General features: G+C 73.2%; 51 protein-coding genes and 1 pseudogene (1 of these 52 only partly in view). 28 read left to right on the forward strand and 24 right to left on the reverse strand.

Going from position 1 to position 55,852, the window contains the following annotated elements:
• Positions 1–148: 148 nt before the first annotated feature.
• Both ACFVGY_RS17470 and ACFVGY_RS17475 read right to left on the reverse strand, forming a co-directional pair.
• Positions 149–427, reverse strand: coding sequence for a hypothetical protein (locus ACFVGY_RS17470; protein WP_385677661.1), 279 nt, complete (start codon positions 425–427; stop codon positions 149–151).
• 13 nt (positions 428–440) lie between these two features.
• Positions 441–1,235 carry a PspA/IM30 family protein gene (locus ACFVGY_RS17475; protein WP_385677664.1) on the reverse strand — a complete coding sequence of 265 codons (795 nt, stop codon included), beginning with the start codon at positions 1,233–1,235 and terminating at the stop codon, positions 441–443.
• 288 nt (positions 1,236–1,523) lie between these two features.
• Here ACFVGY_RS17475 and ACFVGY_RS17480 point away from each other — a divergent pair, with 288 nt between their 5' ends.
• Both ACFVGY_RS17480 and ACFVGY_RS17485 read left to right on the forward strand, forming a co-directional pair.
• Positions 1,524–2,132 carry a DUF3043 domain-containing protein gene (locus tag ACFVGY_RS17480; protein WP_385677667.1) on the forward strand — a complete coding sequence of 203 codons (609 nt, stop codon included), beginning with the start codon at positions 1,524–1,526 and terminating at the stop codon, positions 2,130–2,132.
• A gap of 101 nt (positions 2,133–2,233) precedes the next feature.
• The gene (locus ACFVGY_RS17485; RefSeq protein WP_385677670.1) at positions 2,234–2,941 is read left to right on the forward strand and encodes a class I SAM-dependent methyltransferase; all 708 of its coding nucleotides are present in this window, start codon (positions 2,234–2,236) and stop codon (positions 2,939–2,941) included.
• Between the two features lie 144 nt (positions 2,942–3,085).
• Here the strand turns inward: ACFVGY_RS17485 and ACFVGY_RS17490 are convergent, their stop codons facing one another.
• Complete coding sequence (locus ACFVGY_RS17490) at positions 3,086–3,298, reverse strand: hypothetical protein (RefSeq protein WP_179172899.1); 213 nt, start codon at positions 3,296–3,298, stop codon at positions 3,086–3,088.
• A 93-nt stretch (positions 3,299–3,391) separates the two neighbouring features.
• Here ACFVGY_RS17490 and ACFVGY_RS17495 point away from each other — a divergent pair, with 93 nt between their 5' ends.
• The 5 genes from ACFVGY_RS17495 to ACFVGY_RS17515 all read left to right on the forward strand — a co-directional run bounded on the left by ACFVGY_RS17495 (position 3,392) and on the right by ACFVGY_RS17515 (position 9,880).
• Entirely contained in the window at positions 3,392–4,606 is a 1,215-nt protein-coding gene (locus ACFVGY_RS17495; protein WP_385677673.1) for a bifunctional adenosylcobinamide kinase/adenosylcobinamide-phosphate guanylyltransferase, read from the forward strand.
• A gap of 216 nt (positions 4,607–4,822) precedes the next feature.
• Positions 4,823–5,878 (forward strand): nicotinate-nucleotide--dimethylbenzimidazole phosphoribosyltransferase, encoded by a 1,056-nt coding sequence (gene cobT, locus ACFVGY_RS17500; RefSeq protein WP_385677858.1) that lies wholly within the window; start codon positions 4,823–4,825, stop codon positions 5,876–5,878.
• A gap of 84 nt (positions 5,879–5,962) precedes the next feature.
• Complete coding sequence (locus ACFVGY_RS17505; protein ID WP_385677676.1) at positions 5,963–7,909, forward strand: phosphatidylglycerol lysyltransferase domain-containing protein; 1,947 nt, start codon at positions 5,963–5,965, stop codon at positions 7,907–7,909.
• On the forward strand, positions 7,906–8,598 hold the full coding sequence (locus tag ACFVGY_RS17510; RefSeq protein WP_385677679.1) for a hypothetical protein: 693 nt from the start codon (positions 7,906–7,908) through the stop codon (positions 8,596–8,598). Before ACFVGY_RS17505 ends, ACFVGY_RS17510 begins: the two co-directional genes overlap by 4 nt.
• A gap of 55 nt (positions 8,599–8,653) precedes the next feature.
• Positions 8,654–9,880, forward strand: a complete 1,227-nt coding sequence (locus tag ACFVGY_RS17515) for a sensor histidine kinase (protein WP_385677682.1) — start codon at positions 8,654–8,656, stop codon at positions 9,878–9,880.
• A gap of 67 nt (positions 9,881–9,947) precedes the next feature.
• Here the strand turns inward: ACFVGY_RS17515 and ACFVGY_RS17520 are convergent, their stop codons facing one another.
• The 5 genes from ACFVGY_RS17520 to ACFVGY_RS17540 form a co-directional block, all read right to left on the reverse strand.
• The gene (locus ACFVGY_RS17520) at positions 9,948–10,757 is read right to left on the reverse strand and encodes an endo alpha-1,4 polygalactosaminidase (RefSeq protein ID WP_385677861.1); all 810 of its coding nucleotides are present in this window, start codon (positions 10,755–10,757) and stop codon (positions 9,948–9,950) included.
• Between the two features lie 47 nt (positions 10,758–10,804).
• Positions 10,805–11,452 (reverse strand): spherulation-specific family 4 protein, encoded by a 648-nt coding sequence (locus ACFVGY_RS17525; RefSeq protein ID WP_385677685.1) that lies wholly within the window; start codon positions 11,450–11,452, stop codon positions 10,805–10,807.
• Between the two features lie 67 nt (positions 11,453–11,519).
• Positions 11,520–13,088: a hypothetical protein gene (locus tag ACFVGY_RS17530; RefSeq protein WP_385677688.1), complete on the reverse strand. Its 1,569-nt coding sequence runs from the start codon at positions 13,086–13,088 to the stop codon at positions 11,520–11,522.
• Positions 13,085–14,644, reverse strand: coding sequence for a GT4 family glycosyltransferase PelF (gene pelF, locus ACFVGY_RS17535; protein WP_385677691.1), 1,560 nt, complete (start codon positions 14,642–14,644; stop codon positions 13,085–13,087). The genes ACFVGY_RS17530 and pelF overlap by 4 nt, the downstream gene beginning before the upstream one ends.
• A gap of 145 nt (positions 14,645–14,789) precedes the next feature.
• On the reverse strand, positions 14,790–16,781 hold the full coding sequence (locus ACFVGY_RS17540) for a hypothetical protein (protein WP_385677694.1): 1,992 nt from the start codon (positions 16,779–16,781) through the stop codon (positions 14,790–14,792).
• Positions 16,782–17,166: 385 nt separating this feature from the next.
• On the opposite strand from ACFVGY_RS17540, the gene ACFVGY_RS17545 reads away from it, so the two are divergent.
• The 6 genes from ACFVGY_RS17545 (at position 17,167) to ACFVGY_RS17570 (ending at position 26,888) form a co-directional block, all read left to right on the forward strand.
• On the forward strand, positions 17,167–18,696 hold the full coding sequence (locus tag ACFVGY_RS17545) for a leucyl aminopeptidase (protein WP_385677697.1): 1,530 nt from the start codon (positions 17,167–17,169) through the stop codon (positions 18,694–18,696).
• A 319-nt stretch (positions 18,697–19,015) separates the two neighbouring features.
• Positions 19,016–20,404 (forward strand): dihydrolipoyl dehydrogenase, encoded by a 1,389-nt coding sequence (gene lpdA, locus ACFVGY_RS17550; RefSeq protein WP_385677700.1) that lies wholly within the window; start codon positions 19,016–19,018, stop codon positions 20,402–20,404.
• A 55-nt stretch (positions 20,405–20,459) separates the two neighbouring features.
• Positions 20,460–22,256: a 2-oxoglutarate dehydrogenase, E2 component, dihydrolipoamide succinyltransferase gene (gene sucB, locus ACFVGY_RS17555; RefSeq protein ID WP_385677703.1), complete on the forward strand. Its 1,797-nt coding sequence runs from the start codon at positions 20,460–20,462 to the stop codon at positions 22,254–22,256.
• Positions 22,257–22,555: 299 nt separating this feature from the next.
• On the forward strand, positions 22,556–23,179 hold the full coding sequence (locus tag ACFVGY_RS17560; protein ID WP_385677864.1) for a GntR family transcriptional regulator: 624 nt from the start codon (positions 22,556–22,558) through the stop codon (positions 23,177–23,179).
• Positions 23,180–23,412: 233 nt separating this feature from the next.
• A complete protein-coding gene (aceE, locus tag ACFVGY_RS17565; protein WP_385677705.1) occupies positions 23,413–26,097 on the forward strand; it encodes a pyruvate dehydrogenase (acetyl-transferring), homodimeric type in 2,685 nt (894 codons plus the stop codon).
• Positions 26,098–26,369: 272 nt separating this feature from the next.
• The gene (locus tag ACFVGY_RS17570; protein WP_385677708.1) at positions 26,370–26,888 is read left to right on the forward strand and encodes a DUF4240 domain-containing protein; all 519 of its coding nucleotides are present in this window, start codon (positions 26,370–26,372) and stop codon (positions 26,886–26,888) included.
• 18 nt (positions 26,889–26,906) lie between these two features.
• On the opposite strand, the gene ACFVGY_RS17575 is transcribed toward ACFVGY_RS17570, so the two are convergent.
• On the reverse strand, positions 26,907–27,677 hold the full coding sequence (locus ACFVGY_RS17575) for an SDR family NAD(P)-dependent oxidoreductase (protein ID WP_385677711.1): 771 nt from the start codon (positions 27,675–27,677) through the stop codon (positions 26,907–26,909).
• A gap of 85 nt (positions 27,678–27,762) precedes the next feature.
• Between ACFVGY_RS17575 and ACFVGY_RS17580 the strand changes: the two genes are divergently transcribed.
• A complete protein-coding gene (locus ACFVGY_RS17580; RefSeq protein ID WP_385677714.1) occupies positions 27,763–28,455 on the forward strand; it encodes a TetR/AcrR family transcriptional regulator in 693 nt (230 codons plus the stop codon).
• Here ACFVGY_RS17580 and ACFVGY_RS17585 read toward each other — a convergent pair.
• Together ACFVGY_RS17585 and glnA are read right to left on the reverse strand one after the other, a co-directional pair.
• Positions 28,427–28,744 (reverse strand): MazG-like family protein, encoded by a 318-nt coding sequence (locus tag ACFVGY_RS17585; protein WP_385677717.1) that lies wholly within the window; start codon positions 28,742–28,744, stop codon positions 28,427–28,429. The genes ACFVGY_RS17580 and ACFVGY_RS17585 overlap by 29 nt on opposite strands.
• Positions 28,745–28,849: 105 nt before the next feature.
• Positions 28,850–30,259, reverse strand: coding sequence for a type I glutamate--ammonia ligase (gene glnA / locus ACFVGY_RS17590; protein WP_385677721.1), 1,410 nt, complete (start codon positions 30,257–30,259; stop codon positions 28,850–28,852).
• Between the two features lie 184 nt (positions 30,260–30,443).
• Here glnA and ACFVGY_RS17595 point away from each other — a divergent pair, with 184 nt between their 5' ends.
• On the forward strand, positions 30,444–30,911 hold the full coding sequence (locus tag ACFVGY_RS17595; protein WP_385677724.1) for an RDD family protein: 468 nt from the start codon (positions 30,444–30,446) through the stop codon (positions 30,909–30,911).
• A gap of 147 nt (positions 30,912–31,058) precedes the next feature.
• Here the strand turns inward: ACFVGY_RS17595 and ACFVGY_RS17600 are convergent, their stop codons facing one another.
• The 5 genes from ACFVGY_RS17600 to ACFVGY_RS17620 all read right to left on the reverse strand — a co-directional run bounded on the left by ACFVGY_RS17600 (position 31,059) and on the right by ACFVGY_RS17620 (position 34,481).
• On the reverse strand, positions 31,059–31,757 hold the full coding sequence (locus ACFVGY_RS17600; protein ID WP_385677727.1) for a DUF4191 domain-containing protein: 699 nt from the start codon (positions 31,755–31,757) through the stop codon (positions 31,059–31,061).
• Between the two features lie 10 nt (positions 31,758–31,767).
• On the reverse strand, positions 31,768–31,965 hold the full coding sequence (locus tag ACFVGY_RS17605; protein WP_385677867.1) for a hypothetical protein: 198 nt from the start codon (positions 31,963–31,965) through the stop codon (positions 31,768–31,770).
• 248 nt (positions 31,966–32,213) lie between these two features.
• Positions 32,214–33,167: a lipoyl synthase gene (lipA, locus tag ACFVGY_RS17610; RefSeq protein WP_385677730.1), complete on the reverse strand. Its 954-nt coding sequence runs from the start codon at positions 33,165–33,167 to the stop codon at positions 32,214–32,216.
• Positions 33,168–33,276: 109 nt separating this feature from the next.
• Positions 33,277–34,080, reverse strand: a complete 804-nt coding sequence (gene lipB / locus ACFVGY_RS17615; protein WP_385677733.1) for a lipoyl(octanoyl) transferase LipB — start codon at positions 34,078–34,080, stop codon at positions 33,277–33,279.
• Between the two features lie 86 nt (positions 34,081–34,166).
• A complete protein-coding gene (locus ACFVGY_RS17620) occupies positions 34,167–34,481 on the reverse strand; it encodes a hypothetical protein (RefSeq protein WP_385677735.1) in 315 nt (104 codons plus the stop codon).
• Between the two features lie 173 nt (positions 34,482–34,654).
• Between ACFVGY_RS17620 and ACFVGY_RS17625 the strand changes: the two genes are divergently transcribed.
• Positions 34,655–36,100, forward strand: a complete 1,446-nt coding sequence (locus ACFVGY_RS17625; protein WP_385677738.1) for a regulator — start codon at positions 34,655–34,657, stop codon at positions 36,098–36,100.
• A 108-nt stretch (positions 36,101–36,208) separates the two neighbouring features.
• On the opposite strand, the gene ACFVGY_RS17630 is transcribed toward ACFVGY_RS17625, so the two are convergent.
• From ACFVGY_RS17630 to ACFVGY_RS17640, 3 genes are all read right to left on the reverse strand, one after another.
• Positions 36,209–37,465: an NAD(P)/FAD-dependent oxidoreductase gene (locus ACFVGY_RS17630; RefSeq protein WP_385677741.1), complete on the reverse strand. Its 1,257-nt coding sequence runs from the start codon at positions 37,463–37,465 to the stop codon at positions 36,209–36,211.
• 260 nt (positions 37,466–37,725) lie between these two features.
• Positions 37,726–38,628, reverse strand: a complete 903-nt coding sequence (locus ACFVGY_RS17635) for a TIGR01777 family oxidoreductase (protein WP_385677744.1) — start codon at positions 38,626–38,628, stop codon at positions 37,726–37,728.
• 194 nt (positions 38,629–38,822) lie between these two features.
• Positions 38,823–39,488, reverse strand: a complete 666-nt coding sequence (locus tag ACFVGY_RS17640; RefSeq protein WP_385677870.1) for a VIT family protein — start codon at positions 39,486–39,488, stop codon at positions 38,823–38,825.
• 154 nt (positions 39,489–39,642) lie between these two features.
• Here ACFVGY_RS17640 and ACFVGY_RS17645 point away from each other — a divergent pair, with 154 nt between their 5' ends.
• Both ACFVGY_RS17645 and ACFVGY_RS17650 read left to right on the forward strand, forming a co-directional pair.
• Entirely contained in the window at positions 39,643–40,893 is a 1,251-nt protein-coding gene (locus ACFVGY_RS17645; protein WP_385677747.1) for a PP2C family protein-serine/threonine phosphatase, read from the forward strand.
• A gap of 97 nt (positions 40,894–40,990) precedes the next feature.
• Positions 40,991–41,737: a nuclease gene (locus tag ACFVGY_RS17650; RefSeq protein WP_385677750.1), complete on the forward strand. Its 747-nt coding sequence runs from the start codon at positions 40,991–40,993 to the stop codon at positions 41,735–41,737.
• A 230-nt stretch (positions 41,738–41,967) separates the two neighbouring features.
• Here ACFVGY_RS17650 and ACFVGY_RS17655 read toward each other — a convergent pair whose 3' ends face one another.
• Positions 41,968–42,225 (reverse strand): hypothetical protein, encoded by a 258-nt coding sequence (locus ACFVGY_RS17655; protein WP_360639249.1) that lies wholly within the window; start codon positions 42,223–42,225, stop codon positions 41,968–41,970.
• A gap of 107 nt (positions 42,226–42,332) precedes the next feature.
• Between ACFVGY_RS17655 and ACFVGY_RS17660 the strand changes: the two genes are divergently transcribed.
• Both ACFVGY_RS17660 and ACFVGY_RS17665 read left to right on the forward strand, forming a co-directional pair.
• Complete coding sequence (locus ACFVGY_RS17660) at positions 42,333–42,704, forward strand: ArsC/Spx/MgsR family protein (RefSeq protein ID WP_385677753.1); 372 nt, start codon at positions 42,333–42,335, stop codon at positions 42,702–42,704.
• A 129-nt stretch (positions 42,705–42,833) separates the two neighbouring features.
• Complete coding sequence (locus ACFVGY_RS17665) at positions 42,834–44,273, forward strand: PLP-dependent aminotransferase family protein (RefSeq protein WP_385677756.1); 1,440 nt, start codon at positions 42,834–42,836, stop codon at positions 44,271–44,273.
• A gap of 285 nt (positions 44,274–44,558) precedes the next feature.
• Here ACFVGY_RS17665 and ACFVGY_RS17670 read toward each other — a convergent pair.
• A pseudogene (locus tag ACFVGY_RS17670) lies at positions 44,559–45,092 on the reverse strand (transposase domain-containing protein); the annotation flags it as partial.
• Between the two features lie 262 nt (positions 45,093–45,354).
• On the opposite strand from ACFVGY_RS17670, the gene ACFVGY_RS17675 reads away from it, so the two are divergent.
• Together ACFVGY_RS17675 and ACFVGY_RS17680 are read left to right on the forward strand one after the other, a co-directional pair.
• A complete protein-coding gene (locus ACFVGY_RS17675) occupies positions 45,355–45,939 on the forward strand; it encodes a hypothetical protein (RefSeq protein WP_385677758.1) in 585 nt (194 codons plus the stop codon).
• A 114-nt stretch (positions 45,940–46,053) separates the two neighbouring features.
• Complete coding sequence (locus ACFVGY_RS17680) at positions 46,054–46,989, forward strand: hypothetical protein (protein ID WP_385677761.1); 936 nt, start codon at positions 46,054–46,056, stop codon at positions 46,987–46,989.
• A 9-nt stretch (positions 46,990–46,998) separates the two neighbouring features.
• Here ACFVGY_RS17680 and ACFVGY_RS17685 read toward each other — a convergent pair whose 3' ends face one another.
• The gene (locus ACFVGY_RS17685) at positions 46,999–47,934 is read right to left on the reverse strand and encodes a Gfo/Idh/MocA family protein (protein ID WP_385677873.1); all 936 of its coding nucleotides are present in this window, start codon (positions 47,932–47,934) and stop codon (positions 46,999–47,001) included.
• A 247-nt stretch (positions 47,935–48,181) separates the two neighbouring features.
• On the opposite strand from ACFVGY_RS17685, the gene glnII reads away from it, so the two are divergent.
• The 3 genes from glnII (at position 48,182) to ACFVGY_RS17700 (ending at position 50,368) form a co-directional block, all read left to right on the forward strand.
• Positions 48,182–49,201, forward strand: a complete 1,020-nt coding sequence (gene glnII / locus ACFVGY_RS17690) for a glutamine synthetase (RefSeq protein ID WP_385677764.1) — start codon at positions 48,182–48,184, stop codon at positions 49,199–49,201.
• A 176-nt stretch (positions 49,202–49,377) separates the two neighbouring features.
• A complete protein-coding gene (locus ACFVGY_RS17695) occupies positions 49,378–49,620 on the forward strand; it encodes a hypothetical protein (protein WP_385677767.1) in 243 nt (80 codons plus the stop codon).
• Between the two features lie 124 nt (positions 49,621–49,744).
• Complete coding sequence (locus ACFVGY_RS17700) at positions 49,745–50,368, forward strand: winged helix-turn-helix domain-containing protein (protein WP_385677770.1); 624 nt, start codon at positions 49,745–49,747, stop codon at positions 50,366–50,368.
• 130 nt (positions 50,369–50,498) lie between these two features.
• Here the strand turns inward: ACFVGY_RS17700 and ACFVGY_RS17705 are convergent, their stop codons facing one another.
• Complete coding sequence (locus tag ACFVGY_RS17705) at positions 50,499–52,052, reverse strand: PepSY-associated TM helix domain-containing protein (protein ID WP_385677772.1); 1,554 nt, start codon at positions 52,050–52,052, stop codon at positions 50,499–50,501.
• A 91-nt stretch (positions 52,053–52,143) separates the two neighbouring features.
• The gene (locus ACFVGY_RS17710) at positions 52,144–52,974 is read right to left on the reverse strand and encodes a hypothetical protein (RefSeq protein WP_385677774.1); all 831 of its coding nucleotides are present in this window, start codon (positions 52,972–52,974) and stop codon (positions 52,144–52,146) included.
• Between the two features lie 74 nt (positions 52,975–53,048).
• Between ACFVGY_RS17710 and ACFVGY_RS17715 the strand changes: the two genes are divergently transcribed.
• The 3 genes from ACFVGY_RS17715 to ACFVGY_RS17725 all read left to right on the forward strand — a co-directional run.
• On the forward strand, positions 53,049–53,639 hold the full coding sequence (locus ACFVGY_RS17715; RefSeq protein ID WP_385677776.1) for a rhomboid-like protein: 591 nt from the start codon (positions 53,049–53,051) through the stop codon (positions 53,637–53,639).
• A gap of 62 nt (positions 53,640–53,701) precedes the next feature.
• Positions 53,702–54,502 (forward strand): tyrosine-protein phosphatase, encoded by an 801-nt coding sequence (locus tag ACFVGY_RS17720; RefSeq protein WP_385677778.1) that lies wholly within the window; start codon positions 53,702–53,704, stop codon positions 54,500–54,502.
• Between the two features lie 86 nt (positions 54,503–54,588).
• Positions 54,589–55,852: the 5' portion of a hypothetical protein gene (locus ACFVGY_RS17725; RefSeq protein WP_385677781.1), read on the forward strand. The gene runs 719 nt beyond the window's last position; the window shows 1,264 of its 1,983 coding nt (coding positions 1–1,264); its start codon is at positions 54,589–54,591; the stop codon falls past the right edge of the window.

Consider the following 55,852-nt stretch of genomic DNA (forward strand, 5'->3'; position numbering starts at 1 on the left):
GCGGGGCGGCCCCCCACCCCCCCCCGCGCGGCGTGGCGCCCCGCCCCCCCCCCCACCCCCCCGCGCCCCGGGCCCCCCCCCCCCCCCCCCGCGCCGCCCGCCCCCCCCCCCCCCCCCGCCGCACTGACCTCGTGCCGCCGGGCCGGTGTCAGCCCGGGATGAGCCCGTCGTCGCTGAGCATCTCCCGGACCTCGGCGAGCGAGGCGTCGGGCGCGGGCAGGATCAGCTCGGACGGCTCCAGCGCATCGTCGGGCAGCGGCACCCCGAGCCGGCGCACGGCGTCGAGCAGCGCGTGCAGCGTGCGCCGGAAGCCCGCCTCGTCGCCGCCCTCCATCTCCTGCAGCAGCTCTTCGTCCAGCGCGTTGAGCTCCGCGAAGTGGCCGTCGGCCACCGTCACCTGGCCTTCCCCCATGATGCGGACAATCATGACGGGCCCCGTCCTACTGCTTGTCGAACCGGTGCTGGTTCTGCGACTGCTGGGCGTTGCCGGGGGTGCCGCCCTCGATGGCCTGCTGCTGCGCGGACGGACCGCCGGCCAGCTCCGCCTTCATCCGCTGGAGCTCCAGCTCCACGTCCGTACCGCCCGAGAGCCGGTCCAGCTCGGCCTGGATGTCGTCCTTGGCACCGAGACCGCTCTGGTCGTCGAGGGCGCCGGAGGCCAGCAGCTCGTCGATCGCGCCCGCACGGGCCTGCAGCTGGGCGGTCTTGTCCTCGGCCCGCTGGATGGCCACGCCGACGTCGCTCATCTCCTCGGAGATGCCGGAGAAGGACTCGGCGATCCGGGTCTGCGCCTGGGCGGCGGTGTAGGTGGCCTTGATGGTCTCCTTCTTCGTACGGAAGGCGTCCACCTTGGCCTGGAGGCGCTGCGCGGCCAGGGTCAGCTTCTCCTCCTCGCCCTGCAGCGTCTCGTGCTGCACTTGCAGGTCGCTGACCTGCTGCTGGAGCGAGGCACGGCGGGACAGCGCCTCGCGGGCCAGGTCCTCGCGGCCGAGCGCCAGCGCCTTGCGGCCCTGGTCCTCCAGCTTGGTGGACTGGGTCTGCAGCTGGTTGAGCTGCAACTCCAGGCGCTTGCGGGAGGTGGCGACGTCCGCGACGCCGCGCCGCACCTTCTGCAGCAGCTCCAGCTGCTTCTGGTACGAGTAGTCGAGGGTCTCGCGCGGGTCCTCGGCCCGGTCAAGGGCCTTGTTCGCCTTCGCGCGGAAGATCATCCCCATACGCTTCATGACACCGCTCATGGGCTTCGCGCGCCCCCTTCTGACGGACTTCGCTCCAGGTCACCAACAGAACCCACAGTACGGGCCCTGTCTCCATTACCGCACTGTTCGTGAACGGATGCGCTCCTCCTCGAGGACGACTGTGTACCCGCCCCTGTCAGGCGGAAGGAGGAGACGGTTCCCCGACGCACCCCTACGCACCCCCGACGTCCTCCGACGCCTCCGCACGAACCCTGCACAGGTCCAGACGCCCGCCGTTGCCGGATCGTTCCCCGCCGGGGTGGGGTACCGGAGCGCAACCACGTAGGCTTGGGTTTTGTGTTTGGTAGCCGCTCCTCCAAGGAAGAGAAGGCCGCCGCCACCGACAAGGTGAGCGCCGACCTCTCAAAGCCCCGTGACCCGCAGGCCCCCAAGGGCCGCCCGACGCCGAAGCGCGCCGTGGCCCAGTCGCAGCGCAAGGCTGTGGTGGTCTCCACCGGCAACCGCAAGGAGGATGCCCGGCGCGCCCGTGAGCGGCGCCGCGTGGAACTGGCCAAGCAGCGCGAGGCACTGGCCAGCGGCGACGAGCGCTACCTGCCCGCCCGTGACAAGGGCCCGGTGCGCCGCTTCGTCCGCGACTTCGTCGACTCCCGCTTCTCCGTCGCCGAGATGTTCCTCCCGCTGGCCGTGGTCATCCTGGTGCTGAGCATGATCCGGCAGCCGCAGATCCAGAACGCGGCCCTGCTGCTGTGGCTCGCCGTGATCGCCCTGATCATCCTCGACTCGGTCGCTCTGGGCTTCCGCCTGCGCAAGGCCCTGAACGAGCGCTTCGCCGACCAGCCGCGCCGCGGCGCCGTCGCGTACGGCCTGATGCGAACCCTCCAGATGCGCCGCCTGCGCCTGCCGAAGCCGCAGGTCAAGCGCGGGGAACGGCCCTGAGCGGAGACAGGCCCGGGGGGACGGGGGACGGATTCGCACAGGGCGCCAGGCTGTGGCTCGAAGGCCTGGGCGGCCTGCGCAACGCCGTCCGACAGGAACTCGTGGGCCGGCAGGTCGATGAGCAGATCGCGCAGCGCTTCCCGGTCGGGCAGCGGCTGCGCGTCCTGGACGTGGGCATGGGCCAGGGCACCCAGGCGCTGCGGCTCGCCCGCGCCGGGCACCGGGTGACCGGGCTGGAGCAGGACCCCGGGATGCTGGCCGTGGCCCGCGGGGCGCTGGAGGCAGAGCCCCCCGGCATCCAGGACCGGGTCGAGCTGCTGGAGGGGGACGGGCGCGAGACCGGCGCCCACTTCACCCCGGGCAGCTTCGACATCGTGCTGTGCCACGGCGTACTGATGTACGTGCCCGAGCCGGACGGGATGCTGGCCGGGCTGGCCCGGATGCTCGCCCCCGGCGGGCTGCTGTCCCTGCTGGTGCGCAACGGCGACGCGCTCGCGATGCGGCCCGGGCTGGACGGCGACTGGCCGGGCGCGCTGGCCGCCTTCGACTCCGTCGACTACACCAACCGACTGGGCGTGGAGGTACGGGCCGACCGGCTCTGCGACCTCACGTCCACGCTGTCCGGGATCGGCGCACCGCTGCACGCCTGGTACGGCGTACGCGTCTTCACCGACGGCACCGAGGCCAGCGGGACCCTGCCCCGGGACGAGGACCTGGAGCGGCTCCTGGCCGCCGAGGACCGCGCCGGGCGGACCGACCCCTACCGCGGTGTGGCGGCCCTGCTGCACCTGTGCGGCGTCCGCGGCTGACCCCCGCGCACCGCGCCCCGCACCGCGCCCCCTGCACCACCCCCGTACGGCCCCCGGCACGAGGAGGCCCCGGGCCCCTGCCGGGACCCGGGGCGCACCCGCCGCTCGCGCAGAGCACTCCTGCTCCTGCCGGGCCGGGCCGGGTCAGGCGTCCAGCGCCTCGCGCAGGCTCATCGCGTACAGCTCGGTACCGCTGTCGTCGGACAGCTTCACCCGCTCGGTACCGCCCTCCAGCAGTTCCTTCCAGTACTCACCGATCCAGGACTCCGCATCGCCCTGCGTGGTGAACTCCTCCGGGGTGACCGCAGGGGTCGTCTCGCTGCCGTCGGCCGTCTCGAACCGCCACGTCCACGCCATGTCCGCCTCCGTTGCTCGTCCGCTGCTCGCCTTGAGTCTGCCCGCAGAGTAGCCGGGCGCGCACCACTCCCGGCGACGCGGGAGGATCTTCTTGTGGAACTCACTCTGCTCGGCACCGGAACACCCGAAGGACTGCCCCGCCCCGGCTGTCCCTGCGCGGCCTGCGCGGTCTCCGTCGGCCCCCGGGCGCGCGCCGCGACGTCCCTGCTCGTCGACGGGGCCCTGCTACTCGACCTGACCCCCGGGGCGGTCCTGGCCGGGGCCCGCGCCGGGCACTCGCTGGCCGGCGTACGGCAGGTCCTGCTGACCCACCCGCACGACGGGCCCTCGGTGGAGCTGCCGCCCGGGCTGCCCGCGGCCGTCCGGGTCCCCGACGGGCGGGAGCTCGCGGTGATCAGCGGCCACCGGGTGCGGGCGGTGCCGATGGACGCGCCGGGCACCGGGTACGAGGTGACGGGCCCGGACGGCGCCCGGCTGCTGTACCTGCCGCCGGGCGCGGCGCCGGCCGGGCAGGAACCGGGCGGGCCCGGGTTCCCGCAGCGCCCGTACGACATGGTCCTCGCGGACGTGCTGGGCCGGCCGGAGGCGCTGGCCCGGCTCCGGGCCACCGGCGCGGCCGGGCCCACGACGGACGTGATCGCCGTGCACCTGGACCACGACACCCCGCCGGGGCGCGAGCTGGAGCGGCGGTGCGCGGCGGCCGGGGCGCGCGCGGTGCCGGACGGGACGACGGTGACCGTGGGCGAGTACCACGCGGTGCCGGACCTGCCGCGTCGGACGCTGGTGCTGGGCGGCGCCCGCTCCGGGAAGTCCGTGGAGGCGGAGCGGCGGCTGGCGGGCTTCCCGGAGGTGGTCTACGTGGCCACCTCGGGGACCCGCGAGGGCGACCCGGAGTGGGCGGCCCGGGTCGGGTTGCACCGGGAGCGCCGGCCCGGGACCTGGCGGACGGTGGAAACCTGCGAGCTGGCGCCGCTGCTGACGGAGGGCGGGCCGCCGCTGCTGATCGACTGCCTGGCACTGTGGCTGACGGACGCCATGGACCGGGCGGGCGCCTGGGACGACGCCGTCTGGGCGGGCCGGGGCCGCAAGGAGCTGCAGGAGCGGGTGGCGGAGCTGGTGGCGGCCCTGCGGGCGACCCGCCGCACGGTGGTGGCCGTCAGCAACGAGGTCGGGTCGGGGATCGTCCCCGCGACGGCTTCGGGCCGCCGCTTCCGCGACGAGCTCGGGCGACTGAACAGCGCGGTGGCCGCCGAGTGCGAGCACGTGCTGCTGGTGGTCGCCGGGCAGGCCCTGGTCCTGAAGGACTGACTCCGGACCCCGCGGCGGCCGGGCCCGCCGGGGCCCCGGGACGGCGCGGGCGCAACCGACGGCGGGACCGCGCGCCGGGCCGGGAAGGGAACCGCCGCACCGCTCGGAACGGGTCCGGGACCGGACCGCGCGAGGCCGGGAACGGGCTGCGCGCGAGGGCCGGGAACGGGGCTTGGGCAGGGCCTTACCGGCTGTACCCTCTGGCAGATGACCACCCTGAATCTCGACGACTTCTCCGATCTGATCGAGCGCCCCGACGGCGGCGTCCGCCGCGACGCCGAGGAACGCCGTGCGCGGCTGGCCGTGCCGACCGGGGCGCTGGGGCGGCTCGACGAGCTCGCCGAGTGGCTGGCTGCCGCGCAGGGGCGGGTTCCGGTCGAGCCGATCGAGCGGCCCCGGGTCGTGCTGTTCGCAGCCGACCACGGGATCGCCGCCGCCGGGGTCTCCGCGCGGGCCGCCGGCAGCGCCCACGAGCTGGTGCGCTCCGTACTCGACGGGGCGGGACCGGTGTCGATCCTCGCCGGGCGGTTCGGGGCCTCGGTGCGGATCGTGGACGCCGGACTGGACTGCGAGCCCGGCCTGCTGCCCGAGGACGTGGTCCGGACCCGCGTCCGCCGCGGCAGCGGCCGGATCGACGTCGAGGACGCCCTCACCCGCGAGGAGGCCGAGGAGGCCGTCCGGCTCGGCATGCGGATCGCCGACGAGGAGGCCGACTCCGGCACCGACCTCGTCGTCCTCGGGGACCTGAGCGTGGGCGGCACCACCGTCGCCGCCGTGCTCATCGCCGCGCTGTGCGGCACCGACGCCTCGGTGGTCACCGGGCGCGGCGGGCAGCCCATCGACGACCTGACCTGGATGCGCAAGTGCGCGGCCATCCGGGACGCGCTGCGCCGCGCCCGCCCGGTCCTCGGCGACCAGGTGGCGCTGCTCGCGGCGGTCGGCGGGGCGGACGTCGCCGCGATCACCGGCTTCCTGCTCCAGTGCGCGGTACGCCGTACGCCGGTCATCCTCGACGGGGTCGTCTCGGCGGCCTGCGGACTGGTGGCCCAGCGGGCCGCGTTCCGCTCCCCGGACTGGTGGCTGGCCGGCCAGGCGAGCGGCGAACCCGGCCAGGCCAAGGCCCTGGACCGGATGGCACTCAACCCCGTGCTCTCCCACGGCGTCACCGTAGGGGAAGGAACCGGGGCATTGCTGGCGCTTCCCCTGGTCCAGGCGGCCGCCGCACTCGCGGCGGAACTGCCGGAGCGGGCCGAGCCGGAGCCGAAGGACTGAACCACCGGGAGCCGCGGCCACATCCGGCCACGGCTCCCCGGCCGGACCAGCCGTGGTCGGCGGCGCCCCATATGATCGAGTTTCATGGGAGAGGCCCGCTTGACCAGCGCAGATATTGACCCGAAGGCCGCGAAGGCCGCGAAGGCCGCACAGGCCCCGCAGCCCCGACAGGCCCAACAGTCCGCACAGGCCCAACAGCCCGCGAAGACGGGGCAGCCCCCCGGCCGGGAGGCCGCGAAGGACAGTGCGAAGGACGACGGCGGCGGCCGCGGATCCGTCCGCTCCCGCCGCAGCGCCGCCTTCGCGGTCTGGTACCTGCGCGCCGTCACCTTCGTGAACTTCCTCAGCGCGGTGTGGGTTTCGCTCGGCCAGGACCTGCGCCGGCACAACACCGAGGACTTCTACACCCCGTACCTGCTCACGGCGGGCTTCGCGTCCGGCCTGTTCTCGCTGCTGCTCGCCGTCACCATGGGCCGGCGCAAGCGGGCCGCGTGGATCCTGAACCTGGTCCTGGCCGGACTGCTCCTGCTGGCGTTCGCCGTCGCCGCCTTCGCCCCGTGCACCGGCGGTGAACTCGACGTCTGCTACCCGGAGTTCCGCGACCACACCCAGAACTGGGTCTCGCTCCTCCTGACCGCGGCGTTCGTCGTCGCCCTGCTGCTGGGCCGCCAGGAGTTCTACGCCAAGGGCGACCGCTCCAACCCCAAGCTGGCCACCGCCGTCGCCGCCGTCGGCCTGCTGGTCACCTCGCTGCTCGCCGCGCTGATCGTCGGCGCCGCCAACACCGACCCGGACGCCTCGCAGGCCACGTTCCTCGCCCGCTGGCGCTACGGCGCGATGCGGCTGATCACCCTGGACCCCGACGCCCGCGACTACGCAGCCATCACCACCCCCGCCTGGGTGGACGTCGTCATCAATGTCATGTCGATGGTGCTGCTGCTCGCGGTGCTGCTCGCCGCGTTCCGCTCCCGCCGGGCCGTGGACCCGCTCACCGAGGAGGACGAGGAGAAGCTGCGCGCGCTGCTGGCCAAGCAGGGCGACCGCGACTCCCTCGGCTACTTCGCGCTGCGCCGCGAGAAGTCCGTCATCTGGTCCCCCACCGGCAAGGCGGCCGTCACCTACCGCGTCGTCGGCGGCGTCTCCCTCGCCTCCGGCGACCCGATCGGCGACCCCGAGGCCTGGCCCGGCGCCATCGACCCGTGGTTGGCCGAAGCCCGCGAGCACGGCTGGGTACCCGCGGTGATGGGCGCCAGCGAGGAGGCCGGGCAGATCTACGCCCGGCACGGCCTGGACGCCCTGGAGCTGGGCGACGAGGCGATCGTGGAGACCGCCGAGTTCACCCTGGAGGGCCGCGCCATGCGGACCGTCCGGCAGGCGTTCAACCGGGTCAAGCGGGCCGGCTACAGCGTCCGCATCCGCCGGCACGCTGACATCCCCGCCGAGGAGATGGCCGAGCTGGTGCGCCGCGCCGACGACTGGCGGGACGGCGCCACCGAGCGCGGCTTCTCCATGGCGCTGGGCCGCCTCGGCGACCCGGCCGACGGCCAGTGCGTCATGCTGGAGTGCACCGACGGCAACGGAGACCTGCGGGCGCTGCTGTCCTTCGTGCCGTGGGGCCCCAAGGGCCTGTCGCTGGACCTGATGCGCCGTGACCGCGACTCCGAGAACGGTCTGATGGAGTTCATGGTCATCGAACTCCTGGAGCGCTCGAAGGAGATCGGTGTCACACAGGTCTCGCTCAACTTCGCGATGTTCCGGTCGGTCTTCGAACGGGGGTCCAAGCTGGGTGCGGGTCCGGTGCTGCGCATGTGGCGCTCGATGCTGAGCTTCTTCTCCCGCTGGTGGCAGATCGAGTCCCTCTACCGGGCCAACGCCAAATACCGGCCGATCTGGGAGCCGCGGTTCATGCTCTTCGAGAAGAGCTCCGACCTGCTGCGGATCGGCATCGCCGCGGGCCGGGCCGAGGGCTTCCTGGAGGCTCCAGGGCTGCCGAAGTGGCTCAACCGCAAACACCTGGAGACCAATCGTTGACAGCGTGGACGACGACCCCACTGCGGCGGTTCGCCCGCCGTGAGTGGGGGCCCCTGTTCGGGACCGTCCGGGAGGCCCTCGTCCGCGACCGCTGGCGGGCCGTCCCGATGACCCTGGGGGCCGTCTGTCTCACCTCGCTGTTCCAGATCGTGCAGAACACGTCCGGGGGGTTCCGGCCCGTCCAGAACCTCGGGTCGGTGAGGGCCGCCGACCCCTTCTGGCTGGCCCTGCTGCGGACCCCGCTGTCCCTGTTCGTCCCCGCGCTCGACCTGCCCGTGTGGGGGGCCCTCGCCCAGATCCTGCTGGTGTTCGGGATCGCGGAGATCTGCGTCGGCTGGTGGCGCACCCTGGCCATCGGCTACGTCGCCACCCTCGCCGGGACCACGTACGCCCGGCTCGGGCTCGCGCTGGGGCCCGAGCATCCGCTCGGCCTGCCGGTGTCCGACCGGGTCCTCAACGACACCGGCCCGTCGGCGGCGGTCGTCGGCCTCGCCCTCTACCTGTGCTGGCGCTACCGGGCCCAGCTGACGGGCGCCCTGGTGATCGCCGCCATGATCGGCGAGGTGCTGGTCAAGGACAACCTTGCCGGCAAGGAGCACCTCGCGGCCCTCGCCGCCGTCCTCGGCCTGTGCGTCGCCCTCGCCGCGCGGGCGTCCGCGGCCCCGCGGCCGCACCGCACGCACCGCTGACCCCGTTCCCCGCCCGCCGGACCGCCCCGACCGGAGCAGGCCGTACCGTATCGGGGTGACGACAGACCTCGGGCCGTTCACCGCCACCCGGACGTGGCTGCGGGCCCATCCGCTGGCCACCGACGCCGTCCTCGCGCTCGGGGCGCTCGTCGCGATGGTCCTCGGCTCCTTCGTCGACCCGCGCGGCCCGCACGGGCCGACCTTCGGCACCCGCACCCCCGACCCGTTCTCGCTGGTGCTGATGCTGCTGGCTGCGGCGGCCCTGGTCTTCCGGCGGCTGCGCACCCGCGCCGTGCTCGCCGCGACCATCGGGCTGTCCGTGGTGGAGCTCGCCACCGGCGAGCCCCGGGCACCCGTCGCCATGGCCGCCGTGATCGCCCTGTACACGCTGGCCTCCCGCACCGACCGGCCCACGACCTGGCGGATCGGCCTGCTCACCATGGCGGGCCTGACGGGCGTGGCCATGCTGGCCGCGGGCCCGCTGCCCTGGTACTCGCAGGAGAACATCGGCGTCTTCGCCTGGACCGGGATGGCCGCGGCCGCCGGCGACGCGGTCCGCAGCCGGCGCGCCTTCGTCGACGCCATCCGGGAGCGGGCCGAGCGGGCCGAGCGGACCCGCGAGGAAGAGGCCCGGCGGCGGGTCGCCGAGGAGCGGCTGCGGATCGCCCGCGACCTGCACGACGTGGTCGCCCACCACATAGCCCTGGTCAACGTCCAGGCCGGGGTGGCCGCGCACGTCATGGACAAGCGTCCCGACCAGGCCAAGGAGGCCCTGGCCCACGTACGGGACGCCAGCCGCTCGGCACTGAACGAGCTGCGGGCCACGGTCGGCCTGCTGCGCCAGTCCGGCGATCCGGAGGCGCCGACCGAGCCGGCCCCGGGGTTGGCCCGGCTCGACGAGCTGGTGGACACCTTCCGGCACGCCGGGTTGCCGGTGAAGGTGATGGTGGAGCTGGACGGGGACGGCGGGCCGCTGCCGGCAGCCGTGGACCTGGCGGCGTACCGGGTGATCCAGGAGGCGCTGACCAACGTGCGCAAGCACGCGGGCCCGGGCGCCAGCGCCGAGGTCAGCGTCGTCCGGGTCGGCGCCTCCACCGAGGTCACGGTCCTCGACGACGGCGGTGGCCGCCCGGAGCCCGCGGCCGCGGCGGCGACCGCCCCGGGCGGCGGGCACGGGCTGCTCGGAATGCGGGAGCGGGCCGGCGCCCTGGGCGGCTCCTGCTTCGCCGGGCCCCGCTACGGCGGCGGCTACCGGGTCCACGTCATCCTGCCCGTCACATGACGCGAAGTCACGAGGAGTCACGAGGAGTCACGAGGAGTCACGAGAAGTGACGTGACGCGACCGGGGCTCAGCAGGTCTTGCGCCAGGGCCCCAGCTCGTACTCCTTCTGCAGGGAGCTGAGCTTCAGCTTGCGCGCGAGGCCGCAGAACCGGCTCGTCGGAAGCTCGTACTCGACGTGGAAGACGGCCTTCCCCGCCTTGATGAACGGGACCAGCTCCTCGCACTCCTCGTACTGGGCGCACTGCTCGTTGACCGCGAAGTCGAAGTCGCCCACCAGCTGCGGGATCTGCTCCAGGTCGTTCTTCAACCCGACCGCGAGCCCCCGGTCGTGGGCGAGCCGCGCGATCAGCCGGTTGTAGAGCAGCTGGTCCTCGGCGGTCAGCGGGAAGCCGGAATCGTTGGTGTAACCGTCCATGTTGTCCGGCTCCACCGCGTCGAAGCCCTTGTCGCGGCACATGTCGAACCGCTTGGCCATCAGCGGCTCCAGCTCGGCGCGGCGCCGGATGTCCAGCCAGCGCTCGCCCTCCCAGCCGTTGCCCTTGCCGAGGAGCTCCGCGGGGAAGGCCGCCGCGTCGGGTCGGAAGTCCTCCCAGGCGCCGGTGGAGACGTAGCAGATGGTCCGGCGCCCGGCCTTCTTCAGCGTCTCCACCTGCTCCGCGGTCGTGGTGAAGCCGTCGACGTCGTACACGGGCGCCTTCACGGAGGTGTCGAGCTTCCCGCTGAGCTGCCACTGCCAGCCGGTGCCGGGCCGCGGTTGCCAGCGCCCCTCCGGCGCGGGGGCGAGGCCCGGGTCCGGTTCGCCGCCGTCCGGTCCGGCGGTGCAGGCCGCCAGGAGCAGCAGCGGTACGAGCAGCAGCGCCGCCCCGCGCCGCCGCAGCGGCGGCCGCTCGGGCGCCGGGCTCGCCGACCGCGCCGCCCGGGGGGTCACCGGGCGTCCCGGAGCGCGTGCGGGAGGGTGCCCCAGGGGTGCGCACCGGTGCCGGGCACCGCGCAGTGCACCGCGGCCCGGCGCTGCCGGGCGAGCTCGGCGGCGGGGGCGCCCGGCGGGACGGCGTACACGAGGTGGCAGAACCGGCCGGCGGGGTGGTCGGCGGTCCAGGGGGGCACGGCCGCTTCCCGGTAGGCGTCCCACGGCCCTTCGAAGGTGACGAGCAGGTCCGCGAGTTCGGCGTAGCCGGGGTCCGGGTGGATGCCGTGGTTGAGGACGAGCGTGCGGGCGCCCGCGGCCCGGGCCGCGATGGCGAGCCGGCCGTAGTGGCCGAGCAGCGCCGGGTCGGGGGCGGCCTGGTCGAGGAAGGCCCCGTCGGCGCCGTACCAGTCGCGGTGGCGGAGCAGGTCCCGCACGACGTCGGCGTGGGGGCGGCGCCCGTAGTCGGTGTCGGTGTAGCCGAGGACGGGCACGCCGGCGTCGCGCAGCCGCTCGGCGACGACGGCGAACCGTGCGTCGCGGGCCTCGCCCGGCCCGCTGGCCGGGTTGAGGACCACCGAGTGCAGCCGACCCGCGCCGCGGATCAGCAGCTCCCAGTCGTCGGGCCGGTCGTCCGGGTGCTCGTAGAGCGGCACCAGCAGCATGAGGTCCTTCTTCTCAGACGGGTCACAAGGGGTCGTACGGGGGTCTCGGTCGGTACCGGCGGCACCGTCAGCGGTGCGCCGTTGCCCGGCCGAGGAACAGGCAGACCAGGGTGGCGAGCGCGGCCGCTGCCGTCCCCGCCACCACCAGCTGCACCAGCCGCGGCTGCCCCACCCCCAACAGCAGGGCCAGGCTCTGCGCGACGGCCGCCGAGGCGCAGACGGCGGCGGCGGCGCGGACCGCCCCGAAGGACTGCAGCAGCAGCCCGGCCCACATCACGCCGCCGAGCAGGAGCAGCGTCGCGACCCGGACCCCGGTCATGCCCGGCGCGCCCGGCCAGAACAGGGTTCCCACTACGCCGAGGACCAGCAGCACCGCCAGGTACACGGCCATGCAGCGGGCCAGCGTGCCCAGCATCCGCAGCCGGAACTGCCGGGGCGAGCGAGCCGCCCGCAGCCCGGCGAGGCTGCCGCTGCGGAACCGGTGGAGCAGCCACTCGGCGGGGCCCATGCTGAGCGTCAGCGCCACCGCGGAGGGTGCGGCAACCGCCTCGGCCGGGCCTCCGGCGAGTACCTCGCCCAGGGCTGCGTACAGCACCAGCAGGCCGGTGCCGAGGCCGAAGACCCCGTACGGCACGGAGTCGCCGAGCCGCGGCCCGCGCGGCCCGTACTCCTCCTCGGCGCCGCGCAGCATCCGCCAGCGCACCGGACCGCCCGGGCCGCCCGTCACCCGGCCGTGGCCCCACCCCGGGCGGTGTTCCGACCAGCCGCGGATCCGGCGCACGGCCGCCCGTACGCCGGAGGCCAACGGCAGCTCGCGGAGCGCGAGCGTGCAGGCGGCCAGCAGGGAGACCCCGAGCAGGCCGACCCGCAGGGGCACGGGCAGGTCGGTGAAGAGCGCGAGGACGGACCCGGCGGCCATCGGCGCGAGCGCGGCGACGAGCAGCCGCTCCCGGCCCAGGACCAGCAGGACGGTGGCGGCCCCGACGTACACGGCCTGCCCGGCGGCGAAGGCGTAGCTGAACGGCGGCCCGCCGGGGACGGTGAGCGCGGCGGCGATGCCGAGCAGGGCCCCGGTGGGGGCGCCGACCAGCAGGGTCCGCCCGGCGGCGGCCCGGTCGCCCAGGCCCAGCCAGGAGTAGGCGCGGTGGGACAGGGTCTGGTCCCACACCCAGCCGATGAGGGCCCCGGCGAGCAGGGTGAGCGTTCCTGCGGGCAGGCCGAGCCGGTCCGGCGGGCCCTCCAGCAGGGGTGCGCCCAGGACGTAGGCGAGGCCGGGCAGGGCGAAGATCACCCCGCGGAGCAGGCAGGCGGCGAGGGACACCTTCCAGGGGTCGGTGTGGTCCTGCGGCTCGGGGAAGGCGCGCGGCACCCGCGCGTACAGTTCCTCGGCGAGGTCGAAGGAGTCCCGGCGCCCGTAGGTGAGCCGGATGTGCTCGTCGGTCATCCCGTCGGACTCCAGGATGGCGGCGACCTCGTCGGGGTGGACGGCCGCCGCGATGAACCCGTCGAGGCGCTCGGCGAGTTCGTCCATGGGGTCGGCGGCGGGGGCCCCGGTCCCCGCCGCGGTGCGGCGGGGGCGCGGGAGGGCGGGCAGGGTGTCGCCGCCGGGGACGCGCAGCCAGAGGGATCCGCTCACCACGGGCTCCCGTCGGCCGCGAGCTCCCGGTACCAGGGGTCGCCGAGCCGCTGCGTCCAGTCGTCGCCCTCGTGGACGGGGAGGACGGGCTGGCCGGCGAGTTCGCGGTAGATGTGGCGGAAGCCGTCCACGGACTGGTGGAGGGTGAACTTCTCGACGACCCGTTTGCGGGAGAGCCGGCCCAGCTCGGCGCGGCGTTCGTCGTCGCGGAGCAGGGCGAGGGCGGCGCGGGCCATGGTCTCGGGTTCGCGCGGCGGGACGACGAGGCCGGTGTCGCCGACGGCCTCGCGGACGCCGCCGACGTCGGTGGAGACGGTGGTCCGCCCGCAGGACATGGCCTCGATGATGCTGAAGGGGAAGCCCTCGCTGATGCTGGACAGCATCACGATGCTGCCGGCGGCGTACGCCTTGGCGACCTCCGCGATCCGGCCCTCGTAGGTGATCCCGTCCCCGACGCCGAGTTCGGCGGCGAGCTTCTCCAGGCGGAGCTTGTAGTCCTCGCAGCCGGCCGGGACCGGGCCGAACAGGCGCAGCCGCAGGGCGGGCAGCTCGGCGCGCATGAACGCGTAGGCGCGGACGAGGGTTTCGAGGTCCTTGATCGGGTCGATGCGGCCGCACCAACTGAGGGTGGGCACCTCGGGTTCGGGGCCGGCCTCGGGAAAGGCGTACGGGTCGACGCCGTTGTAGACGGTGCGGATCCGGTCGGAGGCGGCGCCGCCGCGCTCCTCCCAGCGGCGGTTGTACTGGTTGCAGGGGGTGATTAGGTCGGCTTGCCGGTACCCCTCGGTGTTGAGCTCGCGGTAGAAGCCGAGGACGAGGGCCTTGACGGGCCATCGTTCGGCCGCGCTGCGGTAGCCGAGGTACCGCTCGCGCAGGTAGATGCCGTGCTCGGTGAGCAGGAACGGCACCCCGTCGAGGTACTTGGCGGCGAGCGCGGGCAGGGTGGCGAGGCCGCTGCTGACGGCGTGGGCGACGCTGTCGGGCGGGATCCGCACGGACAGCGGGCGCAGCGCGTGCTCCAGCAGGTCGGTGGCGGTGAGCGCGTCGTGGACGGTGGGCGCGGCGGCGGCCGTGGCCAGGCCCGGCCGGGTCCACACGGCCATCAGCAGGCGCAGGACCGTTTCGGAACGCAGGGCGGGGGCGAGCCTGCCGGAGCGGGCGAGGACGGCGAGCTCGCGCAGGGCTCCGGAGAACCCGCTGCGGCCGGGGGCGCCGGCACCCGTGGCGCCGGCCGGGTCGGGCCCGAGGAGGGAGAGGAGGAAGGCCTCGTAGGTCTCGGTGAAGCGGCGGAGCGCCTTGCCGCGCAGGGCCGGTCCGCGGCTGCGGCTGCGGCTGCGGCCGGGGACGGGTCCCCACAGGGGGACGGCGGTGTGCCGGTACACGTTGCGCGGCAGCTCCCAGGTGACCGGCTCGCGGCCGGTACCGGTCAGGGCTATGACGTTGAAGTCGACCTCCGGCATGCCCCGGACCAGCTGGTCGCACCAGGTGCTGACTCCCCCGTGGACGTGTGGATAGGTGCCTTCGGTGAGCATGGTGACATGGCGCCCATGGCTCATTGCGGTATGTCCCCCCGGACTGTGTTTTCTTGAGGCTCGGTTCGCCTCCGGGAGCCCTTCGGCCCCTTCGGCTCACTCGCGCAGGACTGCGGCCGAGCGGGGGTCGGGGCCCGCTCGGCCGGACGGAAAGGAGATGTGTTCCGGGTCAGCCGGTCAGCTTGAGCGTGACGGCCGACTGGAGGAGCTCGGGGCCGGTCCAGCCCGAGCGGTTCCCTGCGTAGGCGGCGCCGAAGTCGCTCGTGCCCAGCAGGAGTTGCTTCTTGGTGCCGTTCGGGGCGGTGATCGGGGCGAGGACCCCGGAGGGGGCCTTCACGGTGACGGTGGTGCCGATCCGGTACGCGGTGACCCGGCCCGCGGCGAGCGCCTTGTCCCAGGCTGCGCGGCGGCCGAGTTCGATGCCGATCTCCTTCATGCTCTGGTTCACGATCGGCGCGTTGGGCGCGTAGAGGGTGCGGTAGGTGTCGAGGACGCGGTCCAGTACGGGGTAGAGGGTGCGGTCCTCGGCCAGGTTGGATTGGTGGACGTAGTGCGGGCGCGGGTCGTTGGCCAGGACGTGCCGCAGGGCGGTGCGGGCCTCGGCGGGCACGATGTGCTCGAGGTAGCCGGTGGCGGTGTCGAGGGGGGCGGGCAGGCAGGTGGAGGTCGCCGGGTTGTCCTCGCAGATGCCGCTGCCGCCGTGGGCGCGGCTGGTGTAGATCCAGTTGTACTCGTCGGCCATCTCCGCGTTGGTGCCCGTGTTGTAGTACACGTTCATCGGGTGGCGGGGGACGGTCTGGGCGGAGCCGACCGGACGCTGCGCGGGCTCGCGCGAGTTGTCGCTGCCGACCCACTTGACCCCGTTGTCGGCGAGCGCGCCCGGGAGGTTGGGGTTGTCCTGGCCCTGCTGCGGGAGGGTCTTGAGGCCGGAGTGCTCGCCGGTGACGAGCTCGGTGCGGTCCAGGGCGATGCCCTTGGACGCGGCCCAGTTGACGTTGTCGCGGATCTGGGCGGAGATCTCGGCGCGGCTCATCCAGGTGACGGCGCCGCTCGCGTCCTTGGCGCACGTCCACGGCACGGTGCTGGTGTCCTGGGTGCAGCCGAGGAACGGGTGGGTGTAGGTGTGGTTGAGCCAGCGGTACTTGGCCCGGTCGGCGACGAGTTGCGCGGTGAGGGCGTCGGTGCCCCCGTTCTCCGCCTTCCACTCCTCGCCGGCCCCGCCGTTGAAGAGCATGTCGAGCTTGAAGTTCTTGCTCTGCTGCCACTGCGCCGCGTACTGGGCGTCGGCGGCGGTCATCCGGATGGTGCTCTCCTTGCCCTCGCCGCCCGCGCAGGCGTAGTCGCCGGGGGTGCAGTTGAGCTCCTTGTTCCAGCGGGCGTCCGGGGCGAAGACGTCGTCGACGTGGACCGCGAAGTAGCTGCGGCTCTGGCCGAGGTGGACGCCCTGGGTCAGCCAGTCGACGATGCCGCGGGCGAGCAGCCGGAACTGCTGCTGGTACTGGTTGTAGCCGAAGGTGACGACCAGTTCGCTGCGGCCGTCGTGGGTGTACTCGCCCACCAGCGAGGCCCGCCCCGAGCCGACGGGTGCGTCGACGTAACTGGTGTAGCCCGCCCGGGGCTTGCCCATGAAGCCGTAGCTCTCGGGGATCAGGGCGGAGTTGTCCTCGAAGGAGACCTGACCGCCGAGGTAGGCGAAGGGACCGGCCGTGCCGGCCGCGGTGACGGCCGCCTGCGTGCCGTCGAGCTGTCCGCTGTAGCCGCCGTTGTCGGTGTACTCCAGGCCCACGCCCGGGTGCGCCCAGGTGTAGGCGTCGACCTGACGGATCCCGTACGCGGTCTCGTACGCGGCCAGCGCGGCCATCTCGGCCGAGCCTTCCCCGAACGGGTTCTCGTTCGGCAGCACGACGCCCTGGTACTTCGCGCGCGGCCGGCCGTCGACCGTGTCGCTGAGGAACGCGGCGTCGATCACCGGGCGGCTGCTGCTGCCCAGCTGAACGCGGGTGTAGGGAACCCCGGTGTCGCGGAGCTCGGCGGTGATCGCCTCTACCGAGCTGCCGCCGTCGTCGACGACGAGGACTTTCAGGTCGATGCGCGGTGCGACGGCCGCCGCCTGGGCGGACGCGCCGGGCAATGCCACGGATACCAGTGCTGCGACGGCCATTGCGGCTGCAACCCTGTTCATCCGGTTTTTGTTGACCATTTCGGCCTTTCCCCCCGCAGGCATCGCTCGACTACGGCCCTTGGCGGTAGGCCGGACCGAGGAGGCTCTGTGGAAATCATGCAAAGGGACCCCGCGCCCCCTTGCGAGAGTGGCTCGAGTCTCTCGGACCTCGTCAGGTCTAACGGGCAAACCTGGAACAGAGACCACAGATGGGTGAACCGTAGAGCGGCCGAGTCGAACAACTTGCCAAACCCTGGAATGGCGTACGGTCCGGCTGCTACGCGTAGGCTCATTTCTGGCGGCCGTCGGGCCGGAATACGATCGCTCCGGATGGCCGTCCCACCCACTCGGCCCACAACACAAACGGAAGCGAGACTTCACCACCGTGACTGCTCTGACTCTCAGCACAGCCGGCGCGACGACGCTGCGCGCCGACGCCCTCGTGGTCGGCGTCGCGAAGGGCCCCAAGGGCCCCGTCGTGGCACCGGGCGCCGAGGCCGTGGACAACGCGTACGACGGGAAGCTCGCCGCCGTGCTCGCCGCCCTGGGCGCCTCCGGCGCGGAAGGCGAGACCACCAAGCTGCCGGCTCCGGACGGCCTCAAGGTCCCGGTCGTGCTGGCGGTCGGCCTCGGCCCGGTGCCGGGCGACGAGGAGTCCTACGACGAGGAGGCGCTGCGCCGCGCCGCCGGCGCCGCCGCCCGCGCCCTGCACGGCAGCAAGAAGGCCGCGTTCGCGCTCCCCCTGGAGGACGCGTCCGCCGTCACCGCGGTCGCCGAGGGCGCACTGCTGGGCGCGTACGCCTTCACCGCCTACCAGGGCGGCGAGAAGAAGGCCGCCAAGAACGGCGGCCCGAAGCTCCCGCTCGCCGAGGTGGCCCTGCTGGGCGCCAAGCCGCGCGACAAGGAGCACAAGGCCGCGGCCGAGCGCGCCGTCGTCGTCGCGGCCGAGGTCAACACCGCCCGCGACCTGATCAACACCCCGCCGAACGACCTCACCCCCGTGTCCTTCGCCTCGATCGCCTCGGCGACCGGCAAGGAGCACGGCCTCAAGGTCCAGGTCCTGGACGAGAAGGCCCTGGTCAAGGGTGGCTACGGCGGCATCATGGGCGTCGGCAAGGGTTCCGAGAACCCGCCGCGCCTGGTGAAGATCGCCTACACCCACCCGGACGCGGACAAGCACCTCGCGTTCGTCGGCAAGGGCATCACCTACGACTCGGGCGGCATCTCCCTGAAGCCGGCCGGCCACAACGAGACGATGAAGTGCGACATGTCCGGCGCCGCCGCCGTGTTCGCCGCCGTCGTCGCCGTGGCCCGCCTCGGCCTGGCCGTCAACGTCACCGGCTGGCTCGCCCTCGCCGAGAACATGCCGTCCGGCTCCGCCACCCGCCCCGGCGACGTGCTGCGCATGTACAGCGGCAAGACCGTCGAGGTCCTCAACACGGACGCCGAGGGCCGGCTCGTCCTGGCCGACGCGCTGACCAAGGCCTCCGAGGACAACCCGGACGCGATCGTCGACGTCGCCACCCTGACCGGCGCGATGGTGCTGGCCCTGGGCAACCGCACCTTCGGCATCATGGCCAACGACGACGCCTTCCGCACCTCGGTCCACGAGATCGCCGAGGAGGTCGGCGAGGCCTCCTGGCCGATGCCGCTCCCGGCCGACCTGCGCAAGGGCATGGACTCCCCGACCGCCGACATCGCCAACATGGGCGAGCGCATGGGCGGCGGCCTGGTGGCCGGCCTCTTCCTGCAGGAGTTCATCGGCGAGGGCATCACCTGGGCGCACCTGGACATCGCGGGCCCGGCCTTCCACGAGGGCGCCCCGTACGGCTACACCCCCAAGGGCGGCACCGGCTCGGCCGTGCGCACCCTGGTGCGGCTGGCCGAGCGCACGGCCACCGGCGACCTGGGCTGACGCACCGCGTCCCCGCGCGGTGTGACACCCGACATGTGACGCACGACGCACGCCCGGCCCCTTGAGAGCAACCCGATCAAGGGGCCGGGTGTTCACCCACAACGAAATCCGTAGGTTTCTACGCATCGGTAACCCCTTCTTCCGGCAGAACGACCTGCCACAGTCCGGGCCCGGCGTCCCGTGTTCCCGCGACAAATGCGAAGATGGGTTCTCGGCAGGACAGGGCCCACCACAGGGCCGAAGAAACAAGCGGCCGAACACCAGCCGCCGCCCGGTCACAGAGGACCGGTGCCCGGCGCACATGCATGGAGGACGTGACGTGGCGAACGACGCCAGCACCGTTTTCGACCTAGTGATCCTCGGCGGTGGCAGTGGCGGTTACGCCGCGGCTCTGCGCGCTTCCCAGCTGGGTCTGGACGTTGCCCTGATCGAGAAGAACAAGCTCGGCGGCACCTGCCTGCACAACGGCTGCATCCCCACCAAGGCTCTGCTGCACGCGGGCGAGATCGCGGACCAGGCGCGCGAGGCCGCGCAGTTCGGCGTGAAGACCTCCTTCGAGGGCATCGACATCGCCGGTGTGCACAAGTACAAGGACGACGTGATCGCCGGCCTGTACAAGGGTCTGCAGGGCCTCGTCGCCTCCCGCAAGGTGACCTACATCGAGGGTGAGGGCCGCCTGTCCTCCCCGACCACCGTCGACGTGAACGGGCAGCGCATCCAGGGCCGCCACGTCCTGCTGGCGACCGGCTCCGTGCCGAAGTCCCTCCCGGGCCTGAACATCGACGGCAACCGGATCATCTCCTCCGACCACGCGCTGGTCCTGGACCGCGTCCCGGAGTCGGCGATCATCCTCGGCGGCGGCGTGATCGGCGTCGAGTTCGCCTCGGCGTGGAAGTCCTTCGGCACCGACGTCACCATCATCGAGGGCCTGAAGCACCTCGTCCCGGTCGAGGACGAGAACAGCTCCAAGATCCTTGAGCGCTCCTTCCGCAAGCGCGGCATCAAGTTCAACCTCGGCACGTTCTTCGACAAGGCCGAGTACACCGAGAACGGCGTCCGGGTCACCCTGGCCGACGGCAAGACGTTCGAGGCCGAGGTGCTGCTGGTCGCCATCGGCCGCGGCCCGGTCTCCCAGGGCCTGGGCTACGAGGAGCAGGGCGTCGCGATGGACCGCGGCTACGTCCTGGTCGACGAGTACATGCAGACCAACGTGCCGACCATCTCGGCCGTCGGCGACCTCGTCCCGACCCTGCAGCTCGCGCACGTCGGCTTCGCCGAGGGCATCCTGGTGGCGGAGCGCCTGGCCGGCCTGAAGGTCGTCCCGATCGACTACGACGGCGTGCCGCGCGTGACCTACTGCCACCCCGAGGTCGCCTCCGTCGGCATCACCGAGGCCAAGGCCAAGGAGATCTACGGTGCGGACAAGGTCGTGGCCCTGAAGTACAACCTGGCGGGCAACGGCAAGAGCAAGATCCTGAAGACCGCGGGCGAGATCAAGCTCGTCCAGGTCAAGGACGGTGCCGTGGTCGGCGTCCACATGGTCGGTGACCGGATGGGCGAGCAGGTCGGCGAGGCCCAGCTGATCTACAACTGGGAGGCCCTGCCGGCCGAGGTCGCGCAGCTCATCCACGCGCACCCGACCCAGAACGAGGCGCTCGGCGAGGCCCACCTGGCCCTGGCCGGCAAGCCCCTGCACGCACACGACTAATTCAGTCACGGGCGCGACGACCACTACCGCACATTCGTAAGGAGCAACTGAAACCATGGCGGTTTCCGTAACCCTTCCGGCGCTCGGCGAGAGCGTCACCGAGGGCACTGTCACCCGCTGGCTGAAGGCCGAGGGCGAGCGCGTCGAGGCTGACGAGCCGCTGCTCGAGGTCTCGACCGACAAGGTCGACACCGAGATCCCCTCTCCCGCGTCCGGCATCCTGGCCTCCATCAAGGTCGCCGAGGACGAGACCGTCGAGGTCGGCGCCGAGCTGGCCGTCATCGACGACGGCTCCGGCGCGCCGGCCGCGGCTGCCGCTCCGGCCGCCGAGCCCGCCGCTGCCGAGGCCCCCGCCGCCCCGGCGCCGGTCGCCGAGGCCCCCGCCGCTCCGGCGCCGGTCGCCGAGGCCCCGGCCGCCCCCGCACCGGCCGGCGCCTCCGGCACCGACGTCGTGCTGCCCGCCCTGGGCGAGTCCGTCACCGAGGGCACCGTCACCCGCTGGCTGAAGGCCGTCGGCGAGACGGTCGAGGCCGACGAGCCGCTGCTCGAGGTCTCCACCGACAAGGTCGACACCGAGATCCCCGCGCCGGTCTCCGGCACGCTGCTCGAGATCCTGGTCGGCGAGGACGAGACCGCCGAGGTCGGCGCCCGTCTGGCCGTCATCGGCGTCGCGGGCGCTGCCCCGGCCGCCGCTCCGGCCCCGGCCGCTGCCGCCCCGGCCGCCGCTCCGGCTCCGGTTGCCGCCCCGGCTGCCGCTGCCCCGGCTCCGGCCGCTCCGGCTGCGGCTGCCCCGGCGCCCGCCCCGGTGGCTCCGGCCGCCCCGGTCGCCGCTCCGGCCCCGGTCGCCCCGGCCGCTCCGGTGGCCGCCCCGGCTCCGGTCGCCCCGGCCGCTCCCGTCGCCCCCGCCGCTCCGGCGGTCACCGGTGACGAGGGCGCGTACGTGACCCCGCTGGTGCGCAAGCTCGCCTCCGAGGCCGGCGTCAACCTGAACACGGTCACGGGCACCGGCGTCGGTGGCCGTATCCGCAAGCAGGACGTCCTGGCCGCCGCCGAGGCCGCCAAGGCCGCTGCCGCGGCCCCGGCTCCGGCCGCTCCGGCCGCCGCCGCTCCGGCCGCCGCCGCGGTGTCCGAGCTGCGCGGTCAGACGGTCAAGATGACCCGCATGCGCAAGGTCATCGGCGACAACATGATGAAGGCCCTGCACTCGCAGGCGCAGCTGTCGTCCGTGGTCGAGGTGGACGTCACCAAGATCATGAAGCTGCGCGAGAAGGCCAAGGCCGGCTTCCTCGCCCGCGAGGGCGTCAAGCTGTCCCCGATGCCGTTCTTCGTCAAGGCTGCGGCCCAGGCGCTGAAGGCCCACGCGGTCGTCAACGCCCGGATCAACGAGGACGAGGGCACCATCACCTACTTCGACTCGGAGAACATCGGCATCGCCGTGGACTCCGAGAAGGGCCTGATGACCCCGGTCATCAAGGGTGCCGGTGACCTCAACCTGGCCGGTATCGCCAAGGCGACCGCCGAGCTGGCCGGCAAGGTCCGCAGCAACAAGATCACCCCGGACGAGCTGTCCGGCGCGACCTTCACCATCAGCAACACCGGCTCGCGCGGCGCGCTGTTCGACACGGTCATCGTGCCGCCGAACCAGGTCGCGATCCTGGGCATCGGTGCCACGGTGAAGCGCCCGGTGGTCATGGAGACCGCCGAGGGCACCGTCATCGGCGCCCGCGACATGACGTACCTGACCCTGTCCTACGACCACCGTCTGGTGGACGGCGCGGACGCGGCCCGGTACCTCACGGCCGTCAAGGCGATCCTGGAGGCCGGCGAGTTCGAGGTCGAGCTCGGCCTGTAAGGCTCCCGCTGCCCCGTCGGCAGTCACCCGCACGGCGCCCCTGTCCGGAGACCTCCGGGCGGGGGCGCCGTCGTCCCACCCCGCCCCGTCAAGGACGTCCGACCCGTCCGGGACGGCTACCCGCGTGATCACCGTCGGAGGATCCCGATCCGCCTCGCAGGGGCAGTGGTTGTAACCAGCCTCACCCCGGCGTCCCCGAGGACGAACTCTCCCCGTGGGCCTACTGCGCCGTATTGTCTACGCATCAGACTGCGCACGATCAGACTCCGCCCGCCCTTCCAGGAGATGAAGCCCCGATGATCACCCCACCCGTCGTGCACTCGCTGCGCGAGCAGATCCGCGAGCACATCGTGGAGGGGATCGTCAGCGGACGCTGGAAGCCCGGCGAGCGGATCGTCGAGCGGCGGATCGCCGTGGAGCTGGAGGTCAGCCAGACGCCGGTGCGGGAGGCGCTGCGCGAGCTGGAGACGCTGCGGCTGATCGAGTCGGCGCCGAACAAGGGCGTCCGCGTGCGGAACCTGACCGCGGCGGACCTGGAGGAGATCTACCCGGTCCGGGCCGGCCTGGAGCAGATCGCGGCCGAGTTGGCCGCGCCGAAGCTGGCGACGGACTGCTCGGCGCTGGAGCCGCACGTCGCGGCCCTGTGGGACGCGGACCGGGCCTCGGACGGCACGGCGCAGGTGCGGCACACCGTCGGGTTCCACCGGGAGATGGTGCGGGCGGCGGGGAACAGCGTGCTGCTGCACACCTGGGAGAGCCTGGGCATCGAGGTGTTCACCGCGCTGTCGATCCGCTGGCTGGGGACGGTGCAGAAGTCGTACGCGGAGGAGCACGCGGCGCTCGTCGAGGCCTTCCGGAACCAGGATCCGGAGATCGGCGTGTTGGTGAAGCGGCATGTTCTGGGGTGCGCGCCCCGCGCCTGACGCTCCCGACCGGGAGCCGGTTTGCCCTGATTTGCCCGGCACGCGGTGTCTGATGCGATGGCACCGCGTGCCGACTTTTCGTCGATGTGCCGTAACTTGGGTGCAACCGTTTGATCGATCATCGATCAGGGATTTACAGTCTTGGCGGACCCCGAACGGGTCCGCCCACCCTGTCCTGCCCGTCAGGGATCTTCTTCACCACCTCTCCTTTGTCCGGAAGGCGGCGCACACCGATGTCCGACCCCGTAGGAAAGCTTCCGAGCGAGCTCGACCAGCTCCCGGACCGCGACACCGAAGAGACCGCCGAATGGGCGGCCTCGCTCGACGCCGTCGCCCAGGCCGCCGGTACGCGCCGCGCCGAGTACCTGCTCCGCCGCACCCTCCAACACGCCGAGGCCGCCGGCCTCGCCCTGCCGAAGCTGCTGGAGACGGACTACGTCAACACCATCCCCACCTCCGCCGAGCCGGCCTTCCCCGGTGACGAGGAGATGGAGGCCCGCATCACCGCGTGGAACCGCTGGAACGCGGCCGCCATGGTGACCCGCGGCTCCAAGTACGGCGTCGGCGGCCACATCGCCACCTTCGCCTCCGCGGCCTGGCTCTACGAGACCGGCTTCCAGCACTTCTTCCGCGGCAAGGAGACCGACGGCTCGGGCGACCAGATCTACGTCCAGGGCCACGCCTCCCCCGGCATCTACGCCCGCGCCTTCCTCGACGGGCGCATCTCCGAGCAGCAGCTCGACAACTTCCGCCAGGAGTCCGGCGGCAACGGCCTGCCCTCCTACCCGCACCCGCGACGCCTGCCCTGGCTGTGGGAGTTCCCCACCGTCTCCATGGGCCTCGGCCCGCTGTCCGCGATCTACCAGGCGCGTTTCAACCGCTACCTGGAGAACCGCGGGATCAAGGACACCTCCCACTCGCACGTCTGGGCCTTCCTCGGCGACGGCGAGATGGACGAGCCCGAGTCGACGGCCGCCCTGGCCCTCGCCTCCCGCGAGCGCCTGGACAACCTGACCTTCGTCATCAACTGCAACCTGCAGCGCCTCGACGGCCCGGTCCGCGCCAACTTCCGCGTGGTCCAGGAGCTGGAGGCCCAGTTCCGTGGCGCCGGCTGGAACGTGGTGAAGACCCTGTGGGGCTCCGCCTGGGACGAGCTGTTCCAGCTCGACACCACGGGCGCCCTGGTCCGCCGTCTCCGCGAGACCCCGGACGCGCAGTTCCAGACGTACGCCACCCGCGACGTGGCCTACATCCGCCAGCACTTCTTCGGCGGCGACCCGGCCCTGGTGGCACTCGCCGGCCTGCTCTCCGACGCGAAGATCGCCGAGTGCTTCCACACCTCGCGCGGCGGCCACGAGCCCCGCAAGGTCTACGCCGCGTACAAGGCCGCCCTGGAGCACAAGGGCGCGCCGACGGTCATCCTGGCGCAGACCGTCAAGGGCTACACCCTGGGTGCGGGGTTCGAGTCGAAGAACGCGAACCACCAGATGAAGAAGCTGACGATCGACGAGTTCAAGGGCATGCGCGACCTGCTCGGCCTCCCGATCCCGGACAGCGCCTTCGCCGACGGCGTGGTCCCGTACGGCCACCCGGGCGCCGACTCCCCCGAGGTCCGCTACCTGCACGAGCGCCGCGCGGCCCTCGGCGGCCCGGCCCCGGCCCGCAAGGTCCACCACGTGGCCCTGCCGCAGCCGGCCGACAAGTCCTACGCCCCGCTGCTCAAGGGCTCCGGCAAGCAGGAGATGGCCACCACCATGGCCTTCGTCCGACTCGTCAAGGACCTGATGCGGGACAAGGAGACCGGCCGCCGCTGGGTGCCGATCGTCCCCGACGAGGCCCGTACCTTCGGCATGGAGTCCCTCTTCCCGTCGGCCGGCATCTACTCGCCGCTGGGCCAGACGTACGAGCCGGTCGACCGCGACCAGCTGATGTACTACAAGGAGGCCAAGGACGGCCAGATCCTCAACGAGGGGATCACCGAGGCCGGCGCCATGGCCGACTTCATCGCCGCCGCCACGTCGTACGCCACGCACGGCGAGACGATGATCCCCTTCTACATCTTCTACTCGATGTTCGGCTGGCAGCGCACGGGCGACCAGATGTGGCAGCTCGCCGACCAGCTCGGCAAGGGCTTCATCGTGGGCGCCACGGCCGGCCGCACCACCCTGACCGGTGAGGGCCTCCAGCACGCCGACGGCCACTCGCACCTGATCGCGGCCACCAACCCGGCCTCGCTCAACTACGACCCGGCCTTCGCGTACGAGATCGCGGTGATCGTCAAGGACGGTCTGCGGCGCATGTACGGGGAGAACCCGGAGGACGTCTTCTACTACCTGACGGTCTACAACGAGCCGAAGCCGCAGCCGGCCATGCCCGAGGGTGTCGAGGAAGGCATCGTCAAGGGCCTGTACCGCTTCAACACGGCCGCCGACCTGGGCGGGGCCGCCCCGGCCGCGGACGCCCCGAAGATCCAGCTGATGGCCTCGGGTACGGCGATCCACTGGATCCTGGAGGCCCAGCAGCTGCTGGCCGCCGAGTGGAACGTGGCCGCCGACGTGTGGTCCGCCACCTCCTGGGGCGAGCTGCGCCGCGAGGCGCTGGAGTGCGACGAGGCCCTGCTGCGCGGCGAGGAGCGCCTGCCGTACGTCACCCGCGTGCTCGACGGTGCTCCGGGCCCGGTGCTCGCCGTCTCCGACTGGATGCGCCAGGTCCCGGACCAGATCAGCCAGTGGGTCCCGCAGGACTACACCTCGCTGGGCACGGACGGCTTCGGCCTCTCCGACACCCGTGCGGGCGCCCGCCGCCACTTCGGCGTCGACGCGCAGTCCATCGTGGTCGCGGCCCTGGCCCAGCTCGCCCGCCGTGGCGAGGTGCCGGCGTCCGCCGTCAAGGAGGCCCGCGAGCGCTACGGCCTGTAGGCCCCGGCACTGCCGGTACGACGAAGGCCGGTATCCGTCCCTCTGGGGGATGGATACCGGCCTTCGCCGTACGCGCGGTGGCGTCAATGTCGTCCAGCAGTGATGCTGAACCCGTGGTGACTCCTCCTCCCGGACACCAGCCGGGCGGCTTCTCACTTGGGACCGCGATCCCGCATGAAGGCCAAGCCCTGACCTCTGCCGCAAGGCAGGCACCGAACGTACTACGGCACGTCATCCGCGCGGGCCGCTTTCGAGAAGTTCGAGAGGATCGCATGGACGAGACGGAGTTCTGGGAGATCGTCGACAGCACCCGGGAGGCCGCCGGGGGCGACCCGGTGGACCACGCGGACCTGCTCGTGGAGCGGCTGGCGCAGCTCGATCCGGACTCCGTCCTGGATTTCGCCCGGCATTTCGAGTCCCGCTACAACCGGGCGTACACCTGGGACCTGTGGGGGGCTGCCTGGGTGCTGCTGGACGGGGCGAGCGACGACGCGTTCGACTACTTCCGGTGCTGGCTGATCGGCCAGGGGCGGGAGATGTTCGAGGGTGCGGTCCACGACCCCGACCAGCTGGCGGAGCTCCTCGACGAGTTCGACGAGGAGCTCGACGGGGACGGCGAGGAGCTCGGGTACGCGGCCGACGAGGCGTACGAGCAGCTGACCGGCACGGTCGCGCCGGACCTCGGGATCCCGCTCCAGCCGGCGGAGCCGGAGGGCACCCCGCTGGACTTCGAGAACGAAGCCGTGCTCGCGGAGCGGTTCCCCCGGCTGTGGGCGCGCTTCAGGTCCTGACCGTCCCGCAGGGGCGGGTCAGTAGTGGGTGCCGCCGTCGATGCGGATCTCCGTGCCGGTGATGAAGGCACCGTCCTGCGAAGCCAGCATGGCGACGACGCCGGCGACGGTCTCGGGCCCGGCGAAGCCCTGGCCGATGGCCGGGGCGAGCTTCGCGAACAGGCTCCAGTCGGTGTCCTCGGGCAGGCCGGGGCCGGTACCGGTGGTCATGCCGCTCTCGATGGAGCCGGGGGCGACGGCGACGAAGCGGAGGCCCTGCTTGCTGTACTCGGCGGCCAGGGCGTGGGTCATGGACTGGATGCCGCCCTTGCTGGCCGCGTACGCGGACATGTAGGGGTGCGCGAACGAGGCCGAGGTGGAGCTGAAGTTCACGACGACGGGCTGGGCGCCCTCCAGCAGCGCCGGCAGCGATGCGCGGATCATCAGGAAGGTCCCGGTGAGGTTGACCGTGATGACCTTGTTCCACAGCTCCAGGCTGGTCTGGTGGGTGTGCGCGGAGCGCAGGATGCCCGCGGCGTTGACCAGCACGTCGAGCCCCCCGAGGAGCCCGACCGCGGCGGTGACCCCGGCCTGGACGGAGGCCTCGTCGGCTATGTCGAGGAGGGCGGTGGTGAGCCGGTCCTCGTGCCCCGCGGCGCGGGCCTGGTCGGCAGTCTCCTTGAGGCCGGCCTCGTTGACGTCCACGGTGTGGACGCGGCCGCCCTCGGCGAGGATGCGGTGGACGGTGGCGCGGCCGATGCCGGAGCCGCCGCCGGTGATGAGGACTCGGCGTCCTTCGAAACGGTTCATGGGGCGAGCGTACCGCCGTGATGACATGTTTTGCCAGAGTGTCAAAGCGCGCATCACGGGGTGCGGGGAAGGGTAGGCTTCAGGCGTGAGATCCCCTCGTCCGTACTCCCCCCAGACCGGCCCCGGAGCGCAGTCGCTGACCGAGCGCCGCAAGGCCGCGACCCAGCTCGACATCGCCCGCGCCGCCTGCGCCCTGTTCGCCGAGCACGGCCCCGACGGCACCACCGCGGAGGACATCGCGCACCGCGCCGGTGTCGCCCTGCGCACGTTCTACCGCTACTTCCGCAACAAGCAGGAGGCCGTCGGCCCCCTGCTCGCGACCGGCGGCGAGCGGTGGCGCAGCGTGCTCGCGGAGGAAGCCCCCGGCACCCCGCTCGGCGAGGCCCTGGAACGCGCGGTAGTCCGGTCCCTCGCCGACCCCCAGACGGTGGAGGAGGGTCTGGAGGTGACCCGGGGCCTGCTCCGCGCCGCGGCGGACGACCCGGCGCTGCGCGCCGTCTGGTACCGGGTGAACCAGGACTCCGAGGAGCAGCTCGTCCCGGTGATCGCCCGCCTGGCCGGCGAGGGCGCCGACCCGCTCGGGGTCCGCCTGCTCGCCGCGGCCGCCACGGACGCGATCCGCATCGCCCTGGAGCTGTGGGCCACCACGGACGCGCCGCGCACCGGTCCGGCCTCCCCCGCCGAGCTGGCCGTCCGCAGCCTGCGCGAGCTGACCGGGGCGATGCCGCTCGTGGCACGGTCCGGCGAGGTCAGAGGAAGCGCTCGGCCTTCAGCTTGAGCTGCTCGGCGAAGTACCCGGCAGCGTCCGGCCGCATCCGGGCCAGGGCCACCATTGCGGTGATGACGACGTCGGCCACCTCGGCCTCGACGTCGTCCCAGCCGTGCGAGTTCCCCTTGCGCGGGTTGGTGCCCTTGGCGCCGATGACGGCCTGCGCGGCCTCCCCGAACTCCTCACCGATCTTGAGGATCTGCAGGGTCACGCTCTCCTCGTGCGGCATCCCGCGCTCGCGGTCGTGCGCGTCGAAGGTGGCCGCGAGCGCGGCGATCGTCTTCCACTGGTCATCCATGTCCCGAACCTAGCGGGTACCGCACCACCCGCGGAACAAGATCAAAAAACCCGGCCCGCCCCCGCGCCGGACCGGCAGCGGGGGCGGCTCTTCATCGCCTGCGGCTTAGAGGTCGAAGTACAGCTCGAACTCGTGCGGGTGCGGGCGCTGGGCGATCGGGGCGATCTCGTGGGTGCGCTTGTAGTCGATCCACGTCTCGATCAGGTCGGAGGTGAAGACACCGCCGGCGAGGAGGTACTCGTGGTCCTCCTCCAGGGCCTTGAGGACGTCCTCCAGGCTGGACGGGACCTGCGGGACGCTCGCGTGCTCGTCGGGGGCGAGCTCGTAGAGGTCCTTGTCGATCGGCTCCATCGGCTCGATCTTGTTCTTGACGCCGTCGAGGCCCGCGAGCAGCAGCGCCGAGAAGGCGAGGTACGGGTTGGAGGACGGGTCCGGGGCGCGGAACTCGACGCGCTTGGCCTTCGGGTTCGAGCCCGTGATCGGGATGCGCATGGCGGCGGAGCGGTTGCGCTGCGAGTACACGAGGTTGACCGGCGCCTCGAAGCCCGGCACCAGGCGGTGGTACGAGTTCACCGTCGGGTTGGTGAAGGCGAGCAGCGACGGGGCGTGCTTGAGGATGCCGCCGATGTAGTAGCGGGCGGTGTCCGACAGGCCCGCGTAGCCGGCCTCGTCGTAGAAGAGCGGCTCGCCGCCCTGCCACAGCGACTGGTGGACGTGCATGCCCGAACCGTTGTCACCGAAGATCGGCTTCGGCATGAAGGTCGCGGTCTTGCCGTTGCGCCAGGCGACGTTCTTCACGACGTACTTGAAGAGCATCAGGTCGTCGGCCGCGGCGAGCAGCGTGTTGAACTTGTAGTTGATCTCGGCCTGGCCGCCGGTGCCGACCTCGTGGTGCTGGCGCTCGACCTGGAGGCCCTGGGCGTCCAGCTCCAGCGAGATCTCGGCGCGCAGGTCGGCGAAGTGGTCGACCGGGGCGACCGGGAAGTAGCCGCCCTTGTAGCGGACCTTGTAGCCGCGGTTGTTCTCCTCGGAGCCGGTGTTCCAGGCGCCGGCCTCGGAGTCGATGTGGTAGAAGCCCTCGTTCGCGGTGGTCGCGAAGCGCACGCTGTCGAAGATGTAGAACTCGGCCTCGGGGCCGAAGAAGGCGGTGTCGGCGATGCCGGTGGAGGCCAGGTAGGCCTCGGCCTTCTTCGCGATGTTGCGCGGGTCGCGGCTGTAGGCCTCGCCCGTGATCGGGTCGTGGATGAAGAAGTTGATGTTCAGCGTCTTGTCGCGGCGGAACGGGTCCAGACGCGCGGTGCTGATGTCGGCACGCAGCGCCATGTCGGACTCGTGGATGGCCTGGAAGCCGCGGATCGAGGAACCGTCGAAGGCGAGCTCCTCCGCCGGGTCGAACGCCCGCGCCGGGATGGTGAAGTGCTGCATCACACCAGGCAGGTCGCAGAAGCGGACGTCGACGAACTTGACGTCGTTCTCCTCGATGTACTGCTTCACTTCGTCGGCGTTCTGGAACATCCAACTCCTCCTACTCCCGACCCGGGGCGGGGACGGGCTGCATAGCTCGTGGTGCGTCAGTGCGGTGCCGCACGCTGACCCGACCATAGGCAGACGGGATTTCCCAAGCATGACCCATTTGTTTCGCACAAGTTAACCAGGGTCCGGCCGGAGGGGCCCGTTGCGCCACAGGTACCGTGTTCGGGTGGACAACAGGCAAGCAATGGGATCGTGGCTCTCCGGCCCCCGCGCGGCGGCCGAGGACATGGGCGTCGACTTCGGCTACCCGGGCCAGCGGCTCGGCCTGCCCCAGGAGGGATCCGGCTCCGCGGCGCGCTTCGGGCGCCGCCTGGGCGGGGTGGCCGTCGACTGGATCGCGTGCCAGGTGATCGCATACGGGCTGATCACCGGCGGCAACGCGACGGCGACGGGCAACTGGACGCTGCTGCTCTTCGTGGTGCTGAGCATCCTGACCCTCGGCACGGTGGGCTTCACTCCCGGGAAGCGGCTCGTGGGCCTGCGCGTGGTCGCGGAGGACGGCGGCCGGCTCGGCTTCGGCCGGGTGGTGCTGCGCACGCTGCTGCTGGCCCTGGTCATCCCGGCGCTGGTCTGGGACCGCGACGGCCGCGGCCTGCACGACCGGGTGGCCCGCGCCGTCCAGGTCCGCATCTGAGGCCCCCGGCCACCGCAGACGACGCACGCAGCAGCACAGCAGAACAGCGCAAAGACAGCAGGAACAGGGGCGCCCCCGCAGCCATCGGCTCGGGGGCGCCCCTGTTGGTGTATGTCGTACGTCGTATACGAAGAGCGGATCAGCGCATCAACGCATCTTCCCGCCGCGCGGCATCCGCATGCCCTTAGGCATGGGCCCCTTTGGCAGTGGCATGTTGCTCATGAGGTCGCCCATGGCGCGCAGCTTGTCGTTGGCCTGGGTGACCTGCGGGCCGGACAGCACGCGCGGCAGCTTGAGCAGGGTGGTGCGCAGCTTCTTCAGCGGGACCTGTCCCTCGCCGGTGCCCACGATGAAGTCGTGCACCGGGACGTCCGGCATGATGCGCGCGAGCTTGCGCTTCTCGGCGGCCAGCAGCGGCTTGAGCCGGTTGGCGTTGCCCTCGGCGATCAGGACGACGCCCGCCTTGCCCACGGCCCGGTGGACGAGGTCCTGGCTGCGGTTCATCGCGATGGCGGGGGTGGTCGTCCAACCCCGGCCCACGTTGTCCAGTACGGCCGCGGCCGCTCCCGGCTGGCCTTCCATCTGCCCGAAGGCGGCCCGCTCGGCGCGCCGCCCGAAGACGATCGCGGTCGCGAGGAACGCCACCAGGAAGCCCAGGATGCCCAGGTAGACCGGGTGGTCGATCAGGAAGCCGATCCCGAGGAAGACACCGAAGGTGATGAGTCCGACGGCCGCAAGGATCAGACCGACCTTCGGGTCGGCCTTGCGCGTCATCTTGTACGTGAGGGCGATCTGCTTCAGTCGCCCGGTTGTCGCAGCAGTCTCTGCGTTTGCCTTCCTCGCCATACAGCGAAGTTTACGTGGCCTGCGGGGCCCGGGTCGCCGCGGCCTCGAGTACGTGCTCGGTTTCGACGCGGTCCTTCGCCCGTCGGCGGTCCTCCAGGACCGCGCTCCAGGCGTTGCGGCGGGCGCCGCTCATGAGCAGCGATTCGAGGCCCCGGAAGGCCTCTGCGAACGACGGGATGGCGATGGCGCGTACGGGCGCGGCCTGCATGGTCTCGTTCCCTTTCACGGTGCTCACGTCGGTCCGGAGGGCGCACTGCGGGGGTGGCGCAGGTGTGCGACGGTGTGCGCGGTGTGTTGACCCATGGTCACTGATTGGTGTTACCAGGGCATGACCGGTCGGTCAAACGGTGATGAAACATTTACGCGGCCCGTCGGATCTCTTCCCTCGAAGAGCCTACGGGCCGCGTCCATGCGGTGTTACTAGCCGGTAAACTTTGTGCGTGACGTCACAGGGCGCTACGCGATGGCTCCGCTCCGCTTGTCCATCGCCTGCTGGTAGAGGCGACCGGCGCGGTACGAGGACCGGACCAGCGGGCCGGACATCACACCGGAGAAGCCGATCTCCTCGGCCTCCTTCGCCAGCTCCACGAACTCGGCCGGCTTCACCCAGCGCTCGACGGGGTGGTGCCGCGGCGAGGGGCGCAGGTACTGGGTGATGGTGATGAGCTCGCAGCCGGCCTCGTGCAGGTCGCGCAGGGCCTGCGTGACTTCCTCGCGCTCCTCGCCCATGCCGAGGATCAGGTTCGACTTGGTGACCAGGCCGTACTCGCGGGCCTTGGTGATCACCTCGAGGGAGCGCTCGTAGCGGAAGCCCGGGCGGATCCGTCGGAAGATCCGCGGAACCGTCTCGACGTTGTGCGCGAAGACCTCGGGACGGGAGGCGAAGACCTCCTCCAGCAGCTCCGGCACCGCGTTGAAGTCGGGGGCCAGCAGCTCGACCTTGGTGCGGCCGCCCTCGCGGCCCGCCGTCTGCTCGTGGATCTGGCGCACGGTCTCCGCGTACAGCCAGGCGCCGCCGTCCTCCAGGTCGTCGCGGGCGACGCCGGTGATGGTGGCGTAGTTCAGGTCCATCGTGACGACGGACTCGCCGACGCGGCGGGGCTCGTCCCGGTCCAGGGCCTCGGGCTTGCCGGTGTCGATCTGGCAGAAGTCACAGCGCCGGGTGCACTGGTCACCGCCGATGAGGAAGGTGGCCTCGCGGTCCTCCCAGCACTCGTAGATGTTCGGACAACCGGCTTCCTGGCACACGGTGTGCAGGCCCTCGCCCTTCACGAGGTTCTGCATCTTCGTGTACTCGGGACCCATCTTCGCCCGGGTCTTGATCCACTCGGGCTTGCGCTCGATGGGGGTCTGGCTGTTGCGGACCTCCAGGCGCAGCATCTTGCGTCCGTCGGGTGCGACTGCGGACACGACCGGCTCCCTGTGACTGTGATTCCTCGGCGCCCACCAGGGTACGCCCGTAAATTCGTACGCTCTTACGTCGGCCAACCTGGGGGCGGCCGGACGCATTCCCCGGCGGCTACGCCCCCGGGGCGGTCTCGATCTCCCGCGGCCGCAGCTCGGCGTTCTCCAGTACGTCCTTCAGGTGCTTCTCGGCCACCGGCAGCACCTCGGCGATGGTGACCTGGCGGCCCAGTTCGTACGAGAGGGACGTCACACCGGCGTCGCGGATCCCGCAGGGCACGATCCGGTCGAACCAGGTGTTGTCGGGGTTCACGTTGAGCGCGAAGCCGTGCATGGTCACGCCCTTGGCGACGCGGATCCCGATCGCCGCCAGCTTGCGGTCCTCGCGGCGCTGGCCGGCGTTGGACGGGGCGTACTCGGGGCCGTTCAGGCGGGCGTCGAACTCCTCGTCGTGCAGACGCGGGTCGAAGTCCAGGGACAGGCCGCCGATCTTCGGACGCTGCTCCACCGGGTCGCCCAGCACCCACACGCCGGAGCGGCCCTCCACGCGGGTGGTCTCCAGGCCGAAGTCGGCGGCGGTGCGGATCAGCGCCTCCTCCAGCCGGCGCACGTGCGCGACGACGTCCACCGGCCGCGGCAGCTTCATGATCGGGTAGCCGACCAGCTGCCCCGGACCGTGCCAGGTGATCTTGCCGCCGCGGTCCACGTCGACGACGGGCGTGCCGTCGAGGGGGCGCTCGCTGTCGGCGGTGCGCCGCCCGGCCGTGTACACGGCCTCGTGCTCCAGCAGCAGGCAGGTGTCCTCGATCTCGTCCGCGAAGCGGGCGGCGTGGACCCGGCGCTGCTCTTCCCAGGCCTCGGTGTACTCGACGTAGTCGTCCGGCCCGAAGCCCAGATGGACAAACCCAAGCTCAGCCACCGCAGCGCCTCCTCGTTGAACCTGCTGTGTGCACGTACCGCACCAGCCAAGAGTACGGCGACCGGCCACGGCCCCTCCGGGGGCCCTCAGCCGTCCACCTGCGGCTCCGGCGCGGATTCCGGTTCCGGCTCCGGCTCCGGCTCCGGCGGCAGCCCAGGCAGCAGCGGGGGCCGCCTGCGCCCCCTGGGCGGCCGGTCCGGGTCCTCGTCGGCGCGCGGCAGCCGCCGGTGTCCCTCGGAGTGGTCGTTGACCCAGCCGCACACCCCGCACGCGTACCGCCCGTCGAGACCCGCGATGTACGTCCCGCACCGGCGGCACTCCGCCTCGGTGATCTCGGGTGCGCGGAGCGGCTGCGCGGTGGAGTCGGCGGGCGGCTCCGCCCGGGTCGGCCTGCGGGTCATGGGGCGCAGCGTACGCGGCGGGCGTCGACGCGGCCGTAAAGAGCCCCACCGATTCTGCACACGATCGGATGAATATGGGGCACAGAGGACGGCACAAGGGAAGTTCGCCGCTACATTCACGCCGTTCACAGGGCCGAAACTCCGGTCCGTCACGTCAGGAAACCGTGGAGCCGATGACGGAACGCCCCGCCCAGCACGTCCCCAACCGGCAACTCGCGGCTCTGATCGCGGAAGCCGGGTTCTCCAACGCAGGTCTGGCCCGCCGCGTCGACCAGCTGGGCCTGGAACACGGCCTCGACCTGCGGTACGACAAGACGTCCGTCACCCGGTGGCTGCGCGGCCAGCAGCCCCGTGGAACCACCCCCGCCCTGATCGCCGAGGTGTTCACCCGGCGCCTGGGCCGACGGCTCTCCGCCCAGGACCTCGGCCTGGACGCCTGCGCACCCGTCTACGCGGGCCTGGAGTTCGCGGCCACGCCGGAGGAGGCCGTCGACATCGCCAGCGGGCTGTGGCGCAAGGACTCCGGCTCCCACGCCGAACTACGGAAGATCGCTTTCACCCCGGCCGGGCTGGTCGTCCCCAGCCGGGACTGGCTGATCGGGCGGCCCGACGAACACGTGGGCCGCGGCGCGGACCCGGCCGCCACGGCCGCCCGCGTCCCCGCCCAGGGCCGGGGCCCGGTCCCCCGGCAGCGGCAGATCGACCGCGGGCCGGGCCAGCGCGTCACCGGCGGGGACATCGCCGCGCTGCGCTCGGTCAGCGAACTGTTCAAGACCCTCGACCAGACGTACGGCGGCGGGCACGCCCGCCAGGCCCTGGTGCGCTACCTGGAGCACGAGGCCGAGCCGATGCTGCGCGGCACCTACGGGGAGACCACCGGGCGCCGGCTCTTCGCGGCCGCCGCCGACCTGACCCGGCTCGCCGGCTGGACCTCGTACGACATCGCCGCGCACGGGCTCGCCCAGCGTTACTTCGTCCAGGCGCTGCGGCTGGCCCAGGCCGCCGCGGACCGGCCCTACGGGGCGTACGTGCTGGTCACCATGAGCCGGCAGGCGGTCTACCTCGGCCACGGCCGGGAGGCGGTCCAGCTGGCCCGCGTCGCCCAGCAGGGCGTCGGCTCCGGCCCGCCGCCGCTGGTCCAGGCGCTGCTGCACGCGGCGGAGGCCCGTGGGCACGCCGTCCTCGGCGAGGTCCGGGCCGCGACGGCCGCGCTGGTCCGGGCCGAGCGGGCGCTGGGCGCGGCCCGGCCCGGGGACGACGTGCCGCACTGGGCGCGGTTCTTCGACGAGGCCCAGCTGGCCGACGAGTTCGGGCACTGCCACCGGGACCTCCAGCAGTACCGGGCCTCGGCCCAGCACGCGGAGCGCTCGCTCCAGCTGCGGGCTCCGGCGCTCGCCCGCTCGCGGCTGTTCTGCCGGGTGGTGCTGGCCACGGCCCGGCTGGGGCTGGGCGAGCTGGACCAGGCGTGCGCCCTGGGCGCGGAGGCGGCGCAGCAGGCGGTGGAGATGCGGTCGGTCCGGGCGGTGGAGTACGTACGGGACTTCGAGCGCCGGCTGGAGCCCTACCGGGACGCGGCGGCCGTACGCACCTACCGGGACCGGGTGGCGGCGCTGTCCTGAGCCGCGGAACGGCCGGCCTGCCGGCGCGGGCGGCGCCGGCGGGCGGCGCCGATGGGTACGGGCCCGTCCCCCGGCGCGGGGAACCGGGCCCTTGCCCTGTGGTTCTTCTCAGGCCACCGCCGGGAGGGCGGCTTCGGCCGTGGCCGGCAGTCGGATGCCGAAGTCGCGCAGGACGGCGGTGGCGGCGCGGCGGGCCGAGTGCAGGGCGCCCTGCACGGTGTTGGCATCGCGGTGGTCGCCGCACACGTACAGTCCGGCCAGCACCCGCACCGGGCGCCGCAGGTCGTAGGGCGGCGGCATGGCGGGCACGGCCTCCGGGGCGTGGTGGACGGCCAGCAGCTCCCAGTCCCGGGTGGCGGTCCCGTAGAGCCGGGCGAGGCGCGAGGCGACGGTGCGCACGGGCGGCGGCGGGCCGAGCACGGTCGTGGTGACCAGGCTCCGGCCGGCCGGGGCGCGCGTCGGGTCGACCGCGCTCATCACGGCGGTGTGCGCGACGGGCCAGCGGGGGTCGCCGTCGAGCAGTAGCGAGCCGTCCCAGGGCAGCGGGGCGGACGTGGCGTGGTGGATGACGGTGACCTCGTGGAAGTCCGGCACCCGCAGCCCCGGCAGCAGCTCGGCGGCGGCCCGCGCCCCCGTGGCCAGGACGAGGGAGCGGCAGCTGAACTCGCCGTGCTCCTCGGTGGTGACGCGCTGGGTCGCCACGGAGGTGACCCGGACCCCGGTGCGCACGGTGCCGGGTGGCAGGGCGGCCGCGAGCAGCCCGGGCAGGACCGCCGCGCCGCCCTCGGGCACGGCGAGCCGGCCGCGGGCGAAGGTGCGCAGGGCCAGGTCGGCGACGCGGCTGGAGGTGGTGAGCTCCGGGTCGCGCAGCAGGGCGGCGAGCAGCGGCCGCAGGGGGCTGGTGGGGGCCCGGGAGCCGAGGGCTGCCGCGGCCGTGCGCTCGGGCCGGGCCAGCAGGCGTTCGACCGGCAGCGCGGCGAGCCGGCCGAGGTGGGCGCTGAGCCGGGCCTGGTCGAGGGACCGGCTGGCCAGCGCGCGGGCCGGGGTCATGACCCCGGCGCGCAGCTGCCGGCCGTCGGTGTGGACGAGCACCCCGGGCGCGAAGGGGCGCAGGACCAGGCCGGCGAGGCCGGGGGTCCGGTCGAGCTCCGTGTACGAGGTGTTGAGGAGCTGGCCGACCCGGTCGAGCCGGAAGCCGTCCGACTGCTCGGTGGCCATTCGGCCGCCGGGGTCCTCGGCCGCCTCCAGGACGGTGACGGTGACCCCTGCCGCGATCAGGTGCTGTGCCGCCGCGAGTCCTGAGACCCCGGCTCCTACGATGACGACGTCCGCATGCTGTGCGGCGTGGTGCGAGCTGCTGAGCACGTGCCCCTCCCCGAGGTCGGCGCGGCTGTGTGGGGATCCTCCTTCCCCCAACGGGCTTCGGGGGAACCCTTGTTGGGTGCGGGATTACGGTCGGATCCGGTCGCATTGCGGTCGCATCCGGGTCACGAACGGTCGCACGGCGTCCGGCGGTGGGCCGCCGGGGCGTGCCGTGGACCGCGGGGCGGAGCGGGGCGGAGGTGGGTGTCCGGGCCCGGCGCGGGCGGGGCCCGGGGTAAGGGGGCGGAACAGGGGACCCGAGGTCAGGGCTCGGCGTGGGCGACGGCTGCGCGGACGGCGTCCTCGATGTGCGGGTGGCGGAAGGCGAAGCCCGACTCCAACAGCCGTGCGGGCCGGGCCCGCTGACTGCCCAGCACGTCCTGGGAGAGTTCCCCGAGGACGAGCCGCAGGACGGGCGCCGGCACCGCCAGCAGCGTCGGGCGGTGCAGGACGCGGCCCATCGCGGCGGTGACCTCGCGGTTGGTCGGCGGCTCGGGAGCGGTCAGGTTCACCGGTCCCGACAGCTGCGGGCTGTCGACGAGGTGCCGCAGGGCCGCGATCTCGTCGTGCAGGGAGATGAACGGCCAGTACTGGCGGCCGTCGCCCAGCCGCCCGCCGAACCCGGCCCGGAAGACGGGGAACATCCGCCCCCAGGCACCACCCTTGCCGGAGACGACCAGTCCGGTACGGGCGAGCACCGTCCGCACCCCGGCCTCCCGGGCGGGGGCGGCGGCCGCCTCCCACTCCACGCACACCTCCGGCAGGAACCCGCGGCCGGCCGGGGCCGTCTCGTCGACGGTGCGGTCGCCGGCGTCGCCGTAGTAGCCGACGGCGGAGCCGCTGACGAACACCGCGGGCGGCTCGTCCAACGCGGCGACGGCCCGCGCCATGGCGGTGGTGCCGTTCACCCGGCTGTCCCGGATCTCCTTCTTGTACGCCGCGGTCCAGCGGTGGTCGCCGATCCCGGCCCCGGCCAGGTGGACCACGGCCGCGCAGCCGGCGAGCCCGGCCGGGTCGACGTACCCGCGCCGGGGGTCCCACCGCGCCTCGTCGGGTGCGGCCGGCTCCCGCCGCACGAAGCGGACCACGTCGTGGCCGTCCGCCCGCAGGGACCGTACGAGGGCGCTGCCGATGAGACCGGTGGACCCGGTGACCGCGATACGCATGGCCCCATGATGCCGGGCGGAGGCCGCGGACGGGCCGGGAACCGCCCGGCGGGGGGCTGCCGGGCGGGGGGCCACCGGGCGGGGGGGCAGCCGGACGGGGGCAGCCGGACGGGGAGCAGCCGGCCGGGGGCAGCCGGACGGGGGCGCCAGTGGGGGCGCCAGTGGGGGCAGCCGGCGGAGTCGCCGCCGCCGGATCAGGTCGTGCCGATCCAGGTGCCCACCGAGTACGTGACCGCCATCGCGAGCGCGCCGCCCGTGACGTTGCGCAGCACCGCCCGCCCGGCCGGGGCCGCGCCCAGTCGGGCACTGGTCACCCCGCACAGCACCAGCGCCGCGACCACGGCCGCCACCGTGACCGGAACCCGCTGGGACGGCCCCGGCAGGAGGATCGCCAGCAGCGGCAGCAGCGCTCCCACCGTGAACGCCGCCAGGCTGGCGAACGCCGCGTGCCACGGGTTGGCCAGTTCGTCCGGGTTGATGCCGAGCTCCACCCGGGCGTGGGCCCGCAGCGCGTCCCGCTCCGTCAGCTGCTCCGCCGCCTCCCGGGCCACGTCCGGGCTCAGTCCGCGGGCGGCCAGCAGCTCCGTCAGCTCGTCGAGCTCCGCCTCCGGCTCCTGCACCAGCTCCCGGCGCTCCTGGTCCAGCGCGGCCCGCTCGGAGTCCCGCTGCGAGCTGACCGACACGTACTCCCCCGCCGCCATCGACAACGACCCGGCCAGCAGGCCGGCCACCCCCGCCGCCAGGATCGCCGGGCGCGAGGTGGTCGACCCGGCCACGCCCACCACCAGACCGGCGGTGGAGATGATCCCGTCGTTCGCGCCGAGCACCCCCGCCCGCAGCCAGTTCAGCCGGGTGCTCATGCCCGTACCGTGCGCCGCCTGCTCGCCGTGCGGTGGCGTCGGCGTCGTGTCCGTCACGGGACCACTGTCGACGGCGGGGCCGCCCGCGGCCACCCGAGGGAGCGTCCGGGGTGCGCCGCCCGGACCCCCGTACCAGGGTGGAGGGGTGAGAGGGGTGAGACGCCGGCGCCGTCAGGAGCCGGGCTGGCTGCGCGGGGAACCGCCGCCGCGCTGGGCCCGGATCGCACCCGTGGTGGCGCTGGTGGTGCTGGTGCTCGCGCAGCGGCTCACTCCCGGCGACGTCGAGCTGGGCTTCTTCCTGGCGGGCCTGCCCCCGGTGGCCGCGTTCGCGTACGGGGCCGCCGGCACCGCCGTCTTCGCCGGGCTGGTGCTCCTGCTGCTCGGCCTGCCGTGGCAGCTGGGGATCTCGAACCCGCGCGGCACGGACCTCGCTACGGTGGCCGCGGTCGGGATGCTCAGCGTGGTGATCGCCTGGGTCCGGCGGCGACGCGACACCCAGCTGGTCAACGTACGGACCGTCGCGGAGGCGGCCCAGCTCGCCGTCCTGCCGCCGGTTCCGGAGCGGGTCGGCCCGGTGCGCTGCGCCGGGCTGTACCGGGCGGCTCAGCACGGCACCCTGGTCGGCGGCGACCTGTACGACGTACGGGCCGGGCCGTACGGGGTGCGGGCCCTGGTCGGGGACGTGCAGGGGCACGGGCTCGCGGCGGTCGGCACGGTGGCGGCGCTGCTCGGTGCGTTCCGCGAGGGGGTCCTGGACGACCCGGAGCTCACGGAGGTCGCCGCCCGCCTGGACAGGCGGCTACAGGCGGACGCGGCGGGTGCAGTGGGGGCGACGGGCTCGGCCGGCCCGGGCGGCTCGGCGGGCTCGGGCCGCCCGGCCGGCTCGGGGTCGGGCGCGGCGGACCCGCCGGGTTCGGCGGCCGGGGGCGGCTCCGCGGACGTCTCTTTCACCCTCGGGCATCCGGAGCTCTTCGCGACGGCCCTGCTGCTGGAGTTCCCGCCCGGGTTGGACCTCGTACGGATCGTGTCGTGCGGGCACCCGCCGGCCCTGCTGCTGCGCGGGGCGGGGGTGTCGGAGGTGTCCGTGGAGCCGGGGCCTCCGCTGGGGCTCGGACTCACCGTCCCGGAGGACACCGCGGTGACGGGCCTGCCGCTGCTGCCCGGTGACCGGCTGCTCGCCTACACGGACGGGGTCACGGAGGCCCGCGACACGTCCGGGTTCTTCTACCCCCTGACCACCCGCGTCCCGGTGGTGGCGACGCCGGCGCCCGCGGACCCGGCCGGGCTGGTCGGCGCCCTGTGGCAGGACCTGGTCTCCTTCACCGGAGGCGGGCCGGGCGACGACGTGGCGCTCCTGGTCCTGTCGCTCGAACGGCGGTCACGGCCGGACGGGAAGCATCCCTAGATTCGCCGGGGATCCGTTACGTCCCGCGCCCCGTCCCGTACGTCCCGCGCCCTGTCACGCGCCCCGACCCCGCCTTCGACCGCTCGTGGGAATCGCCATGTCCATGCTGCTGATCCGAGGATCGTTCAAGGTGGCCGGCGGCTCGCGGCCGGACGGCGACACCCTCCCGTTCATCCCGGACGACGTGGCCGAGTGGAAGCTCGTGCCGGGCTGCAAAAGGATCCTGCCTGCCGCGGACGGCCGCGCCCCCGTACGCCTCGAAGCCGTCGACGCGCTGGAGACCCACTACGGCAGCGGCGACCAGGTGCAGCACCAGCCGCTCAAATTCGTCCACCGGGCCGCGGACGCGCTGCTGACCTGGCTCGGCTTCACCCACATCCAGCGCCACGACGACGAGACCGTCACCACCGTCCCCGAACGGGTCCCCGGCTACGTCCTCACCCGGGGCACCGACGTCCACGGCCGCTGCGTGGCCCTGGTCGGCCGGCGGGTCCCGCCCGCGTACAGCGGCTACTGGATCGACGTCGACGAGAAGCAGCTGGTGAAGACGGCCAACCACCACCTCGTGGCGTCCGGCCGAATGTCCTCGCTCACCGGCCGCAACGGCGCGGTGATCCTCCCGAAGCTGTTCCGCCGGCTGAAGGAAGTCCTGGACCTCGACCTCGCCGATCCCGCCCCCTCACTGGCCTGCTTCCCGGCCTTCCTGGCCGGCGCCGGGGACACGTACCGCATCCCGCAGCGCCCGAAGCCGATCACCGGCCTGCAACACATCGTGGAGATCGGCGACGGCCACACCGTGCGGATGACCCACCATGCCGAGGAGATCGTCTTCGACGAGAAATGACCGGCTGACGGCCGGCCCGACCCGCGTGGGTCCTGCCGGACCCGGATGGGTCCTGCCGGAGTGGTCCGCTCCGACAGGACCCGGCGACGCCGGCCCGGCGCGACGGAACCGCCGCCGGGCGACGGAACCCGAGCGAGGGAACCACTGTGCGCGCCCGGCTGCGCGAGGATCGCCCCCCAACGCTGAGGGATCAGCTCGCGTTGCCGACGGTCAGCTGGTGTTGCCGGCGATCAGCTCGCGTTGCTGACGATGTACGCGCGCACCAGCCTGCACGTCGTGTTCGACGGCCGGTGGATCCCCGTCCGCACGGCCACCGACCGGATCTTCCGGTTGGTGGCGCGCCGGGCGTCGTACGTACCCGAGTCGAGCAGGGATATCGCCAGCCGCATCGCCTTCAGCCGGCGGTTGTGGCTCTCGTACCACTCCCGGGGGAGCCCCGCGGGCAGCGGCTTCTTCTTGACGGGCCGGAGCGTCTTGGCAGTGGCCATCTACAGCCTCCCAAACGGTAGTTGGCTTCCTGTCGTACTCCCTCGATTTTACCGGCGGGCACTGACAGAAGCCCCTGGCCAGACGGGCCCTGACTAGGCTGGACGCCATGGAGATCTGGATCAACCCCGCCTGCTCGAAGTGCCGCAGCGCGCTGACGCTGCTCGACGCGGAAGGCGCCGAGTACACGGTGCGCCGCTACCTGGAGGACGTGCCGTCCGAGGCCGAGATCCGCGCGGTCCTGGACCGACTCGGCCTGGAGCCGTGGGACATCACCCGCACCTCGGACCCCCTCGCGAAGGAAACCGGCGTACGCGACCTCCCGCGCGAGGAGACCGACGGGGCCCGGGCCCGCTGGATCGCCCACCTGGCCGCCCACCCGAAGCTCATCCAGCGCCCCATCATCACCGCCGACGACGGCACGGCGGTCGTCGCCCGCTCGGAGGAGGCCGTCCGCGAGGCCCTCTCCCGCCGCGCCTGACGGGGCTGCCGCCGACGGCCGGGGGCGGGCTGGGGCCCGCCGGGCCGCTGCCGGCCGGGCCGCTGCCGAGCCCCGGCCGTCTGAACTGGGTCAACACCGCCGCTCCGGCTGCGGCTTACCCTGCCCCGTATGACGTCCGACGACACCGACGCCGCCCCGCGCGGGGGCACCGGGAGCCACCCCGGCCCGGGCGGCGGCGCCGACCTGCACCTGGAACTCCCCCCGCACGGCGCCCGCCGCACCGTCCTCGCCCGGGCCCTCCGCGAAGCCGTCCGCAGCGGCCGGCTCGCGGGTGGCACCCGGCTGCCGCCCTACCGGGCCCTGGCCGCCGACCTCGGGCTGGCCCGCAACGCCGTGGCCGACGCCTACGCCGAACTCGTCGCCGAGGGCTGGTTCACCGCCCGGCAGGGCTCCGGCACCCGGGTCGCCGAGGGGGCGGCCACCGCCGCCGCGCCGGCCCGCCCGGCCGCGCCCGCCCCCGAGGGTCCCCGCCACGACCTGCTCCAGGGCAAGCCCGACCCCGCCGCCTTCCCGCGGGGCGCCTGGTCCACCAGCGCCCGGCGGGCCCTCGCCGAGGCCCCCACCGAGGCCTTCGGCCCGGGGGACCCGCGGGGCCGCCCGGAGCTGCGGCGGGCGCTGGCCGCGTACCTGTCCCGGGCGCGGGGCGTGCGTACCGGCCCGGAGAACATCGTCGTCTGCTCCGGCTTCGCCAACGGCCTGCGCCTCCTCGCGTCGCTCCGGCCCCGCGACTGGGCCGTGGAGGAGTACGGGCTCCCCTTCCACCACGGCATCCTCAAGGCCGCCGGGGTACGCCCGCATCCCGTCCCGGTGGACGAGGACGGCGCCCGCACCGACCACGTCCCGGCCCGCGCCCGCACCCTGCTCCTGACCCCGGCCCACCAGTTCCCGACGGGTGCCCGGCTGCTGCCGGCGCGGCGGGGCGAGGCCGTGGAGTGGGCCCGCGCCACGGGCGGGCTGATCGTGGAGGACGACTATGACGGCGAGTTCCGCTACGACCGCAAGCCGGTCGGCGCCGTCCAGGGCCTGGACCCCGGCCACGTGGTCTACGCGGGCTCCCTCAGCAAGTCCCTGTCCCCCGCGGTCCGCCTCGGCTGGCTGGTCCTGCCGGACGACCTCGTAGGGCAGGTGCTCGCGGCGAAGGGGCAGCGGGAGTCCTGGGCCAGTGCCCTGGACCAGCTGACGCTGGCCGACTTCATCGAATGCGGTGCGTACGACCGCCACATCCGGCGCATGCGCCAGCGCTACCGCGCCCGCCGTGACCGGCTCGCCGAAGCCCTGGCCTCGCGCGTCCCGCAGGCACGGGTGACCGGCATCTCGGCGGGGCTCCACGCCGTGGTGGACCTCCCGCCGGGGACGGAGCGAGCCGCCCTGGCGGCGGCCCGCTCCGCGGGCCTCTCCCTGGACGGGCTCTCCTCCTACCACCACCCGTCGGCCCGCACCCCGACCCGCGAAGGCCTGGTGGTCGGCTACGCCGCACCCCCGGAAGCCGCGTTCGGCAGGGCGGTGGAGGCGTTGGCGGGGGTGGTGAGGGGGGTGGTGGAGGGGTGAGGGGGACGAAACAAGCGGGGCATGCAGGGCGCGCGGGATGAGCGGGATGAGCGGTGCGTGCTCGACCGGGAGCGTGCTCTCGAACGGAAGCCGGGAGCGGGATAGCAGTCGACCGGGGTCGGAGGAGGATCCGGGGGCGTCCCGTCAGCCCATTGTCCTCCCGGTTCGGGCCGGCCCGTCAAGGGCCAATGCCGCGTAGTTAGCGGCTTGCTTGTTGTGTCAAGCGGTTCGGGGAAGGCCGGACATGGAGGCGGGGCTCCGCGTAGGACAGGAAGTCGACCAGATCTTCCACAGCCAGGACCGGTTCGCAGCACTGTCCGGGACCTTGCACGATGCGCAGCCGTCGAAGGCGACCGTCCGAAACCGCCGGTAGGACACCCCGGGTGCATCCGGGCGGGCCAACGGCACCGCCAGCACCTCGAACAGCTCTTTCACCGGCGCTGTGCCGATCCGGCGCCGCAGGTCCCGCAGTGCCTTCTCCGAGGGCCGGGCCAGCGTTGCTCCGCCCAGCCCCGCCGTCAGTTTGCGCCAGACACCCACGTATCCGACCTGTGGAAACAGGCCCAGAGCCAACAGAAAATACACACCGACCCGGGACGGCAGCACCCGACGGCGCCTCTCGACACACCGATACTGCTCCAGGACCGCGTCGACCAGCTCGAAGGGAACGTAGCGGGTCAGCCCGCCCAAGTGCCCCGGCGCGAACACGCCTTTGGCCACCCGGACGACCCGAACAGTGACAGAATCGGTTTCCAACGGGGCTCCCCGTGAACAGGTGTCTTGGTCGACTTCCTGTCCTACGCGGAGCCCCGCCTCCATGTCCGGCCTTCCCCGAACCGCTTGACACAACAAGCAAGCCGCTAACTACGCGGCATTGGCCCTTGACGGGCCTGCCCGAACCGGAAGGACAATGGGCTGCCGGGAAACCCCGGATGCTCCTCCGACTCCGAGTACGGGGATCCCGCACGCCACAGCACCGTCCAGCCGCGCACTCCTCCGTCCTCATCTCGTCCTCACGTACCGACCTCGTAGGCTGTAACCCTGACAGAAGGGACATATCGCAACACAGGACGGAGCAGTCTTGACCGCCCCCCGCCACGACCACCCCGCCACGCCCCACAACCCCCACGACCCCCACAACGCACACACCACCCAAACCCCCCACCCCCGCCTCCCCCACACCCCGCCGCACCGTGGGGCCGACTGGATGTTCTGTGGTGTGTACGGGACCGTGCTCGCGGCCGGGCTGTTGGCCGCGCTCGACGAGAAGGGGGCCACGTACACCCCGTTCCAGGACGCCGGCTGGGTGTTCGTGACCGCCGCCGCGGCGGCCCTCGCGCACGGGTACGCACATCACATGGCCGGCCACCAGCCCGGCTCCGCCGGGCACCGGTGGCGGATGCTGGTGCGGGAGGTGCTGCACGAGTGGCCGCTGATCGCGGCCACGCTCCCGACCGTCGCCCTCCTCGTGCTCGCCGGGTTCGCCCACTGGGAGGCCCCCGTGGTGACCACGGTCGGCCTCTGCGTGAACACGGCGCTGCTGTTCGCCTGGGGTTGCTTCGTGGCGCGGCGGGTGGGCTACCGGCTCCGCTCCTCGCTCCTGATCGGGGCGGCGGACTCCGTCATCGGGGTGGTCATCATCGCGGCCAACGCCGTGATCAAATAAGTCACTTTTCAGACCGACGTTTTCGGTCCGGACCGTAGTGTGCGTGGCTGTCGCCGCCCGGACTCCGAAGGTGCTGGCCTGGTTCGGGGGGCCCGTTCCACGAACAGGAGACCCATGCGTACCGCACTGCTCAAGCACGGGGTGCGAGCGGCGGCCTTAGCCGCTCTCGTCCTCACCACGTCCCTCGGCGGTCCGGCCGTCGCCGCCCCGGCGGATCACGCCCCCTTCCAGGAACAGGCCGCCCGTGCGGGCCTCGACCGGCGTGCGCCGAAGCCGATCGACGTGAAGATCACCGAATCCGGCATCGAGGCGCCGCAGTCCGCGCCGGCGGGCCTGGTGTCGTTCCGGGTCACGACCGATGACTCGAACGGGCGCTTCCTGCAGGCCTTCCGGCCGCACCCCGGCGTGACCGTGGAGCAGGTGCTGGCCGATCTCGCCAAGGCCGTCAGCCGCCAGCCGATCCCCACCGCCGAGGGCATGCTGGCGGTGCGCGACGAGGCGGAGATGTTCGGCGGGGCCCAGGTCACGGCGTCGGTGTCGGAGACGTTCACCACTCCGATCACCGCGGGCGAGGTCGTCCTGCTGGACTTCAGCGCCTTCCTCCAGGACCCGGCGCACCCCGTCACCCGGACCCTCCGACTGCACGGCAACCAGAGACCCGGCCTGCCGTCGGACTTCCCCGACAGCTTCGTGCTCGCACGGGACACCCCGAACGGCCCCCGTTTCGACGTCCACGGCCTGGACCGGACCGGGGACACCATCCTGATGCACAACTCCTCACAGGAGCTGCACGAGATGGGGATCCAGCCCGTCGCGCCCGGCACCACGGACGCCCGGATCCAGGCCGTCTTCGACCGCACCGCGCCCGGCCCGCTGCCCTACACCGGGCGGCCCGTCGGTCTCGGTGTCGTCTCCCCCGGCCGCTCCGTGCTGCTGGAGATACGGAACCTGCCCCCGGGTACGTACGTGGTCGCCTGCTTCGCCCCGGACGGGAAGGCCGGGCTGCCGGACGCGATCAGGGGCATGCACAAGGTCGTCGTCCTGACCTGACGCCCCGCCTCACGCCTCCAGCTGTCCCTCCGCCTCCGCCAGGATCTCCGTCAGCCGGGCCGCGAACCGCGCGTCGCGCGGGTCCGGGACGCCCGTCCGGGCGGCGCTGAGCAGCGCGTCCAGCGCGCGCCCGTACGCACCCGGGACATCGGTCCAGTTGGGCAGCGAGAAGACCCCCTCGGCCCCGCGCACCTCCAGCCCCACCCCGGCGGCCGCGACGGGCGCGCCGAGGCTGAGCACGGCGGTGCTCGCCGCGCCCGAGGTGTGGCGCAGGGCCAGCTGGACCACGTCGGAGGGTCCGCGGGCGGCGGTGACGGAGGTGACGTCGCCCAGGACCGGGACGAGTACGGACAGGGCGTGGGGGCCGACGTCCCACAGTCCGCCCTTGGCTCTGCGCCAGGGCGAGTCGGCGTACGCGCTGGGTGCACCGTCGGGCGGGAAGACGGCGCCGAGCCAGTGGGCGGCGGCGGTGAACCAGCCGGAGCGGCCGGCCTGCTCCTCGACCCACGCCGCGGCGGGCTCGGCGAAGCGGAGGGTGAGGAAGACGACGGAGGCGACGCCGTGGCGGTCGGCGGCGTCGGCGACGGCGCGGGCGTCCGCGACGGTCGTGGCGACGGGCTTGTCGAGCAGCAGTCCGCAGCCCGCGGCGGCGGCGCGTACGGCGAAGGGGGCCTGCACGTCGGGCGGGAGGGCGAAGGCGGCGACGTCGCAGTCGGCGAAGAGGGCGTCGGGGTCGTCGTACACCTTCACGCCGTACGCGTCGGCCAGCTCGGCGGCGGCTTCGGGCCGGCGGCCCCAGACGCCCGCGAACTCGGAGCCGGCGTGGGCGGCGAGGGCGGGGGCGTGGGTGCGGCGGGCCCAGGGGCCGGTGCCCAGGAGCCCCACGCGGGGCCGGGCGACGACGGGCGGACGAGGGGATTCCGCGGGGCCGCCTGCGGAGGTCAAATCGTACGAACTGCTCACCCGCCCAGTCTGCCGCACCCCGACGGGCGCGCCGACCGCAACCCGCACAAGCCACCCGACCTGCGGTGCAAACCCCGGTAACACGGGGTTCACACATGGGCAACGGCCGAGAAATCGCCGCCGGGCACGCTGCGGTCTACACCGCACATCGCACATCGCACACCCAGCACCCGCATACCCAGCACCCGCAGAGTCTGTGCCGGAGCGACGCACCGTAAGGATGGGGCCCGTGAGCTACAAGGCTGAGTACATCTGGATCGACGGCACCGAGCCGACGGCCAAGCTGCGCTCCAAGACGAAGATCCTCGCCGACGGCGCCGAGCTGCCGATCTGGGGCTTCGACGGATCGAGCACCAACCAGGCCGAGGGCCACGCGTCCGACCGGGTCCTGCAGCCGGTGTTCTCCTGTCCGGACCCGATCCGCGGCGGGAAGAACGTCCTCGTGCTCTGCGAGGTGCTGAACATCGACATGACCCCGCACGAGTCCAACACCCGCGCGCTGCTCCGTCCGGTCGCCGAGAAGTTCGCCGGCCAGGAGGCGATCTTCGGCATCGAGCAGGAGTACACGTTCTTCGACGGCCAGCGTCCGCTGGGCTTCCCGGTCGGCGGGTTCCCGGCCGCGCAGGGCGGCTACTACTGCGGTGTCGGCTCGGACGAGATCTTCGGCCGCGAGATCGTGGAGAAGCACCTCGACCACTGCCTGGCGGCGGGCCTGGACATCTCCGGCATCAACGCCGAGGTCATGCCCGGCCAGTGGGAGTTCCAGGTGGGCCCGCTCGGCCCGCTGGAGGTCGCGGACCAGCTGTGGGTCGCGCGCTGGCTGCTCTACCGCACGGCCGAGGAGTTCAACGTCTCCGCGACGCTGAACCCGAAGCCGGTGAAGGGCGACTGGAACGGTGCCGGTGCGCACACCAACTTCTCCACGAAGGCGATGCGCGAGGACTACCGCGCGATCATCGCGGCGTGCGAGGCGCTGGGTGAGGGCAGCAAGCCGCTGGACCACGTCAAGAACTACGGCGCGGGCATCGACGAGCGCCTGACGGGCCTGCACGAGACCGCCCCGTGGAACGAGTTCAGCTACGGCGTCTCCGACCGTGGCGCGTCGGTCCGCATCCCGTGGCAGGTGGAGAAGGACGGCAAGGGCTACATCGAGGACCGCCGCCCGAACGCCAACGTGGACCCGTACGTCGTGACCCGCCTGATCACGGACACCTGCTGCACCAGCCTGGAGAAGGCCGGCCTGGTCTGAGGCGGTTTTGAAGGAGTCCTGAAGCCCCGTGTGGGGCGGGGCGCGCGCCCGCCCGGCCCCCCACGGCATCACCACCGTATGCCCGTCGGACCGCCCACCGGTCCGGCGGGCATACGCGCGCTGTCAGGGGCACCCGGGGGCGTCGGACTGCTGCCGGGCGGCAGCCACGTGACGACATGTCCGGTATGGCGCCGGGGCCGCGCGGGCTTGACGAGGCCTTGATCGCTGAATTTGAGATTCCGCTCCACCTGTCGAGACGGAACCTGTCCCGGGCCGAGGGCATCTGCTTCAATGGGCGCATGGCCAGCCATTCGCACACCTCGACCGGTCGCAGCGACCTCGAGCCGTTCTGGCCATCCCGTCAGGATCACGATTTCGACCGGGTGTGTTGCCGCGCGACGAACGCGCCGGCCCTCTAAAGCCTTTCGGGATCGATCAGCACCCCTCTCCCGAGGCCTTCGGTCTGCGCGGTGCAACGAAGACGTCCGTACCTCCGCACGCACGTCTCCTGCCGACCACTTCGCGTGAAAGAGCTGACCACTCATGCCCCAGACCCGTTCCCTGACGTCCGCCGCCTCCGCTGCGACCGCCACCTTCCCCTTCCCGCCCTCGTCCCCGTCCTTGTCCTCGTCCCCGTCCCCGTCCGGCCCGCGACACCGACTGCGGGCCGTGGCGCCGGACGAGGTCGTCCGGGTGGCCGACCTGTTGCCGCCCGGCGCCACCTGGCTGCCCGCGCCGCAGCACGCGGTGCCCGTGCTCCCGGGCCGGCCGCCGATGGTCGGCTACCTGGTCCTCGTACCGGCCGACCAGCAGCCGCCCCTCGCCTTCTCCCCGCAGGCCGTGCCCGCCCCGGCGTCCTCCGCCGTCGCTCCGGACACGACCGGGGACGACGTGGTCCGCATCGACACGGCGCAGCGCACCGCCGAGGTCGACGGCCGCGTACTGGACCTCACCTACCTGGAGTTCGAGCTGTTGGCGCACCTGGTCGCGCACCCGCACCGGGTGCACACCCGGGACCATTTGGTGACCACGGTCTGGGGCTACGGCCACGTCGGCGACGGCCGGACCGTGGACGTGCACGTCGCCCGCCTGCGCCGCAAGCTGGGCGCGACGCGCCGGGGTGCGATCCAGACGGTCCGTCGGGTGGGCTACAAGTACGCCCCCTGAGTACGACGGTGGGCCCCTACTCCCCCCTGCGGAGTACGGGCCCACCGGTCTGCTTCAGAACCGCGGCCGGTCAGTCAGCCGGCGGGCCAGCCGGCCGGGCGGTCGGCCGGCCGGGCGGCCGGCCGGGCGGTCACGCGGCCGTCTTGGCGCGGCGCACCGCGACCGCCCCCAGCACCGCGTCGACCGCGAGGAACGCGACGAGGCTCATGCCGAGCAGCGGTACGAACCACCCGACCACCGCGGTCACCGCCGCGAGCGGCAGCAGCATGCCCACCGGCACCTTCCGCCAGGCCCCGCGCGGCTGGGCGCGGCCGACGGACAGCGTGCGGTCCTTGGTGGGTCGGCGCAGCCACCACATCCGGTAGCCCCAGAAGATCAGGAACATCAGCGCGACGGCGAGGGCGGCCAGGGCGATCTGGTTGGCGAGCCCGAAGGTCGTGCCCATGTGCAGGTCGATGCCGAACCGGGTCAGCTTGGCGAGGACGGGGTAGTCGGAGAAGTACAGGACGTCGATGACCCGGCCGTCGGTGGGGTTGATGGCGACGGTGTCCAGGTTGACCGGGAACTCCTTGTCCTTCTCCTTGACGACGTACCCCTTGCCCTTGGCCGGCAGGGTGACCTGGAGGTTTTCGGTGGCGCCCGCGGCGCGGGCGGCGGCCACGGCCTTGTCGATGCCGATGTCAGCGGTGGGCGGCGCCGGGGGCATCTCCATGTCCTCGGTCATCACGTGGCCGGCGTGTTCGCCGCCGCCACCCGAACCGGAGCCCGAGCCCCCGCTCGGCGTGAGTGCGGCGGACACCGTCGGGGTGGCGCCGCCGAGGCGGTCCTGGAGCTGCCCGATGTTCTCGCCGGCGTACTTCGACCAGGTCAGGCCGGTGGCGGAGAGGGCGACGAGGCCGGTCACGGCCCAGAGGCCGACGGCTCCGTGCCAGGAGAGGGTCTTGCGGCGCCCGGTGGCCTTGCGGTCGGGCAGCACCAGCTGTGCCTTGCGGGAGCGGCGGCGGCCGATCCACAGGGCGAGGCCGCCGAGGGCGACCACCCACAGCCAGCTCGCGGCGAGTTCGCTGTAGTTCCGGCCGAACTCGCCCAGCTGGAGGCTGGAGTGGAACTCGCTGAGCCAGGCGCGCACCGGCAGCGCGTCACCGGAGGTGGTCAGCACTCCGTTGACATGGGCCGTATACGGGTCGACGAAGGCGGTGCGGGTCTGGCCCTCGGCAAGACCCGGGGCCTCCATGACCACGCGGGTGGTCGCCTCGGCGTCGGGCGCGGGCCAGACGGCGATGACCTTGCCGCCGGGCTCGGCGGCCTTGGCCGCGGAGACCTGGGTGCTGAGCGGCACGGCGCTCTCGCCGACCTGGTCGACGGTCAGCTCGTCGGCATAAATGATCTTCTCGGCCTGCCAGGAGCCGGCGTAGAGGAGGCCGGTGGCGGCGGCGAGGAACAGCAGCGGGGCGATCAGGATGCCCGCGTAGAAGTGCATGCGCAGCAGCAGCGGCCGCAGCGCGGCCCAGGTGCCGGGCTTCGCGGAGGCGCCCCGGGCGGATTCGGGCGCGGAGCCCGCCTCGGCGGTGGGGGTCGGTGCGGCGGGCTCGGCCGCTTCGGTGGTGCCGGCCGTATCGGCGTCGGCGGCGGTGTCGGTGGCGGCGTCCCGGGTTCGGGCGCCTTGGGCCTCGTCAAGCGACATGGTCGTCCTAGGTGGTGGCGAAGACATGGGTGGACCGGCCCCGGGTCTCGCCGCTCGCCCCGCCGGGACGGTGGGACGGAAGGTGCGCCGGTCAGGCGCGGGCAGGACGGCCGGGGGCCGTGGCGTGGAGGCTTCGCGGGTGGGGCGGGCCGCGGCGTACGAGGGCGTGGGCGTGCAGGGCCCCGCGGAGCCTGGGCGGGGGTGCGTACGCGGACGGCTGGACGGGAGGGTGCGGCACCGGGGCGGGGCGTGCCCGCACCAGCGCGAGCGCACGGGCGAGCGGTCGGGCCGCGAGCAGGGCGGTGGCGCCGAGGGCGGCGGCGAGCCGGAAGACGGCGGATTCGCCCCAGGCGAGCCAGGCGGCACAGAGCAGCCCGGCGAGGACGTGGGCGACGATCATGCCGAGGCCGCCGTCCAAGGCCGTGCCGGTCATGCCTGCCATGCCGGTCATGCCGCCCACGCCGGTCGCAGCAGCGGCAGCAGCAGTCGCAGCGGTCGTGCCGGCCGCGTCGGCCACACCGGCCGGGTGCACGGCGCTGAGCGCGGCTTCCACGTGGTGGTGGCCGGGCATCGGCTCGGGCAGGTGTCGTACGGCGTGGTGGGCGGCGTGGCCCGCGAGGCTCCCGGCGCCGACCCGACCCCCGGTCCCGGTCACGACCCCGGCCCCGGCCTGGGCCCCCGAGAAGACCAGGTGCAGGACCCCTTGCACGGCGAGCACCGCCGCGCTGATCCCCACCGGCCCCCGGCGTCGCCGCGCGGCGAGCCAGGCGAGGCCGCCGGTCACGGCGAAGGCACCCAGAAGGCCCAGCGGCGGGACGTCCGTCCCGGACATGTGGGCGTGCCCCGCGGCGCCCAAGGCGGTGCACACCGCCGCGAACATCGCGGCTCGTGCGGCGCGTATCGGCGCGGGGCTTTCTGACATGGCCGGAACATGCTCCCACAACCCCCGGCTCAGCACACCGGAGGGTGGTATCCGATCATGGTCGGGTGAATCCGATGCCAAGGCCGCCGATAGCCGGCGCGGTGTACGCGGGCGGGGTCCAGCTGGGGGCGTACGCCCTGGAACAGCTGGCTCCGGCCGAGCGCGAGCAGATGCTGCGGGGCTGCTCGACCAATGTCGACAACCTCTCCGCCGGACGCTGGGAGACGCTGCTGAGCAGCGCCGTCGTCGTCGAGGAGCCCATGCCGCTGCCGTACGCGCTGCTGCTGGTCGCCGTCCTCGGGTACGCGGAGTACGCGTACGGGGTGTGGTGGACGGCCGCGGTGTTCCTGTTCGGGCACGTCACGGCGACGCTCCTGGTCTACGGGGTGCTGCGCGGGCGGGCCGGCCCACAGACCCGGCGGGCCCTGGACGTGGGCACCAGCTATGGCTTCAATGCCGTGCTCGGGGCGCTGACCTCGGCACTTCCGCGCGGCCGGGTCCGGACGGCCGCGCGGGCCGGGCTGCTGGCGGTGGCCGCCCAGCCGCTGCTGCGGCGCGGGCGGACCTTCACGGACGCCGGGCATCTGGTGGCCCTCGGGGTCGGGGTGGGGGTCTCGCTTGCCGCCGATTACCTATTCGCGACGAAACATCCGAAAATCGGATGACTCCGACACTCGGACCGATCTCTTTGAGCCACTCGCACCCGCCGACCGATGGAGCCGCCACGATGACCGCCACCGCCACCCCCTCCACCACCGTCGCCAACCTCCGCGACCTCGGCGGAACGCCCCTCGCCGGCGGCCGGACCGTCCGCCGCGGCCTGGTCCTGCGCTCGGGCCAGCTCGACCGGCTCGACGTCGACGCCGACCCTGCCGTGGCCGAGCTGGGCCTGCGCACGGTCATCGACTTCCGCACCGTCGCCGAGCGCGCCGACCACCCGGACCGCATACCCGAGGGCGTGCGCCACCTGGTCGGCGACGTCCTCGCGGACAAGCTCAACGCCGGGCAGGCACCCGCGGCCGCGCAGCTCAAGGACCTGCTCTCGGACCCGGCGGTGGCCGAGGAGCACCTGGGCGGCGGCAAGATCCAGGCCCTGTTCGCGGACACGTACCGGGCGTTCGTGAACACCGCGTCCGCGCAGGCCTCGTACCGGATGCTGCTCACCGAGGTCGCCGACCCCGAGGCGGGCCCGGTCCTCTTCCACTGCACGGCCGGCAAGGACCGCACCGGTTGGGGCGCGACGATCATCCTGGCACTGCTCGGCGCGGACGACGACACCCTGATGGCCGAGTACCTGTCGGTGAATCCGGCGGTCAAGCAGGCCTTCGCCCGGATGATCGAGGGCTTCACGATGGCCGGCGGCAACCCGGACATCGCGCTGGCGCTGATCGGGGTGTTCCCCGAGTACCTGGAGGCCGCGCTGGACGAGGTCCGCACGCGGTACGGCTCGATGGAGAAGTACGTACGCGAGGGGCTCAACGTGTCCGACGAGACGGTCGAGGCCCTGCGCACCCGCCTGACGGCCTGACACGCCGACCTCGTCACGACGCGATACGACCCGAACGTGTGACCTGGAGGCGGTGACCATCCGGCCATTCGCTCGTTCAGCTGAACGTGACTGCGCCGGACACCGCCACCCGCCCCCCGTCTCCCGCGACGCCCGACGTCGAGCAGGCCGAGGCCGCGATCGTCGAGCACTACCCGCGGCTGGTGCGGCTCGCCTACCTGGTGCTGCCGCCCTCCCTGGGCCGCCACCGGCGCGTGCTCACCGCCCATTCGCTGGCCCAGCGCGCGCTGCCGCGCGGCAGGCGGTCGGGCGGGAAGGCCGCGGCCGGGGCGCGGCGCGGTCTCCCCGGCCAACGCAGCCAGCGCGGCCAACGCGGCCAACGGGGCGACCGCCGCGGCGGCGCGGGCGGGAACGCCGACCTCGGGTACGCGTACGTCCGTCTGCAGGTGCTGCGCTCCGCGCTGGAGGCGGGGGTCCCGCTGACCTTCCGGGCGCTGCCCCGGCGGTCCCGGTTGCCCGCGCCGCTCCCCCAGGTGTGGGGGCTGCGGCTGTACCCCCGGTCCGGCGGGGCCGAGGAGCTGGCCCTGGACCAGTGGCTCGCCACGCTCGACGGGCCCGGCCGGGCCGCCTGCGCGCTGCGGGCGCTGGAGCGGCTGCCGGAGCCGGAGGTGCTCCGGGTGCTCGCCGCCGCGGGGGTGGCCGACCCGCAGGCCGCGGTCGCGGGGTCCGGGGATCCGGCCCATGACCCGCTGTTCGCCTCCCCCGAGTTCGATCCGTGCGTGCTACAGGCGCGGCCCACCGACCTGCTGCGCCGCCGCCGGTTCGGGCGGGCCGCGCTGGCCGCCGGGGCCGCCCTCGCCGTCTGCGGGGCACTGCTCGCGCTCCCGGGCGGCGGCTGGGGTGCGGACGGGGCCGCGGCCCCGCCGTACGCGCGCAACGCGGCCGTGGAGCAGGCCCTGGATCCGGCGAAGCTGATCCGGGTCGCGCCCGCGTTGTGGCGCACCTCGTCCCGTACGGGCTTCTCGACCTGGCCGGCCCGCGGCGACCGCGTCGACGACACGGGGCTGCTGCGCCGGGCGCTGGCCGTGTGGGCGCGGCCCGGCGCGTCCGTCGTCGCCTCGGCCACGCCGGGCACGCCGCCGGGACCGCCGATGGGCCCGCCGCAGCTGCTGTTCGCGGGCACGGTCGACCAGGCCGTGGTGGTCCTGCTGTACGACGGCCTGCGCGTGGTCCGGTACGCGGAACCGCGCACCGGGACCTCGGTCGCCGCCCTCGACTTCGCCCGCACGGACGGCGCGTCGGCGGAGACCGCCACCGGGCTGGTATTGAGCCGGGTCGACGGGAACGTCCGCTACCTGATCGCGCCCTGGG

Origin of the sequence: Streptomyces sp. NPDC127106, from assembly GCF_042677605.1 — a bacterium.
Taxonomy (GTDB): Bacteria; Actinomycetota; Actinomycetes; order Streptomycetales; family Streptomycetaceae; genus Streptomyces.

Excerpts from the sequence above, each read along its gene's own strand:
- sucB (WP_385677703.1), top strand. The coding sequence starts at position 20,460 with ATGGCGGTTTCCGTAACCCTTCCGGCGCTCGGCGAGAGCGTCACCGAG.
- ACFVGY_RS17655 (WP_360639249.1), bottom strand. The coding sequence starts at position 42,225 with ATGGCCACTGCCAAGACGCTCCGGCCCGTCAAGAAGAAGCCGCTGCCC.
- ACFVGY_RS17680 (WP_385677761.1), top strand. The coding sequence starts at position 46,054 with ATGCGTACCGCACTGCTCAAGCACGGGGTGCGAGCGGCGGCCTTAGCC.
- ACFVGY_RS17585 (WP_385677717.1), bottom strand. The coding sequence starts at position 28,744 with ATGGATGACCAGTGGAAGACGATCGCCGCGCTCGCGGCCACCTTCGAC.
- ACFVGY_RS17490 (WP_179172899.1), bottom strand. The coding sequence starts at position 3,298 with ATGGCGTGGACGTGGCGGTTCGAGACGGCCGACGGCAGCGAGACGACC.
- ACFVGY_RS17715 (WP_385677776.1), top strand. The coding sequence starts at position 53,049 with ATGCCAAGGCCGCCGATAGCCGGCGCGGTGTACGCGGGCGGGGTCCAG.
- ACFVGY_RS17570 (WP_385677708.1), top strand. The coding sequence starts at position 26,370 with ATGGACGAGACGGAGTTCTGGGAGATCGTCGACAGCACCCGGGAGGCC.
- ACFVGY_RS17575 (WP_385677711.1), bottom strand. The coding sequence starts at position 27,677 with ATGAACCGTTTCGAAGGACGCCGAGTCCTCATCACCGGCGGCGGCTCC.
- ACFVGY_RS17475 (WP_385677664.1), bottom strand. The coding sequence starts at position 1,235 with ATGAGCGGTGTCATGAAGCGTATGGGGATGATCTTCCGCGCGAAGGCG.
- ACFVGY_RS17720 (WP_385677778.1), top strand. The coding sequence starts at position 53,702 with ATGACCGCCACCGCCACCCCCTCCACCACCGTCGCCAACCTCCGCGAC.
- ACFVGY_RS17620 (WP_385677735.1), bottom strand. The coding sequence starts at position 34,481 with ATGACCCGCAGGCCGACCCGGGCGGAGCCGCCCGCCGACTCCACCGCG.
- ACFVGY_RS17650 (WP_385677750.1), top strand. The coding sequence starts at position 40,991 with ATGTCCATGCTGCTGATCCGAGGATCGTTCAAGGTGGCCGGCGGCTCG.
- ACFVGY_RS17625 (WP_385677738.1), top strand. The coding sequence starts at position 34,655 with ATGACGGAACGCCCCGCCCAGCACGTCCCCAACCGGCAACTCGCGGCT.
- ACFVGY_RS17540 (WP_385677694.1), bottom strand. The coding sequence starts at position 16,781 with ATGGCCGTCGCAGCACTGGTATCCGTGGCATTGCCCGGCGCGTCCGCC.
- ACFVGY_RS17505 (WP_385677676.1), top strand. The coding sequence starts at position 5,963 with ATGGGAGAGGCCCGCTTGACCAGCGCAGATATTGACCCGAAGGCCGCG.
- ACFVGY_RS17700 (WP_385677770.1), top strand. The coding sequence starts at position 49,745 with ATGCCCCAGACCCGTTCCCTGACGTCCGCCGCCTCCGCTGCGACCGCC.
- aceE (WP_385677705.1), top strand. The coding sequence starts at position 23,413 with ATGTCCGACCCCGTAGGAAAGCTTCCGAGCGAGCTCGACCAGCTCCCG.
- ACFVGY_RS17705 (WP_385677772.1), bottom strand. The coding sequence starts at position 52,052 with ATGTCGCTTGACGAGGCCCAAGGCGCCCGAACCCGGGACGCCGCCACC.
- ACFVGY_RS17635 (WP_385677744.1), bottom strand. The coding sequence starts at position 38,628 with ATGCGTATCGCGGTCACCGGGTCCACCGGTCTCATCGGCAGCGCCCTC.
- ACFVGY_RS17710 (WP_385677774.1), bottom strand. The coding sequence starts at position 52,974 with ATGTCAGAAAGCCCCGCGCCGATACGCGCCGCACGAGCCGCGATGTTC.
- ACFVGY_RS17470 (WP_385677661.1), bottom strand. The coding sequence starts at position 427 with ATGATTGTCCGCATCATGGGGGAAGGCCAGGTGACGGTGGCCGACGGC.
- ACFVGY_RS17640 (WP_385677870.1), bottom strand. The coding sequence starts at position 39,488 with ATGAGCACCCGGCTGAACTGGCTGCGGGCGGGGGTGCTCGGCGCGAAC.
- ACFVGY_RS17525 (WP_385677685.1), bottom strand. The coding sequence starts at position 11,452 with ATGCTGCTGGTGCCGCTCTACGAGCACCCGGACGACCGGCCCGACGAC.
- ACFVGY_RS17600 (WP_385677727.1), bottom strand. The coding sequence starts at position 31,757 with ATGGCGAGGAAGGCAAACGCAGAGACTGCTGCGACAACCGGGCGACTG.
- ACFVGY_RS17665 (WP_385677756.1), top strand. The coding sequence starts at position 42,834 with ATGACGTCCGACGACACCGACGCCGCCCCGCGCGGGGGCACCGGGAGC.
- ACFVGY_RS17660 (WP_385677753.1), top strand. The coding sequence starts at position 42,333 with ATGGAGATCTGGATCAACCCCGCCTGCTCGAAGTGCCGCAGCGCGCTG.
- pelF (WP_385677691.1), bottom strand. The coding sequence starts at position 14,644 with ATGAGCCATGGGCGCCATGTCACCATGCTCACCGAAGGCACCTATCCA.
- glnA (WP_385677721.1), bottom strand. The coding sequence starts at position 30,259 with ATGTTCCAGAACGCCGACGAAGTGAAGCAGTACATCGAGGAGAACGAC.
- ACFVGY_RS17605 (WP_385677867.1), bottom strand. The coding sequence starts at position 31,965 with ATGCAGGCCGCGCCCGTACGCGCCATCGCCATCCCGTCGTTCGCAGAG.
- ACFVGY_RS17695 (WP_385677767.1), top strand. The coding sequence starts at position 49,378 with ATGTCCGGTATGGCGCCGGGGCCGCGCGGGCTTGACGAGGCCTTGATC.